This window comes from Limnofasciculus baicalensis BBK-W-15, from assembly GCF_024178385.1.
Classification (GTDB): domain Bacteria; phylum Cyanobacteriota; class Cyanobacteriia; order Cyanobacteriales; family Coleofasciculaceae; genus Limnofasciculus; species Limnofasciculus baicalensis.
In genome coordinates, this window is sequence record NZ_JAMZMM010000007.1 from 1 (window position 1) to 44,259 (window position 44,259).

The 44,259-nt window shown below is 41.7% G+C and carries 38 protein-coding genes and 2 pseudogenes; 21 read left to right on the forward strand and 19 right to left on the reverse strand.

What is annotated here, in order from left to right:
- The first annotated feature begins 140 nt into the window (after positions 1-140).
- The 3 genes from secD (at position 141) to NJ959_RS01355 (ending at position 3,270) form a co-directional block, all read left to right on the forward strand.
- Entirely contained in the window at positions 141-1,538 is a 1,398-nt protein-coding gene (gene secD / locus NJ959_RS01345) for a protein translocase subunit SecD (RefSeq protein ID WP_254009940.1), read from the forward strand.
- A 129-nt stretch (positions 1,539-1,667) separates the two neighbouring features.
- Complete coding sequence (gene secF, locus NJ959_RS01350) at positions 1,668-2,633, forward strand: protein translocase subunit SecF (protein ID WP_254009941.1); 966 nt, start codon at positions 1,668-1,670, stop codon at positions 2,631-2,633.
- A gap of 214 nt (positions 2,634-2,847) precedes the next feature.
- The gene (locus tag NJ959_RS01355; RefSeq protein WP_254009942.1) at positions 2,848-3,270 is read left to right on the forward strand and encodes a hypothetical protein; all 423 of its coding nucleotides are present in this window, start codon (positions 2,848-2,850) and stop codon (positions 3,268-3,270) included.
- Between the two features lie 133 nt (positions 3,271-3,403).
- Here NJ959_RS01355 and NJ959_RS01360 read toward each other — a convergent pair whose 3' ends face one another.
- From NJ959_RS01360 to NJ959_RS01375, 4 genes are all read right to left on the reverse strand, one after another.
- Entirely contained in the window at positions 3,404-3,643 is a 240-nt protein-coding gene (locus NJ959_RS01360; RefSeq protein WP_254009943.1) for a hypothetical protein, read from the reverse strand.
- A gap of 289 nt (positions 3,644-3,932) precedes the next feature.
- Positions 3,933-5,357, reverse strand: a complete 1,425-nt coding sequence (locus NJ959_RS01365; RefSeq protein WP_254009944.1) for a (Fe-S)-binding protein — start codon at positions 5,355-5,357, stop codon at positions 3,933-3,935.
- A gap of 8 nt (positions 5,358-5,365) precedes the next feature.
- Positions 5,366-6,721 carry an FAD-binding oxidoreductase gene (locus NJ959_RS01370; RefSeq protein WP_254009945.1) on the reverse strand — a complete coding sequence of 452 codons (1,356 nt, stop codon included), beginning with the start codon at positions 6,719-6,721 and terminating at the stop codon, positions 5,366-5,368.
- Between the two features lie 132 nt (positions 6,722-6,853).
- Complete coding sequence (locus tag NJ959_RS01375; RefSeq protein WP_254009946.1) at positions 6,854-7,285, reverse strand: NUDIX domain-containing protein; 432 nt, start codon at positions 7,283-7,285, stop codon at positions 6,854-6,856.
- 238 nt (positions 7,286-7,523) lie between these two features.
- Here NJ959_RS01375 and malQ point away from each other — a divergent pair, with 238 nt between their 5' ends.
- Entirely contained in the window at positions 7,524-9,074 is a 1,551-nt protein-coding gene (malQ, locus tag NJ959_RS01380) for a 4-alpha-glucanotransferase (RefSeq protein ID WP_309242532.1), read from the forward strand.
- A gap of 314 nt (positions 9,075-9,388) precedes the next feature.
- Here malQ and NJ959_RS01385 read toward each other — a convergent pair whose 3' ends face one another.
- Complete coding sequence (locus NJ959_RS01385; protein ID WP_254009948.1) at positions 9,389-10,180, reverse strand: helix-turn-helix domain-containing protein; 792 nt, start codon at positions 10,178-10,180, stop codon at positions 9,389-9,391.
- Positions 10,177-10,989: a pseudouridine synthase gene (locus NJ959_RS01390; protein ID WP_254009949.1), complete on the reverse strand. Its 813-nt coding sequence runs from the start codon at positions 10,987-10,989 to the stop codon at positions 10,177-10,179. The genes NJ959_RS01385 and NJ959_RS01390 overlap by 4 nt, the downstream gene beginning before the upstream one ends.
- Before the next feature lie 264 nt (positions 10,990-11,253).
- Here NJ959_RS01390 and NJ959_RS01395 point away from each other — a divergent pair, with 264 nt between their 5' ends.
- Positions 11,254-11,994: an LmeA family phospholipid-binding protein gene (locus tag NJ959_RS01395; protein ID WP_254009950.1), complete on the forward strand. Its 741-nt coding sequence runs from the start codon at positions 11,254-11,256 to the stop codon at positions 11,992-11,994.
- A gap of 74 nt (positions 11,995-12,068) precedes the next feature.
- Here NJ959_RS01395 and ygfZ read toward each other — a convergent pair whose 3' ends face one another.
- Both ygfZ and NJ959_RS01405 read right to left on the reverse strand, forming a co-directional pair.
- Positions 12,069-13,127: a CAF17-like 4Fe-4S cluster assembly/insertion protein YgfZ gene (gene ygfZ / locus NJ959_RS01400; RefSeq protein WP_254009951.1), complete on the reverse strand. Its 1,059-nt coding sequence runs from the start codon at positions 13,125-13,127 to the stop codon at positions 12,069-12,071.
- Between the two features lie 30 nt (positions 13,128-13,157).
- Positions 13,158-13,541, reverse strand: coding sequence for a hypothetical protein (locus NJ959_RS01405; RefSeq protein ID WP_254009952.1), 384 nt, complete (start codon positions 13,539-13,541; stop codon positions 13,158-13,160).
- Positions 13,542-13,723: 182 nt separating this feature from the next.
- Here NJ959_RS01405 and NJ959_RS01410 point away from each other — a divergent pair, with 182 nt between their 5' ends.
- Together NJ959_RS01410 and NJ959_RS01415 are read left to right on the forward strand one after the other, a co-directional pair.
- Positions 13,724-14,575 (forward strand): EI24 domain-containing protein, encoded by an 852-nt coding sequence (locus NJ959_RS01410; protein WP_254009953.1) that lies wholly within the window; start codon positions 13,724-13,726, stop codon positions 14,573-14,575.
- Between the two features lie 121 nt (positions 14,576-14,696).
- Complete coding sequence (locus NJ959_RS01415; RefSeq protein WP_254009954.1) at positions 14,697-15,617, forward strand: cation diffusion facilitator family transporter; 921 nt, start codon at positions 14,697-14,699, stop codon at positions 15,615-15,617.
- 151 nt (positions 15,618-15,768) lie between these two features.
- Here the strand turns inward: NJ959_RS01415 and purM are convergent, their stop codons facing one another.
- The 6 genes and pseudogenes from purM to NJ959_RS01445 all read right to left on the reverse strand — a co-directional run bounded on the left by purM (position 15,769) and on the right by NJ959_RS01445 (position 21,554).
- Positions 15,769-16,824, reverse strand: coding sequence for a phosphoribosylformylglycinamidine cyclo-ligase (gene purM / locus NJ959_RS01420; RefSeq protein ID WP_254009955.1), 1,056 nt, complete (start codon positions 16,822-16,824; stop codon positions 15,769-15,771).
- 152 nt (positions 16,825-16,976) lie between these two features.
- The gene (locus NJ959_RS01425; protein WP_254009956.1) at positions 16,977-17,951 is read right to left on the reverse strand and encodes a sodium-dependent bicarbonate transport family permease; all 975 of its coding nucleotides are present in this window, start codon (positions 17,949-17,951) and stop codon (positions 16,977-16,979) included.
- A 195-nt stretch (positions 17,952-18,146) separates the two neighbouring features.
- Positions 18,147-18,404: pseudogene (locus NJ959_RS01430) on the reverse strand (hypothetical protein); the annotation flags it as partial.
- 136 nt (positions 18,405-18,540) lie between these two features.
- A complete protein-coding gene (gene map, locus NJ959_RS01435) occupies positions 18,541-19,368 on the reverse strand; it encodes a type I methionyl aminopeptidase (protein ID WP_254009957.1) in 828 nt (275 codons plus the stop codon).
- A gap of 251 nt (positions 19,369-19,619) precedes the next feature.
- Positions 19,620-19,913, reverse strand: coding sequence for a CRISPR-associated endonuclease Cas2 (gene cas2, locus NJ959_RS01440; protein WP_254009958.1), 294 nt, complete (start codon positions 19,911-19,913; stop codon positions 19,620-19,622).
- 300 nt (positions 19,914-20,213) lie between these two features.
- A complete protein-coding gene (locus tag NJ959_RS01445; RefSeq protein ID WP_254009959.1) occupies positions 20,214-21,554 on the reverse strand; it encodes a type I-MYXAN CRISPR-associated endonuclease Cas4/Cas1 in 1,341 nt (446 codons plus the stop codon).
- A gap of 275 nt (positions 21,555-21,829) precedes the next feature.
- Between NJ959_RS01445 and cas6 the strand changes: the two genes are divergently transcribed.
- The 8 genes from cas6 (at position 21,830) to NJ959_RS01485 (ending at position 29,798) form a co-directional block, all read left to right on the forward strand.
- Complete coding sequence (gene cas6 / locus NJ959_RS01450; RefSeq protein WP_254009960.1) at positions 21,830-22,477, forward strand: type I-MYXAN CRISPR-associated protein Cas6/Cmx6; 648 nt, start codon at positions 21,830-21,832, stop codon at positions 22,475-22,477.
- A gap of 435 nt (positions 22,478-22,912) precedes the next feature.
- Complete coding sequence (locus NJ959_RS01455; protein ID WP_254009961.1) at positions 22,913-23,449, forward strand: hypothetical protein; 537 nt, start codon at positions 22,913-22,915, stop codon at positions 23,447-23,449.
- Positions 23,412-25,157, forward strand: coding sequence for a type I-MYXAN CRISPR-associated Cas8a1/Cmx1 (cas8a1, locus tag NJ959_RS01460; RefSeq protein WP_254009962.1), 1,746 nt, complete (start codon positions 23,412-23,414; stop codon positions 25,155-25,157). The genes NJ959_RS01455 and cas8a1 overlap by 38 nt, the downstream gene beginning before the upstream one ends.
- A gap of 214 nt (positions 25,158-25,371) precedes the next feature.
- On the forward strand, positions 25,372-26,295 hold the full coding sequence (gene cas7i / locus NJ959_RS01465; protein WP_254009963.1) for a type I-B CRISPR-associated protein Cas7/Cst2/DevR: 924 nt from the start codon (positions 25,372-25,374) through the stop codon (positions 26,293-26,295).
- 65 nt (positions 26,296-26,360) lie between these two features.
- Positions 26,361-26,954 (forward strand): type I-MYXAN CRISPR-associated protein Cas5/Cmx5/DevS, encoded by a 594-nt coding sequence (gene cas5 / locus NJ959_RS01470; RefSeq protein ID WP_254009964.1) that lies wholly within the window; start codon positions 26,361-26,363, stop codon positions 26,952-26,954.
- A gap of 180 nt (positions 26,955-27,134) precedes the next feature.
- Positions 27,135-27,632 (forward strand): phosphohistidine phosphatase SixA, encoded by a 498-nt coding sequence (sixA, locus tag NJ959_RS01475; protein ID WP_254009977.1) that lies wholly within the window; start codon positions 27,135-27,137, stop codon positions 27,630-27,632.
- A 273-nt stretch (positions 27,633-27,905) separates the two neighbouring features.
- Positions 27,906-29,045: a citrate synthase gene (locus NJ959_RS01480; protein ID WP_254009965.1), complete on the forward strand. Its 1,140-nt coding sequence runs from the start codon at positions 27,906-27,908 to the stop codon at positions 29,043-29,045.
- Positions 29,046-29,138: 93 nt separating this feature from the next.
- Entirely contained in the window at positions 29,139-29,798 is a 660-nt protein-coding gene (locus NJ959_RS01485) for a Uma2 family endonuclease (RefSeq protein WP_254009966.1), read from the forward strand.
- A gap of 270 nt (positions 29,799-30,068) precedes the next feature.
- Here NJ959_RS01485 and NJ959_RS01490 read toward each other — a convergent pair whose 3' ends face one another.
- Positions 30,069-31,589, reverse strand: a complete 1,521-nt coding sequence (locus NJ959_RS01490; protein ID WP_254009967.1) for a hypothetical protein — start codon at positions 31,587-31,589, stop codon at positions 30,069-30,071.
- A gap of 287 nt (positions 31,590-31,876) precedes the next feature.
- Here NJ959_RS01490 and NJ959_RS01495 point away from each other — a divergent pair, with 287 nt between their 5' ends.
- Positions 31,877-33,460 carry a helicase C-terminal domain-containing protein gene (locus NJ959_RS01495; protein WP_254009968.1) on the forward strand — a complete coding sequence of 528 codons (1,584 nt, stop codon included), beginning with the start codon at positions 31,877-31,879 and terminating at the stop codon, positions 33,458-33,460.
- A gap of 67 nt (positions 33,461-33,527) precedes the next feature.
- On the opposite strand, the gene NJ959_RS01500 is transcribed toward NJ959_RS01495, so the two are convergent.
- From NJ959_RS01500 to rplY, 4 genes and pseudogenes are all read right to left on the reverse strand, one after another.
- Entirely contained in the window at positions 33,528-34,319 is a 792-nt protein-coding gene (locus NJ959_RS01500; protein ID WP_254009969.1) for a YdcF family protein, read from the reverse strand.
- Between the two features lie 214 nt (positions 34,320-34,533).
- Positions 34,534-34,896: a hypothetical protein gene (locus NJ959_RS01505; protein WP_254009970.1), complete on the reverse strand. Its 363-nt coding sequence runs from the start codon at positions 34,894-34,896 to the stop codon at positions 34,534-34,536.
- A gap of 143 nt (positions 34,897-35,039) precedes the next feature.
- Positions 35,040-36,578: a bifunctional aminoglycoside phosphotransferase/ATP-binding protein gene (locus NJ959_RS01510; RefSeq protein WP_254009971.1), complete on the reverse strand. Its 1,539-nt coding sequence runs from the start codon at positions 36,576-36,578 to the stop codon at positions 35,040-35,042.
- 494 nt (positions 36,579-37,072) lie between these two features.
- Positions 37,073-37,369: pseudogene (gene rplY, locus NJ959_RS01515) on the reverse strand (50S ribosomal protein L25); the annotation flags it as partial.
- Positions 37,370-37,901: 532 nt separating this feature from the next.
- Between rplY and NJ959_RS01520 the strand changes: the two are divergent.
- The 5 genes from NJ959_RS01520 to NJ959_RS01540 all read left to right on the forward strand — a co-directional run bounded on the left by NJ959_RS01520 (position 37,902) and on the right by NJ959_RS01540 (position 44,148).
- On the forward strand, positions 37,902-38,609 hold the full coding sequence (locus tag NJ959_RS01520) for a response regulator (RefSeq protein WP_254009972.1): 708 nt from the start codon (positions 37,902-37,904) through the stop codon (positions 38,607-38,609).
- Between the two features lie 231 nt (positions 38,610-38,840).
- On the forward strand, positions 38,841-39,962 hold the full coding sequence (locus tag NJ959_RS01525) for a sensor histidine kinase (RefSeq protein WP_254009973.1): 1,122 nt from the start codon (positions 38,841-38,843) through the stop codon (positions 39,960-39,962).
- Positions 39,963-40,023: 61 nt separating this feature from the next.
- Positions 40,024-40,248, forward strand: coding sequence for a hypothetical protein (locus NJ959_RS01530; RefSeq protein ID WP_254009974.1), 225 nt, complete (start codon positions 40,024-40,026; stop codon positions 40,246-40,248).
- Positions 40,249-40,348: 100 nt separating this feature from the next.
- Entirely contained in the window at positions 40,349-40,723 is a 375-nt protein-coding gene (locus NJ959_RS01535) for a response regulator (RefSeq protein ID WP_254009975.1), read from the forward strand.
- 299 nt (positions 40,724-41,022) lie between these two features.
- Positions 41,023-44,148, forward strand: coding sequence for a response regulator (locus NJ959_RS01540; RefSeq protein ID WP_254009976.1), 3,126 nt, complete (start codon positions 41,023-41,025; stop codon positions 44,146-44,148).
- Positions 44,149-44,259: the final 111 nt, after the last annotated feature.

Genomic DNA, 44,259 nt, shown 5'->3' on the forward strand with positions numbered 1-44,259 from the left:
GGGGGTGAAAAGGGGGGCAAAAAATGAGTATCTTTGCCTTCATTGGGATGCTCCCGACACCTATCCGACAAAAAACAACAAATAACCAACAACCAACAACAACAACCAACAACAAATAACAAACAACTAATAACAAATCTATGGAAAAACAGCGTGGAGTATTAGCCTTAATTCTAGTACTATTGATTGCAGCGATCGTGGTATTGGTAACGATTCCTATTCGCTTGGGATTGGACTTGCAGGGAGGAGCGCAACTGACAATTCAGGTAAAAACTACTGACGAAATTAAAAAAATCACATCAAAAGAACTAGAAGCTGTCCTCAGTGTAGTTGAAGGTAGGGTAAACGGATTGGGTGTATCTGAACCCGTAGTGCAAACAGTAGGTTCAGATCAAATCTTAGTCCAACTTCCTGGTGTAAACGATCCGAAAGAAGCAGAAAGGGTATTAGGTGGTACGGCGCAACTAGAGTTTCGCAAGCAAGCACCAGGCTCGGAAGCTCAGTTGAGAATCGAACAGCAGGTTAGGGCAGATTTACTGCAAAAGCAAGAAGAATTGAGGAAGAATAATGACGAAAATGCGATCGCAGAAAATCAAGCTGCGATTGCCAGAAGTAATGATGCGATTGTTAAACTATTTGAAGAGGCTAATCTGACTGGAAAAAACCTTAAAGATGCAAACTATGGTCCCAATAGTCAAACTAATAATAGTTGGGAAGTTAGTATCCGCTTTGATACTGCTGGTGGAGAAGCATTTGCTCAACTTACCAAAGACTTAGCTGGCACTGGCAGGAGTATTGGTATTTTCCTTGATAATGCCCTAGTTAGCGCTCCCGTTGTTGGACCAGAATTTGCCCAAACTGGTATCTCTGGCGGTAGTGCTGTAATTACAGGTAATTTTGATGCCCAATCCTCAAAAGAATTAGCTGTACAGCTACGGGGTGGTGCTTTACCTGTGCCTGTAGAAATAGTCGAAAATCGCACCGTAGGTGCAACTCTTGGAAGAGATAGCATTCAGCGGAGTATCTATGCCGGGATTGGCGGTCTAACATTAGTGCTAATCTTTATGGGTGTTTATTATCGCGTACCTGGTTTAATTGCGGATGTTTCTCTAATTATTTATTCCATACTAACACTGGGCACATTTTCTCTGTTGGGTGTGACTTTAACCTTGCCAGGAATTGCAGGATTTATCCTCAGTATTGGGATGGCTGTTGATGCTAATGTCCTGATTTTTGAACGGACACGAGAAGAAATTAGAGCTGGAAAAACATTGTATCGCTCAGTTGAGTCTGGTTTTTATCGGGCATTTTCCAGTATTTTAGATGGTAACGTGACAACTGTCATTGCTTGTGCTGCACTTTTTTGGTTGGGTTCAGGTTTAGTCAAGGGCTTTGCTCTAACTCTGGGCTTGGGAGTAATGGTGAGTATGTTTACTGCTCTCACCTGCAGTCGTACCTTCATGCTTGTACTGGTTTTGGGATTTCCCAGATTGCGGCAGAAACCAGAATTATTCGTACCTAACCCACCTGTGTCATAGTAATTGTTATTGGTTATTTGTTATTTGTTGTTGGTTATTTGTTATTTGTAAATAGCCTAAAACCAACAATCAATAACTAACAACTAACAACTAACAACCAACAACTAACAACCAACAACCAATAACTAAATGAAACTAAATGTAATCAAACAGCGCTCGCTTTGGTGGACTATTTCTAGTTCTATTATCCTGACAGGAATCATCAGTATGGTGATTTCTACTGCTACCCTGGGTTCTCCTTTACGTCTGGGTTTAGACTTTGTTGGCGGTACGCGGCTGCAATTTGCTCTCGATTGTTCCCAGCCGGGAAACTGCGACAAACCTATCGATATCGAAGTAGTTAGGAATGTAATGGATGCTCAGGGATTGGCTAATAGTAGCATCCAACCTTTGGGAGAAAAACGACAAGCTCTGACGATTAGAACGAAAACATTAGATGAAGCAAATCGTACCAAACTACAAACAGCTCTTACTGATAAAATTGGTGCATTTGATCAGAAATCAATCCAAATCGATACAGTTGGGCCTACCTTGGGTAAGCAGTTATTTCAATCTGGAATGCTGGCAGTTATTCTCTCATTTCTTGGAATTCTGGGCTACCTAACCTTCCGCTTTCAGTTCGACTATGCCTTTTTCGCCTTTGTCGCCCTATTCCACGATGTTTTAATTACTGCTGGCATGTTCTCTATTTTAGGATTGGTGCTAGGTGCAGAAATTGATAGTCTATTTGTTGTCGGCATCTTGACAATTATCGGCTTTTCTGTTAATGATACGGTAGTAATTTATGACCGAGTACGAGAAGTAATTAAAGACCATCCAGGAATGCACATTGACCAAGTTGTCGATGATGCAGTGAATCAAACGTTAACCCGTTCCCTCAATACAACCTTAACCGTATTATTGACTTTGTTTTCGATATTCCTATTTGGCGGTGAAACCTTAAAATACTTTGCACTATGCTTAATTATTGGCTTTACAGCAGGTGCTTATTCCAGTATTTTCATCGCTAGTACTCTCTTAGCCTGGTGGAGAGAGAGGAGTGGAAATGCTCAAGTTATTACCGCGACAGATGTCCCCATGTCTGATGAGGTTTAATGGTTGTTAATCATTGGTGATTGGTCATTTGTTCAGAATCAATGACCAATCACCAATGATATAATTTCCACTTACATGAGAATTAAGTGACATTTTGCCCAAAAAACCTCTGCGTACCTCCGCGTTACCCTCTGCGCCCTCTGCGTTAAAAAAAAGATATTATTCCAATGCCAACGGATTTGATATAACCAATAACTAATAACCAATAACCACCATGGAGGAATCAGAAACACCAAATCCTGAATCAACAGAGTTAGAAATTGACTCTAACTTCAAAGCTAAAGTGCAACGATTACATCAGCTAACAGTCTATGGTAGGTGGTTAGTGGTGACGATCCTCTGGCTAACCATTGCGCCATTAAGTTTGTGGGGGTGGCGTTATGAAATTTCACTGTTGCGATCGCATTTTACCTGGTCAGCCGTCCGATATGGTATTATTTTCAACCGTCTGCCCTTTTTAGGTTTCTCTCTCTGTGTTGGCGTGACTGCTGCTGTTTTAGTCTGGCATAGTCGCAATATTTTATGGGGAATGCCACTGGAGGAAAAGAAGCGTCTTGAACAACAAGTCCATCGAATATGTCAGCAAGGGAAAAGTCATCCTTTATGGAAGTGGGTTTGTTATGTAAGAGGAAGTTAGGCAAAAGAGAGATTAGCGCTAATTCTCCTAACAGCCTATTTAAGTTCTTTCAAAAGCCGCAATGATGCGTTGAATTTCGGCAACTTCTATGTTGTTTTGTTCAGATGTGACTCGAATTTCAATTACAGGTAAATCAGTCAACTTCAATCCCCTCCCAGAGTTCAGAAAGTGGTAAAGTGTTCCCAGTTAAGGCTTGTTGCCAAGAGGTGCGAAAACTTTCTACTGAGAAACCTTCGTCGTCAGTTGTATCTGTGGCTTCTTTGAGTAAAACAATTATACGAACTTCTGAAGCATTTGTCAGAAGCTTCAAGTATTCTGGTAGTTCGATTTTCCCGTCTGAACTAATGTGGGTAGAAAATTCGTAGGCTTTCATTTTTGTATCCCGATTATTGATTCAAGGATAACAAATATTGACCCTCCGTTAGCATCTCTCTTTTAAATCGACATTAATAAGACTTACGCAAGCTCTCCATCTGTAGGGTGCGTTAGCGAAAGCGTAACGCACCAAAACCATCATATATAATATGAGTGCGTAAGTCCTGATTAAATTAATTACAATATAATGTCACTCCCTACTAGTAATACGGGTGCGTTAGCTACGCATAACGCACCCTACGGATAGAGTCTTCATCTGTCAAGATTCAAGATTCATCCTTCATCCTTCACACTTCATCCTTTAACTGAATCCCTCTAATTGCATAATCTAATAACTCTATCGGATGTATCAAGGGAATTTCTTTACCCTGTAACCCCAAATGTTTCTTAATTTGTAACGAACAACCCGGATTCGATGATGCAATTAATTCTGCACCAGTATTGAGCAAATTTGTCACCTTTTGCTCACCCAACTCATCTGCTATATCTGGTTGCAGCATATTGTAAACCCCCGCACTTCCACAACATAATGCAGCATCGATTGGTTCCCTTAATGTTACGTTAGGAATTTGCTGTAAAAGTTGTCGCGGTTGTACAGAAATCCTTTGTCCGTGGATGAGGTGACAAGCATCTTGATACACAATTGTCAAGGGTTTATCTGTTATTGGATAAAGCTTTGTTGTTAGTCCAATTCCTGCCAAAAATTCTTGTACATCTTTCACCTTACTGGCAAATTCTTTTGCCTTTTCCCGATATTCAGCATCATCTTCTAGAATATGTCCATATTCTTTTAGAGTATGACCGCAACCTGCGGCATTAATAATTATAGCATCCACATCTGTTCCGGCAAAACTATCAATCATTTGCCTTGCCAAAGCTTGGGCTTGTGCTGTTTCTCCCTGATGCTCCGGTAATGCGGCACAACAACCCTGAGTTTTCGGCACTACTACTTCACAACCATTCGCTGTTAAAACCCGCATCGTCGCCTGGTTTACCGAGGAGAAAAATAATCTCTGTACGCAGCCTAAAATCATGCCTACCCGATAGCGTTTTTTCCCTTTTGCAGGAGTAACATCTAGGAAATTATCCTGGAAAGAATTTAGGGTGATTTGGGGTAAAACTGACTCCATTGCATCTAACTGAGTAGATACTTTTGGCAATAATTTGGTAGCACGAACCAATTTCTGTAAGCCTAATTTCTGATAGAAATATAGAGGAATAAACAAAAGACGCAAACGTTCCGGATAAGGAAATAAATTAAAAATTAACCAGCGAATTCTCTGCTCTTCCGGAGTACGGGGTTGATTTCGTTGTACTTGATGACGGGTTGCTGAAATTAACTTATCATACTGGACTCCAGAGGGACAAGTACTAACACAAGCAAGACAGCCCAAACAGGAGTCAAAATGTTGAATTGTTGCCTCAGAAAAAGATGCTTCACTTTTATTAATCCCATTCATCAAATAAATACGACCCCTGGGAGAATCCATCTCTTTGCCAATTACCCGATAACTGGGGCAGGTGGAAAGGCAAAACCCGCAGTGAACGCAAGCATCTATTAATTCTTGTTTGGGGGGTTTCTGAGAATCAAATCCCCGGATTGGGGCTTGATCTTCTAGTTCTTCTCTATCAGTAATTGATGTTTGGCTACTCTTTTTAAATGCGCCAATAAATGGCAATTTTAGATTGGATATAAAAGATGAATTAGGCATGTTAATTGTTAGTTGTTTTTTTTATTTATCTTTGTTGTTCTCCCACATTTATCATCCCAGACAAACCTCTCAGGACTTAAAATCTTTCTGGGATCGAATCTCATTTTAATTTCACGCATAATATTAGCACCCTTACCACTATATCCCCAAACACCTTCATAGTTTTTCAGAGCAATTGGTGCTTCTAAAAGAGTCAAAAAGCCACGTTGAGCTTGACAATAGCGACGAAAATACTGGATCATTTCCGGTGTAATTATTTCTGGATCAATTCGCAATTTACCTAACCCACTTCCAGCATGGATATACGCTAATCCTCCGCCAAGAGTTAGCTCGTCAAAATAAATCAGACTTTCAACAGCGGTTGAAGGTAATACCCCCATTTTGCAATTAATTTCTGGTGGTATGTGGGGTTCCCAGATTTCTTTTGGTAATGATTTCCATAGATTTGCATCTTCGCTATCGCTATAGAAATTACCTTTTAACCTCAGCTCCTTTCCTACTTCTAGTAATCTAGACGATTGTTGTTGGACACTTTCAGACAGGCTTTGAAAGCGTACCATTAAACCCATCCCCTCGCCCAAACTCAGTTTAGTTACCAATCCTGTAGATAGCAAATCTGCCGCAGTGGGGGTGAGAGCCGAAGCGAGTAAAGTTTTCGCAGCAGACGCGATCGCATTTGTTGTCCCTGTCAATACTACTGTTCCCGATCCTTCCTGTACCGGATATAATCGGAAGGTCACTTCTGTAATAATTCCCAAAGTCCCGTAGGAACCTGTAAAGAGTTTCATTAGGTCATAACCTGCCACATTTTTCACCACTCTTCCGCCAGCTTTGGCAATTTTGCCATCACTCCGCACAAAGGAAATCCCCAATAACATATCTCGGATTCCGCCATAACGGTGACGCAAAGAACCACTATCGGCGGTGGCAACAATTCCCCCCAAAGTAGCATCGTAATCGTGGACGGGTTCAATTGGTAAAAATTGTCCAGTTTTGAGGAGAATCTCTTGCAAATGGGCAAATTTAGTACCAGCTTGTGCTGTAACTGTCAAGTCACCCACCGCATGATCTATAATTTGGTTTAAACGCCCAGTACTGACAACCAAGTCAGTGGGTTTACCCACAGCCCCCCAACCTAGTTTGCTACCACTACCACAGGGAAGAACACTCCATCGATGAGCGAAAGCGCACTTCATCACCTCTGTCAATTCGGTAACGCTATTGGGGTAAACGATATATTTTGGACACAGCTCTATCTCATTTGGTCTAGAAATCCGTTCCTGCCAGTCTGATGTTAAATTATCCCAATGGCAGATACCGGAATCACCAACAATTGGGATGAGTTTTTCGGCGATTTCATTCATTAATTTGTGGTTGTTGGTTTTTGGTTATTGGTTATTTGTTTTTGGTAACTGGCTCTGGAACCACTTGTTCGTCAAATATAACAGGCAAGATGCCCGTTCTACAACAAACAACAAACAACTAATAACAAATAACTAAATCAAACGAGGACGAACTCCATAATGTCGGTAATGGAAGTAATCCTGCAAAATTATATCATGATCGAAGCAAAGGCTTGCTGGTATATCCCAATGGTGAAAAATGCCCAAATTTTTAGCATCGTCAGCCGCTTGAGGTTCTCCCTTCCCTATGGCGAGAAATACTATACTGATTGTATGCTGCCGGGGATCGCGGTCGGGGTGAGAATAAACATGGAATTGTTCGATTAGTTCAACTTGTAAACTAATCTCCTCTTGGGCTTCTCGTACAGCAGCCGTTTCCACTGATTCACCGTAATCGACAAAGCCACCAGGAATTGCCCAACCAAGGGGGGGGTTTTTACGTTCGATTAAAATAATTGGTCGATGGGGACGATCGACTAATTCAACAATGATATCAACAGTAGGAACGGGATTTCGGTAAGTCACGAGTTAATAGATTTAGGATTTTAGCTGTATTCATCTTGGATTCAAAGCCTTGCTTTTGACATCGACTAACTAACCATGCCTGATTTCAGAGATTGTGCCGTGCAATGATTGACATTATAACAACTCTGTGTATTTTTTCTCCCACCAAAATCTACATCCCCCAACCTGTCAAGCTTGGAGTGTGTTTTGTTACCCTGTGAAGACTTGATTTAGGTTATTCCCTCCAGACTCAACACTTGTGCTAATCTCGATAGGATTATCTTGCGAATTTTCTATCTATATGCACTTTCCCAGATCGAGTGGTATATTATTGCACCCCACTTCCTTTCCCAGTCGCTTTGGGATTGGGGATTTAGGCGGGGAAGCTTATAAATTTATTGACTTCTTGGCTCAAAGCAATCAGCAGTTTTGGCAAATTTTGCCACTAGGACCAACTGGATATGGGAATTCTCCTTATTCATGTTACTCGGCTATGGCAGGAAATCCACTGTTACTTAGCCCTGAGAAACTGCAAGATGAGGGATTGCTAACGGATGAAGATTTTGCCAATCTGCCAGATTTCTCCCTGGATAAGGTGGATTATGAGCGGGTAATTCAAACGAAAAGAGCCTTACTCCGGAAAGCTTGCGATCGCTTTAAAGCTAATATATCACCAGAGCGACAAGCTGAATTTACCAAATTCTGTGTCGCCAAAGCAAGTTGGCTAGATGACTATGCTTTGTTTATGGCACTCCACAGAAGCTTTGGGGATACAAGTTGGTATGAGTGGGAACCGGAAATTGCTCATTTCCAACCAGAGGCGGTGCAGGAGTGGCGGGAAAAGTTGAGTGATGAAATTTATTATCGTAAATTCTTGCAATTTGAGTTTTATCGTCAATGGTCTGCTCTAAAGCAGTATGCTAACGATCGCTATATCCAGATTATTGGCGATATTCCTATTTATGTTGCCCATAACAGTGCCGATGTCTGGGCGCACCGAGATATCTTTACTATTGATGAGGAGACGGGAGCCGCTGCACTGATGGCTGGGGTTCCCCCGGATTATTTCAGCCAAACAGGTCAATTGTGGGGCAATCCTGTCTATAAATGGGATAAGTTACAGGAAAATAATTATCAATGGTGGGTGGAGCGATTTCAGGCTACTTTCGAGTACGTTGATATCGTGCGGATTGACCATTTCCTCGGTTTTGAAGCCTATTGGCAGGTTGAGATGGGGGAAACTACTGCTATTAATGGACAATGGGTTAAAGGACCAGGAGCGGAATTTTTCCAGGCGATTAAGGAAGAGTTAGGAGATTTACCAATTATTGCTGAGGATTTGGGGTTAGTTACTCCAGCAGTATTGGCTCTTCGGGATAAATTTGAGTTTCCTGGGATGAAGATTTTACATTTTGCCTTTGGTGGTGATTCAGATAATCCTTATTTGCCCTTCAACATCGACCGCAATTGTGTCATTTATACCGGGACTCATGATAATAATACCACTGTAGGATGGTTTAATCAAATTCAAGACCATGAACGGGAGAATGCAATCCGTTACCTGGGTTGTATCGGTGAAGAAGGCATCCATTGGGCGTTGATTCGATTAGCCCTGAGTAGTATCGCGAATCTAGCAATTATCCCCCTTCAGGATATATTAGGCTTGGGCGAGGAAGCTCAAATGAATCGTCCTGGCATAGCTCAAGGTAACTGGGACTGGTATTACCGTTCCGGTGCTTTAACAGATGAATTGCGCGATCGCCTTAAAACTCTAACCCATATTTACGGTCGGAAGCCACATCGTTCTTAGTTATTGGTTATTGGTTGTTGGTTGTTGGTTTTAACTGGGATATTGCACCCTGCTCCAGAAGGCGGTTAAAACCGCATCTACACAAACTAAACCTGCCTCCGCAGGTTTCAACGGCGGTTAAAACCGCATCTACACAAACTAAACCTGCCTCCGCAGGTTTCAGTTTCAAAGCTACTGATTTGATCTTAGTCCGCGAAGGCGGACTTTGTTTGTGTAGCCGCGATTTCCAATCGCTTTGGCTTGTTGACATTGGTGTAAGTTATCCGTTTTAACAAATAACCAACAACAAATAACCAACAACTAAGAGCCAACAACTAAGAGCCAGGTTTCGCGGCAAAAGTTATTTCTTCAACTTTCCCGGGCGCTCCCATCTGCTTCGCTATTTGGTTATTAAATTCAACCAACACGCCTCCAGCATTGCCAGCACGAACCACTAATTTATCATCCGCTACCCAAGTACGCTGGGTTCCTTCTGGTAGGGTTCCTTCAAATACTGGTTTGCCATCTGCGACAATCCGAATCCAAGACGATGCCTTGAGGGTGACACCCACTTGCACTGGCTTGTTCCCAGGGCTGGAGGGCTTTCCAGGGTTGCTGGGTTTGAGTTCTATATTTAGTTGCGAGCTGAACTGTTTTGAATTATTTTGAATTTTTTGGGTTTGGTTTGAGGAGTCTTCAATTTTAATCACTTGTACGTTAGAACGACTCACCACATAAGATAAGCCATTAACAGAACCAATCACCAGAAAGATGTAGAGGAAGTAGAGATGAAAGGGTCGTAATTGAGCTACCCTAACATATTGCCAGGTTGGTCTGGTCACCTGTACATTCATCGCCACGGGAAAATCACTAGCAAAATCATTACCATTGAGTCCAATTGCTTCTGCAAAGCGCCGAACAAACCCTTGAATGTAAATGGGTTCAGGCAATTCATCCAGCCTACCTTCCTCAATTGCTCTCAAAAGCCGTGTCTGAATGCGAGTTTTTGCGGCAACTTCCTCTAAGCTGATAGACTTTTCAGTGCGGTGCTGATGAAGCCTATCGCCGACTTCTTTCAGCTTTTCAGCTAATTCCTGCGACAAATTGCGTTTATTCTCCTTCTTCATACACGGTACTCCTTGATATCTGCTGGCACTTTAACTGATGTTTGGTGGACTCGGTTTTGGAGGAAGCGAACTTCAAAAGATCTAAGATAACGGTAATGACCACTAGATAGTACCGCTTCTCCTGGTATTTGTAATAGAATTTGCCCGATTGCGGTGCGATGCAGATGAATCACTGGATAGCCTAGCAAATCAGCCACCCGACGAATTTGTCGATTTCTTCCTTCAGTCAACACGATTTCTAAAAGTGTTTGGTCTGGCTGTAACTTGAGTATCCTGACTCCGGCAGGTAAGGTTTTTTTGCCATCCAAGTCAACTCCCTGTCGCCAAGACTCAAGGGCTGGCTCAGGGGGATTACCCCGTACCCATACCTGATAAGTCTTGGGGATGTGATAGCGAGGATGTGTCAGCTCAAATGTTAGCGCCCCATCATTCGTGAGAATTAATGCACCTGTAGATTCTGCGTCGAGTCTGCCAACTGGATGTACACCCTGACTTTCTCTAAGGGCGCTCGGCAGTAGATCCAGAACTGTATTACGCTTATCTTGCATAGTATTACACTTAGGATCGTCACGGCAAGTAGAAATTACACCCCTTGGTTTATTTAGTAAAAGATAAATAAGGTGAGGACGATTACCGGATTGTAGAAGTTTACCGTTAACTTCGATCAAATCGGTATCGGGATTAGCTTTTTGTCCTAAATCTACCACATTACCATTGAGCCGAACCTGTCCTGCTAAGATCATTTTCTCAGCTTGACGGCGTGAGGCTATACCCCACTGCGAAAGAATTTTTTGTACTCTTTCCTCCATGGCTCGACTCCTGATGACTGACTCTTTCGTCTAGAGAAGGGCGGTGATTTATCCTACTATGCTGGAATTTCCCATATAGAGTAGGGGTTAAGCTAGGGGTAACCTTCCGCCATAACTCAAAGTAATACACCAGCGTACCGTACCGACATATCTAGACTATGTACAAATATTACAGGAATGGGGATAATTGCAAGTGGTTATTTCTTAAAGGGGAATAGGGAAGGAGGAACAGGCAAGAGGTTGAGCGACAGATTTTGATGACGGATGACTAGTAACTTACCAATACCAGCCTTGAAAATTAAAAAAAGTCATATTATTAGTTCGGTTATCTCACCAGCAGTACGGTTATGGCTGCGATCGCAGGTCCAAGATCTGGGGACGTTGCAGTTTAAAATCCAAGGGGGCGATCGCGAAATCCTTACAGGTCACATTCCTAGTGTATCAATTGCTGCGAGCCGCGCCATCTATCAAGGACTCCATTTGACTGACATTGAATTAGAGGGGACTAATATTCGCTGTAATTTAGGTGAGGTGTTCAAAGGTAAACCCCTACGCCTTTTAGCACCGATCCCGGTTTCTGGTAAACTGTTACTTCTAGAGAACGATCTTCAAGCTTCTCTTAGTTCTCCCTTATTATCGAATGCCCTAAGTGAGTTACTGGATACATTCCTTAAAGGCGGTAATCCCCTCCAGCCACCACAGAATTTTCCCTCCCAACAAATCCATTGGCAACAGATAAAGATCGATATAGGTCACATCACTCTAAGTGGTATCCTCACCAATTCTACCAAGGAAATCACACCAGTCACAATTCGTGCCGGGTTGCTCTTGACGACACCCCAGGAAATACAACTCGATCCCTTGTCAATTCAGCTTTCTTCAAACCAGCCACCTATTATATTAGGTGGTTTTACGATTAATTTGGGTCCAGAAGTGGATATTGAGGAACTTATTCTGACTCCAGAGCAACTCACCTGTCGCGGAGGGTTGAGGGTTATGCCTTAATGTAATTGTGAATTATTTTACCACGAAGACACTAAGACACGAAGGAGTGGACATCCTGTAGTTTCTATGTTCTACTAAGAATAATATTCGTGAGTTAAGAAAGGAACATCGACAATTTCACCTTCAATTTCTCCTACCTTAACCTTCAAACCAATACCTCCGGCTTTGCTACGAATATAGGCTAAACCAAAAAAGCCTGAATTAGTTTCAGTAACACTGGTTAATTTACCAATTTTATCGTCATCTAGAGTAATAATTGTTCCTGGTTGAGCAGATGCTTGAAGACGAATACCCCAGAGTCGTTGTTTCACCCCTTTGTAGGTATTTAATCTGGCAATAGTTTCTTGACCAATATAACATCCTTTGTTAAAGGAAATTGTTTGCCACAAACCCGCTTCTAGTGGATTATAATCTTCAGTTAATTCGCAGTCGGGAAATGGACGGCCTTGTGTAATGCGCAATTCCTGCCAAACGCGCTCGCCCATGGGAATTGCTCCGGCTTCTGTTAATATACTCCAAAGCTTTGCTCCATCATTCGCGGCCGCAATTAGAGTATATCCTGGTAATCCTAATCCACTTCCTATAGCAACTCGTACTTCTAGATCGTTTATAGTTAATAATTGGTGACTAGCATAAGTATCTCCAATGGGCAATGGGACACCTAATTTTGCTAAGATAGGATCGCTTTCAGCTCCAATTATAGTGAATATAACGCTTTGTTTAGATAGATCCGTTAAAATAACTCGATCCATCGGAAATAGATAACGATCTAACCATTTGATGATTTCCTGTAGTCGATTTGGAGAAATAAGAACTAAAACAGCATCTTCAGTCACGTAAGCTGTTACTAATTCAATAGTTCTGGCAGTTGATGTAATTAAAACTGTATCACAACCCTGTCCAGGTTTAAGTGTTTGAAAATCATTTGTACTTTGGTTATGTAAAAACCTTATTCTGTCATTATCAGAAATTTTCAGTAGTCCCCAATGGGATAAGTCAGCTAGGGCAACTCCTTGATGTGCTGCTTCTATTGCTAATGTATCGTTATCGAAACTTACGGGAACTATAACCTCTGCCATGGGTTCAAATATGGCTCCATTACGTCGCTGTATATCTTGCAGTTTTTCTATCATAATTTTTTGGTTTTGTTAGTTAGTTTGATGTTAAGCTGAGGCAAAATCAGCAAATAGTTCCGCAACTAATTTTTGTGCCTTGATATCTAGAGAATGCCAATCTACTTCACCTGATTCATCAATTAAGCTACTATCGATCTCAACTTCTTGAGTTTCTTGTTCAGAATGTAGTGGATGAAAGTCGCGAAAACAGACTTTAAAACAAAGTTCCCACAAATTGACGCATAGTGAATGTTCTGGTTTTTCTAAGCATAGTTCATGTCCTGGTATTGGTATTTGTATATCATTATAAGTGGCTTTCCAATTGGTTTTGTCTAACTCTTGGCGAATATGATCTACGATCCGGATTAAAGCAGGTTGTAGTAGCATTTCCGCCTGTTGCCAAGCTAGAATATTCTTAAATTTTGGTTTCATCTTTGGTGGGGAGTGGGGAATAGGGAGTGGGGAAGAGAGTTTTGAGTTTTGAGTTTTGAGTTTTGAATTAAAACTCTCTATCCTCTAACCTGTAACTTGTAACCTCTATCCTCTAACCTCTAACCTCTAACCTCTAACCTCTAACCTCTAACCTCTTGTTAAGATTACTACTGTAGTGGGATATGAGTAAAGTCTTGAGTGAATTTGGATTGCTAGCAGGGGCGACTTACCCCTTTCGCGTGTTAGGCTTGTTCCACCGCAACCCTCGTCTGTGGGGTTATCTGCTCGCACCAATTATGGTAAATCTTGTCGTGGGTATTATCCTCTATGGTGGGTCACTATTTTGGGGTTTGCAGGCGGTTGACGATTTGACTGTGAGTTTGTCGGTTTGGTTACAAGGCGCGATTGCGTCTTTGCCAGCTTGGTTGGGGTTTTTGACATTTTTAGCAACTGGTGTTAGCTGGTTACTCCATTTGCTGCTAATTTTTGGCTTACTATTAATAACAGGTTTTTTACTGGTACAATTTGGCGGGTTACTAGGCGCACCTTGGTATGGTCAACTTTCGGAACAGGTGGAGAAGTTACGCACTGGTGAAGTCCAGAATATAGAGGTGGGAATTGTTAGAGATATTGGACGAGCAATTTTATTTGAATTGAAAAAAATAGTGGTGGTGGTAGGAGTAGGGATACTATTAACGCTATTGAATATTATACCAGTAATTGGTACTGCAATCGCTGCCTTTTGTGGGATCGCTTTGACGGGAACAATTATCTGTCTTGACTTTCTTGATTCGCCTTTGGAACGCCGTCGTTTGCGGTTTAGAAATAAGTTAGGAATTGTGTTTAATAGTTTCCCTGCTAGTGCTAGTTTTAGTTTAGTTTGTATGGGGTTAATGATACTACCATTTTTTAATTTAGTGACAATTCCGATTTGTGTCGCATCGGGAACCTTGTTTGTTTGCGATCGCGTTTTGCCTAAACTTGCCAAGCCTTTGTCTGGCAAAAACTCCAATCCTCCTATTCCTTCTCGCTAATTCGTTATCAACGATAGTAATTACATACTGCAAGATGTCAAATATTGGGGATTTCGCTTAAAATATAATAGGTATTTTCTCAGTACTCCCCCAAATCTTTAATCCGTCAAAACATATTAATATGACGCATCACCATGGACATGAACATAATAAACATAGCCACTCTCCAGCCAATTATAACCGCGCCTTTATTGTCGGAATTACTCTCAATGTTGGCTTTGTTGGAGTTGAAGCGGTGTTTGGTTTCCTCACCAACTCCCTTGCCTTACTAGCCGATGCGGGTCATAATCTTAGCGATGTGTTTGGACTTATTCTGGCGTGGGCGGCGAGTTGGCTAGTGCGCCGTCGCCCCACACAACGCTACACTTATGGGTTTCGTCGCTCGTCTATTTTGGTAGCCATCATCAACGCTTGCTTTCTCCTGATGGCAATGGGTGCTATTGCTTGGGAAGCTATCCAAAGATTGGGTAATCCAACTTCAGTCAGTGGTAGTACGATAATCGGTGTTGCTTTTGTCGGAATTATAATTAATAGCATCACTGCTTTAATGTTCATGTCAGGAAAAGATAAAGACTTGAATATTAAAGGGGCATTCCTCCACATGGCAGCCGATGCACTAGTTTCTTTAGGTGTAGTATTAGCTGGTATTGCTATTCTAAAAACAGGCTCAAATTGGTTCGATCCCGTTGTTAGTTTGATTATTGTGGTGGTGATTGTAGTTGGTACTTGGGAGTTGCTGCGAGATTCTGTTAATTTAGCGTTAGATGCTGTACCAGAAGAAATTGAACCGTTAGCAATACGCACCTACCTAGAAGAAATTCCCGGCGTAATTGAAGTACACGACTTACATATTTGGGCGCTGAGTACTACCGAAACAGCACTAACTACTCACTTAGTTATGCTGACAGGAAACCCTGGCGATGCTTTTTTGTCCAGAATCACTATGGAATTACACGATAAGTTTGGCATTGAACACTCTACAATTCAGGTAGAAACTGGGAATATACTATTCCCTTGCGAACAAAAGTATTGTTGTGAATAAGAGCTTAGAGGTGAAAGGATCAACTTTTGTTTATGGGTTTTGTGTGAAATATTGTAGGGTGCGTTACACTTCGTTAACGCACCATCCTTATCATTAAATTGGGTGGGTTAAACTGTCGCTAACCGAACGGTAAGTTTAACAAAATCTTTGACTATGTAAGAACAAATTTTCCAGTACCATTGATAGCAGTACCCATAGTATAAGCAGCAATCCCCTGTGACTCAAACCATTTGCGAGAATCTTCCGCCGTTGCTGACGGTACTATAATCGCAAAACCAATACCCATATTAAAAGTATTAAACATCTCCTCCCTACTAACTTTACCCGCCTCAGCTAACCACTGAAAGATTGGTGGTATTACCCAGCTATTGGAATCTATTTGCACCGATTGATTTGCACCAAGGCAACGAGGTAGATTCTCTGGGATACCTCCACCCGTAATATGCGCCATACCGTGAATCTCCACCCCAGCAGCTAAAGCATCCAAAACAGGTTTAACGTAAATTTGAGTTGGTGTTAGTAAAACTTCTCCTAAACTTTTACCCCCTAACAATTCTGGGCAGGTATGCCAAGGATTTAATAGTTCCCCTCCTTCACCCCCCACAGGAAGCAGAGTATCCTGAACAATTTTCCGCACCAGGCTAAATCCGTTACTGTGAACCCCCTGACTTGCCAAACCAATTACCACATCGCCTACTTCTACCTGAGAACCATCTAAAATTTTACTCTTTTCCACAATTCCCACGCAAAACCCAGCCAAATCATATTCTCCTGGCTGATAGAAACCGGGCATTTCTGCAGTTTCCCCTCCCAGCAAAGCACTGCCAGCAATTCGACATCCCTGAGCGATACCAGAAACCACCTGAGTCAACTGTTCAGAATTTAGCTTACCCGTCGCTAAATAATCTAGGAAAAATAGCGGTTGTGCCCCACAAGTCAAAACATCATTGACACACATTGCCACCAAATCAATCCCAATGGTGTCATGGCGGTTGAGGGTTTGAGCGATTTTGAGTTTAGTACCGACACCATCAGTTCCAGATACTAGCACAGGTTGCCGATACCCCGTCGGTAACTGAAAACAACCACTAAAACCACCGAATCCACCCAATACTTCCGGCCTATGGGTACTGTGGACCAAACTGCGGATGCCTTCGACAAAGGCTCTACCAGCTACAACATCGACACCAGCTTCTCGATAATCCATTGGTTAAAAACAGGAGTTGCAATCTAGAGGTTTTCTGAGGTATTTTAACGTAATTTGGCAGGAAATGGGGAGTGGGGAAGAGAGTTTTGATGTTACTTTCGCTATAATTGTATTATTCCTCCCGTAGTCTTACTAAGATATTGCACAATGTATCATCCTAGCAGCTTAATCATTTCCAAATAGAGGGGAATCCCTACAATAATATTGAAGGGAAATGTCAAAGCAAGAGCCATGGAAATATAGATGCTAGGATTAGCTTCGGGAACCGTCATTCGCATTGCCGCTGGTACAGCAATGTAGGAAGCACTAGCACACAATACAGCAAATAATAAAGCGTCTCCTTGAGCAAACCCTAAGCCTTTTGCCATGAGAATGCCGAGGATAGCATTTAGTACGGGGATAATTACAGAAAAGCCGATGATGAAAGAGCCTGTTTTTCTAAGTTCCCGAATTCGTTTAGCAGCAACTAATCCCATGTCTAGCAAAAAGAAAGTTAACACGCCATAAAAAATACCTTGGGTAAAGGGCTGCAATTTTTCCCATCCTGTCTCTCCCGTTAACATCCCGACAATTAGGCTACCAACTAACAGAAAAACAGAACCATTTAAAAATGCTTCTTGCAATACTTTTGCCCAATTAAATTCATCATCATCTTTATCTTTCTTCTGAGCGAATACTCTCACCAAAATAAGACCAACAATAATTGCTGGAGATTCCATTAAAGCTAAAGCGGCTACCATGTGTCCACCGTAGGGAATATTCAGTTTTTCTAGGAATGAGCCAGCGGTGATGAAAGTGACGGCACTAATGGAACCATAAGTGGCAGCAATCGCGGCTGAATTGTAATTATCTAGTTTAGTTTTTAGGATGAAAAAAGTATAGAATGGAATGACTGATGCCATAAATATGGCAGCAATGAGGGTGATAGTAATTTGGAGATTTATACCACTTTCTGATAGTTCGTATCCTCCCTTAAAGCCGATGGCGAGGAGGAGATATAGTGAAAAGAGTTTGGGTAAAGGTGCAGGAATTTCTAAATCAGATTTAAAAAAAACTGCCAGCATCCCCAAAAAGAAGAATAAAACTGGCGGATTCAATATGTTAAAAAGGATTAAACTTCCGTCCATTATGTGCTTTGCCTAAGATTTGAGACAGAGACAGATCATATCATTATATCGGTAATATAGCCAGAGAAATTACTGCCCCTTGATTTCCTGTTAAGGTGTGGAGCATTGACATTATTTAATTTACCTCTAAGATTCTGGATCAATTCCTAACTCGCGCAATCGCTCTGCTAATTTATCGGCGCGTTGTTGGGCAAGTTGTACCTCTTGATCGTAAAATCTTTCTACGCCTAAACTTAAGAAAGCATCTGGCACAATAGCTGGTTTATCTGGGTGATAATAAATAGCCATATCAATCCCAAAAAACCAATCCATTCGTTCCGCCCAAAGTATTAGTAAGATAGCTTTGAGTAAGCCTGGTATTAATTCTTGTAGTTCGCTATCCACAGGTGTATCATCAGAGTCTGGTAGTTCATCGGCTGAGGGCAAGTGCCGAGGTAAGTTGTACTGTAACATAGCTATTTCCTCAAAAATGCGATTTGGGTAGGGTGGGCAATATCCATAATTTGTTATCGGGTTGAATTACTTGATAAGTAGATATTGCCCACCCTACGTTTTGCCATTCACCTATTTATATTCCACAGATTCGCTCTCAAACATTATTACGATCTGTTAATATTTCATAACCATCCTCTGTCACCAATACTGTATGCTCAAATTGGGCTGACAAAGCATTATCTACAGTAACAGCAGTCCATTGATCTGATAGAATCCGGGTAAACTTAGAGCCAGCATTGACAATTGGTTCAATCGCTAAAGTCATGCCAGCTTTTAGCTTGACATTCGGCAATTGGCGGGTGCGAAAATTGAAAACAGAGGGTTCTTCATGGAGGTTTTGCCCGACACCGTGCCCTGTGAAATCTTCCACAACAGTAAAGCCATTAGCCTTAATTCGATCTTCAATTGCTCCAGCAATATCTAGCAAGAATTTTCCAGCTTTTACTTGGTAAATTCCTTCATAGAGAGCTTCTTCTGCCACCTGAATTAATTTGGCAGCTTTTGGTTTAACTTCACCAACAGCAATAGTAATACAGGAGTCGCCATGGAAACCATTGTAATAAGCTCCGGTATCAACTTTCAGAACATCACCTGTGCGAATCACTTTTTTCCGATTGGGAATACCATGGACTACTTCATTATTAATCGAAGCACAAATAGAGGCAGGGAAACCATGATAACCCTTGAAACTTGGTGTTGCCCCCATCTCGCGAATGCGTTTCTCAGCATAAGCATCCAAATCGGCAGTAGTCATCCCCGGTTTTACCATTTCGGAAATTTCTTTGAGTACCTTGGCGACAATTTGAGCCGCCTGTCTCATAATTTCAATTTCTGGCTCAGATTTGATGTGAATACCTCGGCGTTGTTTTGGCGCACGGGCAGTTTTAGCGGGTTTGGACAGGAGGTTGCTGAAAATGTTCATTTATAATGAATGATTGGGATTTTGGGACTATCGCTCTCAATTGCCAAGGAAATAGGAGACAATTTTCCAATTGTTTCTATATTTTAAGTCTATTTGGGAATTACTGCACTGAGTAAATGTGACTAAATTCGCCCTCTTTCGTTTGTAGTAGGTGCTTCAGCGCCCCAATAGGTAGTAATAACTTCATCCACACTAACCGGATAGCATCGAAGGATATAGCACATCGCGCGACAATCAGAAATCGTTGCCTTTTAGACAATTCGATACCGCGCCTCTTCAATATGCCAAGCATCGGGACGATTATAGGATGAGATAGAGCTAACGCAATCCTGAGAAAGACGAATTAGCAGCAAACTATCCTCAGCTTCTAATATTTTCTCCAATTGCCAGCGTAATTTTTCTCGTTCTCGCTGACTTAACCAACAGCGAAAAATGGAATATTGAATTCTTTTCCCGTATCCTTGGATAAGATTATAAGCCTTGCGCCAGCGTTTAGGGCAACGAATATCGTAGGTAATTAAATACCAGTTTTTGGCTTCACTCATGTTGGTAATTTATCCTTTTTTGGCATATTATCCAATACTTGTGTAATTTAATTGGATATTTTTTTGACTGAATTACGGTTTAATTTTGTTAGCTATTAGATTTTCTGTTAGTGGCAAAACCCGTCAGAGAATAAATTCTCACCTCTCATAGCTTAAGTCCGTTAAAACTGACAACTTACAGCAGTTGCGATAACCCGGCAGTGGTTCAAACCACTGTCTAATAGCTTAAGTCAGTTGAAACTGACTGAATTATACAAAGTTTTAGTCCATTTTAATGGACTTGAGCTATGAGACGGAGAATTAATTCTCCGGCTGGAAAATTTCCATTAAATCTAGGGCTAAAGGAGATGCTTGAGAGCGAGGTTGGTGGTAGAATCCTAAAGCAGGTTCTAATCCTACCGTTAATATGGCATTCATGATGTCTTTCAGGAGCAAAGCATAGCCAAAACCTAACAAAGAATTAAACCGATCTTTGGGTGGGCGACGATTGCGATGATCGAAGTGTAATTCTGGGGCAACATCTGGAGAAACGAGACAAGATAGGGCACTAAAATAGATAGCAGCTAGTTTACCTTCAAATCCCAATAATGAGTCTATAGATTGGGCTTTGGGAACTTGTTTCAGGATGGCTTTCATTTGGGATATGGCATCTTTTAATTTGGCAGATACTACCTTCATCCCCCGCTGTCCTCGCATCAAAAACTTCCGCTGTCCTTGTCCGCGACAGGTAACTAATTGTCGGGCTAATTTGAGACAATTATGGGGATTATTTAAGCCTCCGTACTGGCGAATCCGGCGCTGAATGCTACCTTGTCTGGTATCGAAACTACCGATATATCGCCCACCTCCGGAAATAAAATGAACTCCGATTCCTTGGCTGGCACAAAAGTGTAATGCTTGGGTGGAAATTTGGGAGAAACTGTGGAGAACTACCTGTCCAATTTCGTGAATGGGGATAGTTTCAACAGGTTGATTGCGGCGGGTAATTTTCAGTTGTTCTCCGGTTTTTCCTACAGATGTACCTGGTTCTAAAATATGAATGATTTGCCTTTCATCGTCTTTGGGAAATAGGCGTATGGGTTGGAATTCCCGATTATGGGCGAGTCTTGCTTCTTCTGGTAAACAGACAGGAGCAAGAGAACAACTGGCACATAAACGTTCGTTATTTGTTACGGGAGGACGATAGGGTGAGGAACGGATAAAACGGGCTTTGGCAATTGCTTCGAGTACCGCATTACGCCCTTCCTCGTTGAAAGGGACGTGAATTAGTACGTTATCAGCATGATAGCGAATTCTTCCTTCATAAATGGTTATTTTGAGGGCAGATTCGATTAAATAACAATAGGCTAAAATTTGCAGCTTATCGCTTTCCCATGCTTGGGGTTGTTTCTGTTCATCTCGATAGCAACGCCCTCGTTTATGTTCGTAAGGAATGGTTTTGCCGTCGCGGGTACGGAGTGCATCCATTCGTCCCCGCAATCCTAATTCCGCACTTTCTAAATATAAATCTTCCCAAGCTTCATCTTCTTGTTTTTCGATTTCGACGTGGAGTCTTCTGCCAGCGAATACAGCGGCATTTTGGGTGTAGAGTTCTTCTACTTCTTCGAGGTAGAATAGGCATTGAATCAGTTCTGCGATCAACGCCTAACAGCGTCAAAGATTATTTCATGGCAGTTTCCAAGACCCCTACAGTATAACCACTCCCCGACAATTTTGCAAGCACCTCCGCCCATTTATCAACAACTAGAACTTATTGATAAAAAGAACCGCGATCGCGCCCACACTTAAACGCTAAAATCCTTATCCCGTAAATATTTTAGCAAAATGCGAGGATCTCAAACCGATTCTCCAGGCACTAGCCTTTGACACCTTTTGGTGAAAATTTTCAATTGACACTTTTTTGGATATATTTTAATATGTTAGAAACTACAATATGCGAAGAAAAGGTTCAAAGCCTCCAACCACTGTTGGAAGTGGCATTTCCCGTGATGCCGGGATCTAAGATTTCTTCCCTCCACGGTTATTCCCTCTATGGCGCAATCAAGAAAAAATTGCCCTGGATTGGTGATTGTCGATTAACTTCAATCTGCTCAATTACGGGAGTGCGAGACGGGAAAAAGTTAATCGAAACCCAAGAGTTTTCGCGACTTTTCATCCGTACCCCACTCAGCAAAGCCAGCTTATTTTATGGTTTAGCGGGGCAAACCCTAAGCATAGGAGAAGGACAAATTTCACTAGGAATACCAACTATTGCACCTCTGATTGCCAAATCAGTTTTGAGTGCCAGAATAGTCATCATTCACCTAAAAGAGGAGGGCGATGGCATTCTCCCGGACAAATTTCTAGCGGTTGCTACTCGCCAATTAAGAGAATTGGGTATTAATGGGCGGATATCTCTATTGCTAAGAGAGGGAGCGCTAGACAGAAAAGTCTTGCTAGTTAAGGGAGGTAAAATACCAGGTTATGGGGTGCAAGTTAGCGGCTTATCTGAAACGGATTCGATTAAATTAAAAGAGATGGGAATCGGAGGGAAGAGAAAATTTGGGGCAGGTTTTTTTCAATGATTGACAATCTTTTACATCGGGTTAAATTGAGATATTGGGTTAATCGTGACAATCCGACAATTCGAGAATCCGACAACCCGATAAACCGACAACCCGACAGTGGTTAAAACCACTGTCTAATAGCTCAAGTCGGTTGAAACCGACTGGATAATAATCTGCTGCGCAGTTAAATTGTATATTCTAAAAAAGAGTAAATTGGCTCAAATCCTTCCCCACTCCCTACTCCCTACTCCCTACTCCCTACTCCCTGTCTTCATTATTCAATTTAGCTGCTTATCAGCTTATTGTCAGTCCATTTTAATGGACTTAAGCTATTAGCCGTAGAATTAATTCTACGGCGGGTAATTAGGCTTACGATTATCACCACTAACCATTGTCACCATCAGGTGTTGAATCCAAACAACCAATAGGATTAACTGGGCATTAATTCAACGATTGGGGAGGTTAAATCGTTGGGTTAATCGAACAGCAGGAGGTAAATATCAACTGCAAACTGGGAGAATATGTCAAGCTTTAATTTATCCTTGGGATAACAAACACCCCTATAAACAGGAAGAGTTGGAAACAGGTACAACTTTTGTAAATGCTTTAACAGGGAAGAGAGTCAACCAAATTCAGTTAGCCCAACAAATCAGCAAAATATCTATAGCAGCACCACTACCCGAAACCTCTGAGTGGTTGAAAACTTGGCAAGCTACTTCAGGGGAATTAGTACCCCTTGGTTATACTATCCAAGTAATCTTAGCAGATGACATAGCTAAAATTTTCCAACCCTTGGTAAAGCCATCCTTGGAGGCACAAAAGTGGGCTGTTTCTGTAAGAATTACTAATAAAACCAAGAATTGGGAACGTAACAAAGCATTAAAATTCTATCGAATTGCGCCAACGAAAGAGGTATATTATCACCCAGAAATTGGTGAATACGAACCAAATAATGAATTACTCAAAAATCGATATGGGCACAAAACATAAACTCGCCAAACTACCAAGCAAAAGGACAATTAACCTATCCCTTTGGTCATCTTTTAATACCCCCTTACACCGTGCAGGTTTAGCCGGAATTTCCATGGCACTCAAACACCTACAACCCGACAAAGGTAAAGTAATTGATTGGGAATTAAATACCAATAAAATTACCTTAAACTGGACTTGTACCGATAGAGAAGCCCTAACCTGGTTATTAGATAACACCTATCAGCTTACTCCTGAAGGCATCATTAAAATTCCCGCATTAGGAGGAATTAGTTCAGATACGGCAATTGTGATGCACAACGGTATCCTCAATACCTTTTTGCAGCATCCCAAATCCGTTGCCTCTAGTGGCATCCAAAACCGCGTCATTCAGTTAGATGAATCCCAACAAATCGAAGTCAAATACAAAGCCATTACAGGATACAATCACCAAAACCTCAAATCTTACAATCACCAACAAATAAATGACTTACCATCTCAAACCAAGAAAAAAACCGACAGTCGGAAAAAACTCTATAACTCCCAGGGTTACTTTGAGCCATTTATTCGCATAGTAAGCTGGCTTTACCCCGGTGCAACCGATAAACACGTTGCATTAGGCGGTGCAACAGAATTGCAAGAATCACCTGGGGGCTTTATCAGCTTACTCTTTGCACCAATAGCCTGTAGCTATTATCAAGTGCGATCGCGTCTCAAAGCAAGTAAATCCCGCTGGGCGCTGATTATTCCCCATGTAGAAGACTTAGAAACTTTTGCCAACATTCGTTTGACAGAAGGGTTTCAAGTAGTAAGTTATGATAATTATTTTGCCTCTGGTGTCTCCGATGCTTCCCTCCGCTATCTGATGCTAATTGCTGGAGATAAAACAGCTACTTATCAAAAGGTTCAAACTTGCGATGTTTGGAGCTTTGGTGCTGTAGATTGGTCCCAACAACAAACTATTACTCAGCGTCATGTGGTGGATTTATCTCCCCAACTCAGGGAAGAGTACGAGCTTTGTCAACTTCACTTAGAAAACGGGAAAAAAGTCGGAAAAAATGGCACATTTATTGATGTCAGTTTTGGGCGAGAAATTGCCGCAGAAAACTTGGTGCAAGGGAAACCATGGTATCGGGGAATCCATGAAATCCTGAAATTTAACTCCGAAGTATTTACCCTCCTCACTTATGAAAGGAAAAGTCTCCGCAATATGAAAGAATCAACGATAGAAAAAAACCTCACTGAAGAAATGGCAACCCTGTTTAGCGATGCCTTTACTTGGCAATTGCGACAGCGATTTAGCGAATTAAAGCGCAATACATCATCAGGCAAACCTAACTACGATAAAGTTAGAACCGATATACTGATGTCAATTCGCGATTGCCGCACATCACAAGCTTTTACTAAGTTACAAACCTTAGTTTTCAGTCGTCCCACCTCAGCTAAAAATCCCTTTCTACAAGGAATTGAATTAGCTAAATTTTACCTGTGGATGACGCAGCACTGGCAAGATTGCTTAAGTTTGATGACACTGGCAATTGTGGGTTACCAAGATCCTTGGAAAACCCCAAGAATAGCTAAAATATTAGAGTCTAAGGGGTTGAAAAAACCGCAATACTTGATTGATGATACTGATGAAGAAGCTGTCGATTCTATCTCTCAGATACCAGAATCAGATGAGGATGACAATCCTTATCAATCTACCGATGACAATCCTAGCAGCGATTGATAAAAATGGCAAAATCACCATTAGTTTCTAGACTCCATTAAAATGGACTCTCATTATGATTCAGTCAGTTTTAACTGACTTGAGCTATTAGGCAGTGGTTTGAAGCACTGTCGGGTTATCGCTACTCCTGCCAGTTATCAATTCTAACCGAATCAAGCTATCACAGCCAAAGATTTTTCCCCTGACATAACTATTGAAAAAGGAGAATTCACCCATGACATTTCATCTATTTGGCAATATCATTACCCCCCGTGGTGTCGCAGCTAACAATCGCGGTGAAACCGAGGGAAATCGCACCACTCTACCTAAAGTTTTTTGGGGAGATAAACTCCATGTTTCCGTATCGGCAGAAGCCATTCGCTGGGCAATTCGCTACTACTGGCAAATGATGGAAATTCCCGTTAATCGCCAGTGGATTGAAGAAACCCAAGATATCAAACTTATGCTAGAAAATGACAAAAATAAGTTCGATTCAACCCAATTTATTGATGACGACATCATGGGTTATATGGATGCCAAACCGGGCAAAAATGAAGTACCAGTGAAACGACGGGGCGCTTTAGAAGTGACTCGCGCTGTTTCCCTCCAAAGTGCCGAAAGAATTGAAATCACCTTCAATTCTAAAAGTGGTAGTAAAGGCAAAAAAGGCGGACAAGATGCCAACGCAGAAAAAGCAAAAATTTCCATCTATTCTACCGAAACAATTACCACTCGATTTCAGTATGGTTTTGCCATTACACCCCAACGGCTAGTTAAACCACCAAGAGTATTAGATGTAGTGAATGCGATTACCAAATTACCTAATGTTGGCGGTAATCATGCCCGTTTCTTATTTGACTTTTCCCCAGAATCAGTTATTTTTCGTTGGACACATCATCCCGTACCGCAATTTCTCTATTGCTTTGAACAGCCAGATGCGGATACCCTAACTGCACCGCGACTGCAACAGTTAATTACCTGTGAGGAAATACCTCCTCAAGAAATTTGGATTTTGGGAGGTTATGCTTTTACAGAAGAAGCAGAAAAATTAGCAGAAAAGGGAGTAAAAATATACCCCAGTATTCGGAAAGGGGTAAAAGATTTAACTGCTCAGATTGCCCAAGATTTAGGGTTTAACATTGAAAGAGCAGTGGGGTAGAGTTTGGGGTGCGCAGCCTCGCACCCAATCTAAAATATATCCTTACTATCTCAAAAAAAAGACAGATGCTTTTACTAAAAATCACAGCACCCTTTGCCACATTCACAAATTCCCGTTCTAGAGAGTATGCTGCCTCCTATTTATATCCACCACCTGCCACTATTTATGGTACGCTATTGGCATTAGTGGGAGAAACTGACCGAACCAAACATCTAGGAGTGAAAATTGCGATCGCAGTTGCCTCTCTCCCCAAGCCTACCACAGTACTGAGAACCTTTAAACGCCGCAAGAAAAATGAGATTAACCATCGATCTAACTCTAAACCAGATTATCAGGAGGTTTTATGTGGATTAAACTTGGTAGTATCTGTCGATTCAACTCAAGATGCCCATAATCTAGAAAACCGCATAGCCCAAGCACTAAGACACCCAGAAACCATTGACAGATTTGGAGGATTAAGTTTAGGGGAAAGTCGAGATTTAATTGACGATTTGCAAATTTTAGATCGATTACCACCATCCATAGAATGGTTAGTTAAAGACGATCGTGGTAAAATTACACTACCTATTTGGGTTGATTATGATGGTTCCGAAAAAACTCGGTGGCAAATGTTTAGTTTGGGTACTTTTAGTGAGAAAGTATTTTGTCAAATTACTTGATCTTCAGCTAGTTATTTCTGATGTTTAATATCCTCTTCCATTTAGTCATTTTAGAGTGAGAAAGCGGCTTGGGTGAGAAACTTCTACCGCGCTGCACTAGCTATATCTCCAAAATCCGCCGCCGCCCCACTGTAGATAACCCTGTAAATACTATAATCTAGAGAAAAATAACAACTAATGATGCAACTCTACCTAATTCGCCACGGCATAGCCACTGAAGCAGAAGCAGATACCAACGATACAGAAAGAACCCTAACTGAAAAAGGGCGACAGAAAACTCGCCAAGTAGCCAAGCAACTGCGGGACAAAGAACTCCATTTTGACCTAATTTTAACCAGTCCCCTAATACGGGCGCGAGAAACTGCTACTATTCTCAAAGAGATTGGACTAAGTTCCCAAATAGAAGAATTTACCAGTCTATCTCCTGACGGTGATATCCATACCTGGATAAACTGGCTAGAAGAATGGCGGAAAAATACTACAATTAAAGGATACTTAGCCCTAGTCGGTCATCAACCAGATTTAGGTAATTGGGCGGAAACCTTAGTATGGGGTGAGACAAAAGGAAAATTAGTTCTCAAGAAAGCAGGAATTATTGGATTAACCCTTCCAGAAACCGGAAACCCTGTTGGTGAAAGCCAATTATTTTTGCTCACTTCCCCGAAATGGTTCCTTTAAACTGATAACTTGCACTAGTCGCAATAACCAATTTAACCCCTCCCCCTTCTCCTCTCCTCTAAGAGGAGAGGAGCAAGATTTCATTCTCCCCCTTCCCTTTGTAGCTTGCTTCCCCGGAGGGGTGGGAAGGGGGCTGGGGGGTTAGGTTTTTCTACTTAATGTCACAATCTATGACTTTAAACAAATATTTAAGAAATTTGGTAAAATATACTACTAATACAGCAGTTTCTGCTGAGTTAGTTTGAGAACATTTCCCATTCATTGAGTAGCAGCATGACCACTGTTTGCGAGTACAAGCCAGGTTTAGAAGGCATTCCTGTCGCCCAATCCAGTATTAGCTATGTTGACGGACAAAAGGGGATACTGGAGTATCGCGGCATTCGTATCGAAGAACTCGCAGCTAAAAGTACCTTCCTCGAAACCGCCTACCTCCTAATCTGGGGTGAATTACCCACCAAGGAAGAACTGAACAAGTTTGAAAATGATATTCGCTACCATCGGCGGATTAAGTACCGGATTCGAGACATGATGAAATGCTTCCCAGAAACTGGTCACCCGATGGATGCACTTCAAGCATCTGCTGCGGCTTTGGGTCTTTTTTATTCTAAACGCGCTTTAGATAATCCCGATTATATTCGGGAAGCTGTAGTCCGCCTCTTAGCAAAAATCCCCACCATGGTGGCCGCTTTTAAGCTAATGCGAAAAGGTAACGATCCTGTCCAGCCTAACGATGAATTGGACTATGCGGCTAACTTTTTGTATATGCTCAATGAGCGGAAACCAGATCCTCTAGCTGCTAAGGTCTTTGATATATGTTTGACGCTCCACGCCGAGCATACCATGAATGCTTCCACATTCTCAGCCATGGTAACAGCCTCAACCTTAACCGATCCCTATGCAGTGGTAGCATCCGCTGTGGGAACTCTTGCTGGACCATTACATGGAGGAGCCAATGAAGAAGTTATTGATATGTTAGAAGAAATTGGTTCAGTAGAAAAGGTTCGCCCCTATTTGGATGATTGCTTACAATACAAAAAGAAAATTATGGGGTTTGGTCATCGCGTCTACAAAGTAAAAGATCCGAGAGCCACGATTTTACAAAACTTAGCCGAACAAATGTTTGATAAATTCGGACACGACAAATACTATGATATTGCCTTGGAGATGGAACGAATAGTCGAAGAAAAACTCGCTCATAAAGGAATTTATGCCAACGTCGATTTTTATTCTGGTTTAGTTTATCGGAAACTAGGAATTCCCAGCGATTTATTTACGCCAATATTTGCGATCGCGCGGGTGGCAGGTTGGCTGGCTCACTGGAAAGAACAACTAGGAGAAAATCGGATCTTCCGTCCCACTCAAATCTACACTGGTTTTCACGACGAACCCTATATTCCCATTGCCGAAAGGTAAGTATCTAGCCGCAGGGTGCGTTATTTAATAACGCACCCTACAAATAATCCCTTAGAGCCAAAAATAAAAATATAGGCAAGAAAAGGTATTTCTATGGTAAGCGTAATTCCCAAACCACCTCAAATAATTTTATCTGGTGAGAAGCGAGTAACATTACGCGGGCTAACCTGGCAAAATTATCAGCAAATTATCACAAATCTCCCCCAGACAAGAGCAGCGCGATTAACCTACGATTGCGGTACATTGGAGATTTCTATGCCACTTGAAGAGCATGAAAGTTCTCGAAGCTTGATTGAGCGATTTATGATCATCCTGATTGTGGAATTAGGAATGAAGGTAAAAACTATGGGATCGACAACCCTCGATCGCGAAGATCTAGATCGTGGCTCGGAACCAGATAACGCCTATTATATTCAAAATCAACTTAAAGTAGCAGGGCGCAAAGTAAATCTCAAACAAGATCCCCCACCAGACTTGATTGTTGAAGTAGATATTACTCACACCGATATTGATAAAAATCGCCTCTATGCCAGTATGGGCGTACCAGAATTTTGGCGCTACAATGGGGAGGAATTATCCATATATAAGTTAGGAGATGAGGGCTATTATATAGAGAGCGATCGCAGCCCCACATTTCCCATAGTGGAAAAATCAGATTTATATCGATTTTTGACAGAAGCGACACAAGATGAAGTAGAAGCTGAATTAAATTTTCGGCAATGGGTACGGGAAAAGTTAGAGGAAATGCCCTAGGTTAGAAAATATTGAATTGGATCGCAATAGCATGTCAAAATCATTAAAGGTCAGTAGCCCTCCTTTGGATTATTATACCACGATCGCTGAAACGACGCAATCTCGTTAGTTATTGATAATTAATCTCAATAAATTTAACGAAGTTAAGGCACTTTCAGCCATTGCCAATTTATTAAGTTATGTAAATGACATTTCTTTTGGGGGAGAGGGGTTGAGGGTGAGGGGAAAACTCCCTATTCTGGATCGGACATAATAACCGAAAATTTTCGCTTATTGAGCCAGATTTGCAGCACGATTAGCATATTCAAGATTACCCTGATACTCAATTGCCTTCTTTTGAGCAAGAGCATAATTAGGACTAGACTCTGGTACAGTTTTCATCAGTGCGATCGCACTTTCCCACTCACTTGCTACCTGATTCCACTCTCCTTTAGATTTCGCTGATTGCGTTAGTTGTGCTCCATTCATCGCTTTTTTCACCCCCTCACTAAACGAGTCAGCTTGAGGTGAAGCCATCGGTGATGTAGAAGTTGCAGGTGGTATTGTAACAGATGGAACTTGAGATGATACAGCAACGGATCTAGTTTTCGGTAATTCTGACCACTTGGAAAATAGATAAATCCCTACAGCAACCAAGGGAATTAAAATAATTACAAGAATTTTCTTTGCGATCGTTTTATGATTTATTGATTTATATCGATTATGTTGTATTTTATTTGTAGCGATCTTACTACCTTTAGTCATCTGGGTCATACCCATTTGAGAGCGCAAACTATCAAACTCTATATCTAGCGATGAATCAGCTTTTGCTCCTGTGGCGATTGCCTGGTTACCCTCAAAATAAGAAGTAATCAAACGTCGCCTGACTAATTGCTCTAAATGGTAAAGATAAGCCACACTAACAAACCAAATCAAACTAAACAAACCCTCTATTTCCCAATCATTCCCGTAATTAGAAAAATATTCTATTCTTTCATAATTAAAATCGAAAAAAGACATAAAAATAGCCATGGTTAGCATTGTTATCAGTGTTGCCAGAACGATTGCCAGCCAGCCATATAAACCTTCCCACCAACTGAGCAATCCTGGGGGGAATATTTTATCTATACCAATCTCTGAACCTTTCCAAAATGGCAAAAATCTACCCATAAACAGATTAAAACTCTGGTGAAGAACAGCAATAATTAAGATCGGAGATAATAATGCTGTTATTCCGAATAAAATGAATATTTCTGGACTGTCAGCAAGTATCGCCAAAGCATAGGTTAGCCGCCCAGTAATTCTGATACTACCTATAATAAAGGCTAAAACAAAACATAAAATAAAGGCTTTCAGCCAGGAAGTGGGATAAGGAAACCAGTCATACCATCTGAAAGCGATTTCCGGTCTTGTTTTTGGATTAATTGACGCATTTGATTCTACAGGATACGTTGATTTTTGCAGTTGTTCAACTTTATCTTTATGCGTTACACGGAAGTTACTCCTATTTGACGAACTTCTAGTCAAATCTAAAGATTCACGCCAAGCAGGAGATTGTTGCCCGATTTGCTTACCGTAGACTTCTACAGATTTAATCGATTCAACATTTAACTGCTTCATCAGTTTACTAACAACTGCAACTGATGATTCTTGCTCTGGCACTTGGGCAGATTTCAGCAATACCAAGAGGCCATTGCCCCTGATAGCCACTTTTGCCGTAATATTGCGATCTTTGAGGAGGTAGTTTAGCACAGCAGCGATCGCCTGATCGTCGCCCTGCCTCGCCTTTTCCAGTAAAGTTGGTTGGTTCACGATTTCTAGAAGTAGACAGCCAGAAACCTAAGTCTTTTCAGATTAGCGTTAGCTATTGTAACTGATAACTTGCACGCCTTTCAATAAGTCGAAAAACCTAACCCCCCAGCCCCCTTAAGAGCAAGGTAAGGTAGGATTATACCACATAATCTAAATTTTCATCAAACAATCACCAGAAAAATTCCCCCTGGCATAATTGAAAAGGAGCGATCGCTCTTTTAATTTGTTCTAGTTTTGAGCAAAAGTAGTAAGCTAATTTTCTGGGGACGTTAAAACGTTAGATTCAGGTGATTGAAGTAGAAGTCCATGCCTCTCTACGTGCCTTTTTGCGAGAGCAAGGCCAACTCAGTTGGCCCCATCACTTGACAATGGCACGACTGGTAGCACGAGCGTTACGGTTAGGGCGTTCCGCTTTGATACAGACTGGTAGCACTCAAGGGCGATATCGCCTGAGTTATCTAGCACCAGCCTTATTATGGTCTGGTCCAGTTATTCTCGTCGCACCCATCTCCACCCAACAATGGTTGCTGCGGATGGAAATCCCCCTGATGCGAGAGTGGATTGGCACGGATAAGCCAATTCAAATTGGCGATAGTTTCCCCAATCCCGAATTTAAGGGATTGTTGATTACCTCACCAACAGCTTGGCTTTGCGATCGCATATTCAAAAAAGGCGGGTTTCCTCCAGGTATTCCCACCCTGATTGATGGGGCTGATGACTTAGAAAATTGGACAAGAAATCAACTTAAATGCTCCATTAATCCTTGGGATTGGGATGAATTGATGCTAGCATCTCCCCAAGAGGCTGATTTGATCCGGGATCTGCGGGTGCGACTAACAAAAGCCGTATTTCAACATCCACCTAATCCATATAATTGCTATCTGATTGAGGAGACGGAGAGAAATGCCTTACAGCAGCTTTTTGAACGGCTAGATCCTAATATTAAAGAGCAATACGGGACTTTATATTCCTACGAGGATAAAATTTATAGGAGTTCAGACTATAGCCAAGAGCAATACCACTATCTACCAAAATCATGGCAAGATTTTTGGCACTACTCGAAAAAGTCAGACTGGCTAATTTGGGCAGGAATTGCGCGATCTCAAGGTCAATTTTCCTTATACTGCGAACCTATAGAAGTAGCAGACTCTCTCTCAAAAATCTGGTCAGATCAACCCGTAGTATTAATTGGTAGGGCGTTAGATTTAGAAACATCAGCATCTGTTTACCGTCAGCGGTTGGGTTTAGGAGAATTGACTTGTTTGAAGTTTTCCCCCGATCGAACTAGCGAACTAATTCAACTCTATTTACCCGATGGCATACCTATGCCAAATACACCACAATTTCAAGAAGCTCTAACTCGACAAGTTCGCAGCCTAATTACTCTAACTACAAATAGCACCAGTCCAGTAGTTATTCTCGTGGGGGATGTCCCCCTAAAAGCGCAACTCGGTGCTGTATTAGCCGCCGAATTCGGTTCGCGAGTGGCAGTAGAAAAAACTGAGTTAGGTGAGAGAGGAATTCTTGTGTGCGGTTGGGAATTCTGGCATTCTCATCAAGAATTAATCCCCCATCCTCGACTATTGATTATCACCACATTACCCATTCCTTCCCTAGAAAATCCCCTAGTGGCGGGTCAAGTCAAGTATTATAAAGATCGGCATTTAGACTGGTTTAGATTATATTTACTACCTACAGCATTGAATGAATTACAAAGAGCGATCGCGCCAGTACGAGCTTCTCAAGGAGTTATTGCACTTTTAGATAACCGCGTGAATCATCGCAGTTACGGTTCTCAAGTGCTATCTGCTCTTAGCCCTTTTGCTCGGATTAATTATATTGATGCTAGTTGGTTTGAATCTGATGGTTGAGAATTGAACTCAGGATTAAATTCACCAGAAGAGGGAAGCAGGAGGAAACCCACTCCCCAATCCCCACTCATACCCAACCCCGCAACCAATAAATAAATGTACCAACATATTCCTTAATAGAACGAGTTGTTTTATCTAATCGCTGAGTATCTGGTACTATACTCAATATAGTAGCTTCCAAACTATTGTTGGATTCGTTAATTTCTTGTTGGGTAACCTGAAAATCAGTAGGTGCAGGAATCGCATCAATTCCTTGACGCTTAAAAATTTTCAATGCTCGCGGCATGTGCATTGCTGATGTTACTAATAAAATGCGGCGAATACCTTCTTTTTTCATAATTTTACCCACATTAACTGCATTTTCATAAGTATTTAAAGAAGTAGGATCTTGCAGGATAGCAGCAGGAGGAACCCCCATCATTTCCAAAATAGTCGCCATATCTGCTGATTCCGATGGTCCCCCACCACGCCACTCAATTCTACCTCCAGAAGCAATAATTACAGGTGCTTTGCCCTCACGATATAATTCTGCACCATACAGAATGCGATCGCCACCTTCATTCAAATCGGGCGCAGGGCGTGGCGGAAATGCGGATCTGGTTGCTCCTCCTAACACTACAATTCCATCAGCTTGCGGTAATGATGCTTTTGGAATCTCCTGCCATTCTAAAGACTGAACTATACTATTTGCCACCCAACTGTTACTAGAGATTAACAGGATAATTAATGCTAAAGCCACTGGTAATGACACCCATTGCGGACGTTTCCACGACATAATTAATGCCACAACCAGCAGGAGACAAGCTAATCCTAATGGATATATAAATAACGGGAGAAGTTTGGAAAAAAATAAAAACATGAAGAATGGGGAGTGGGGTAAAGTCAAAAAGTCAAACTAGATCATAATTAACAGGATTACTCCCTTTGCGGTAGAAGATTATCTAGATCTTCCTTAGTGTCTTAGTGGTTTTTAAATAGTTATTCCCAAGAGTGCGAAGGGAGTAAGAGGATTAAATTCTGAATTTAGCACTCAAAACTATTCTTCCCCCTTCATCTTTCACCTGCACAGCCAATTATCGTTTCGATAAACCACCAAATAGTGTTAGGCTACGCTGAGGAGATCTCTTTTTAGCTTTTTGAGCATCTCGCCGCTGTTTGGCTAAAGTTAAGCCACTAACTCTGACTGGAATTTCTTCTGACTCTTCTGACTCTTCTGATTCCTCTGACTGAATGGTAACAGGTTCATCCTTCCTTTTCCACCAAGAAAACACCCACCCACCAAAGAATCCCCCAATCGCGCCCATTAAAATACTAAATGGCACGGGATATCCTAAAAAGAAAAGGGAGAGTAGAAATAATAACCAGAGTCTTAATGCAAGGGGAAACCCATCTGAGAAACCCGGTAAGACTTGATCGATAGTTTTCTTTTGACTCATATTTTTGTTTGTTCTTTGTTGTTAACAAAGGGCTTAAGTTCTTTGTTTTTTTTAGTATAACAGGCGTTTCACCTGTTATACTTATGATTCTTTTTACGAACAATTAGGTCTACAACCAACAACTAATAACCAACAACCAATAACTAACAACCAACAACTAATTCTGATTCCCAATCTTGAGTTGTGTCTAATATTGTAACCAGAGATTGCTCCTCCTCCGTAAAGGGTTCAGCGGCTGCTTCCTGACTTGCTAAGAGATCTGCGGTAGCATCAGATACATCACCAGTGCGGGATAGAAGGCGATCGCGCAATACGTCCATCGGTGCGGTGCAATAGAGGATGGACAGGGGAATCTGATGCGTCTGAGCTTGTGCGATCGCAGATTCGCGTAATCCCTGTTTGTCATATTTGGCATCTAAGATCGCTGTAAATCCCTGATTAGCCAGTAAAATACCCAATTCTAATAACCTATTATAAGTCTTTTGGGTCATTTCAGCGGTATAAAGTGTATCTTCTCCTTTCTCTTCTAGGGGCATTCCGGCTAAGTGTTTCCGCACTGCGTCTGAACGGAGGTGAATTGCACCCAATTTTCGGGCTAATTTTCGGGCTACGGTACTTTTTCCTGCACCAGATAAGCCTGACATTAAAATTATCCTTCCTCGCTCTATTTTCGTGTAATTCCATGCCAACCGATAATAATTAGCGGCGGTTGTACTTGCTTCTTGTTTCGCCTCTGCTGATACTGCTGAATCGTCTAATAAAAATGATGTTACCTTAGCCCTTACATAAGCTTGCCGACTTAGGTATAATGGCAATACCTGCAATCCTGACCAATCGCCAGTTTGTTCTAGATAAGTATTCAAAAAAGCATTGCCCAAATCCTTCCTTCCCCGCGCCTCTAAATCCATTACAGTAAAGGCGACATCGTACATGACATCCACAAACCGAAATGGTTCGTTAAATTCAATACAGTCAAATAGCTGAATTTTGTTATGCCACAGACAAATATTTCTCAGGTGTAAATCCCCGTGACATTCCCGAATGAAGTTATTGTCCCGACGCTGGGCTAGTAATTCTGCTTGTTCGGCAAAAAAGCGATCGCTAAATGCCTTAGTCTCCTCATACTGCTCTTGAGTTTGCGAACCACCAATATATTTGAGGGTGTGCTGATAATTATCTTTAATAAATTCGCGGATTTTGGCTACTTCGCCAAAGCTTCTAATGTAATCGCTAGTTTTGCATTTACTATGGAAATGGGCAACAGTTTTACCCAATTCCTCCATCTGTACCTCTGTTAGCATTCCCTCTTCAAACATAGTACTTAAGAGGCTAGACTGAGGAAATTGGCACATTTTTACGGCATATTCTACAGCTTCACTAGTGCCACCGAGAATAAAGCGATTGCCCTCTTGAGTAATGGCTAAAACATCCAGATAAATTTCCGGGGCATTCGGCTGATTTAAGCGAATTTCTTCATGGCAAAAATGCTCCCTCTGTGCTATAGTAGAAAAATCTAAGAAACCAAAGTTAACTGGCTTCTTAATTTTATAGGCAAAATCTCCTGTCAGGAGTACATAAGAAATATGGGTTTGCAGCATCTGAATCGGTTCCGTGACTGGGTGGGGATAAAACCCAGGTTCCATCATTTGCTCGATTAAGGGGGGAAGGGTTGTCTGGCTCATAAAAACATCTCCGTCGTTGGAAACTCTGTGTCTACCCTGCGGGAAGCAAGCTATAGACCAGAGAGGAAAACGCGGCAGCGGTTTTAACCGCCTACCCCTTGCGGGGCGGAGGAGTATGGTTGCTCCTCCGTGGAGATATGGTTGTCTCCAATCTCTTTCGAGTAAAGTTAGCTTTGACCTGTTATCTGAGCTTGTTAGGCTGAAAACACTGTAAAGCGTGACCTTCCAATAGCACCATCTTGCGCCAATCGCACTCAATTGTAGCGGTTCTCAGTTGAGTGAGGTACAAAGAAAGTACAGAGAAACCCGGTTTCTTCAAGAAACCGGGTTTGTGGGAGTTTTTCGGGTATATTTTTAGATTTTGTTGGGGTGAAGCATTCTGGCGATAACTTTTGCAATAAATCCCAAGTTTTGAGAGCCGAATGCTTCACCCTGCCTTTACACTACCAATACAACCAAACTCGATCTAACTTTGTGCGATAAACCGTATATTAACTCGCTACCGCAAAAAAGCTAAGATGGTACACATTAGTCCTCTTCCATGGATGAGTCTGTACTTCTCGCAGTAGGACTTTACCACTCCAAGACAACTCCGGAATCTCTAACTGAACTACGGTATCATTAACCTTAGTGCTTTTCAGCAAAGTTTCTACCGTTTTAGCCTTCAACGTGAGAGTCTCCGATTCTGCACCCTTGTGACCGTAGAGAGTAGCTGGGATTAAACCCGAACGACGTAAGGCTCTTGGTTTACTGCCTTCCGCTCTTTTCTGACATTCAACTGTAACTTCCATCTGCGTACCTTTCCAAGCTTTTAAGTATTAGGAACTGCTTAATTTTAGGCGTTCACCACAACCCATCGTATCTTAAAAGAAGAGGTGGGAGGTAAGAGGTGAGGGGTTAGAGGTTAGATGTTAGAGGTGCGATACGGAAGGTAAGCTTCTCATGGCGCGATTTTCTTGCCGTAACCCCTTGACAGGTTGATTTTTTTTTGTTAAATTAGGATAATGGAAATCTGTGCGCGTAAAAAAAACAGAAAATAAGCTCCCGTAATCCAGGCTGACAACCAAAGCAGCCCTTTCAGATTTTTGACACTTAATTAATCAACATAGCAGTTAGAGCTGAAGGTTGTTAGGGTTGATAGCAGGTTGGAATGGAAGTCCCCCTAAAGGCGGGGTAACTTCCGCTTAAGCCCCTTGTCTTAACACCCAAGGCGACTGCGATATAATATTTGTGGATTATTGGTTGTTGTGAGTTGGAAGTTAGTTTTTAGTTATTGGTGACTACAAACAACAAACAACCAATAACAAACAACCAATAACACCGATGAATATTCTCATAGTTGAAGACGAATCCGAAATCGTAAAACTCATCCAACTTACCTTAGAAAGAGAAGGATTTACCTGTCACTCCTGTCGGGATGGATTTGCCGCATTACAAGCTTTCCAGCAACAACAACCTGATGTCATTATCCTGGATTTAATGTTACCAGGATTAGATGGATTAGAAGTCTGTGCCAGAATTCGCCAAAAACCTGGAGTCAAAGATCCTTATATTTTAATGTTGACTGCTAAAGGGGAAGAAATTGACCGAGTAATTGGTTTATCTACGGGTGCAGATGATTATATGGTTAAACCATTTAGCCCAACAGAATTAGTTGCGAGAGTTAGGGCACTTTTGCGCCGGAGTTTGCGTCACGGGGGGCAGAGTTTAGTCTATCGTACCAAAAATTTTATATTAGATCCAGATCGACATGTAGCTAGTCGTTTGTTGTCGTCTGATGAATCAGAATCTCTAGATTTGACTACCTTGGAATTTAATTTATTGTCAACATTTATTAGTCAACCAGGTAGAGTTTGGAATCGAACTCAACTGATTGATAAACTTTGGGGGAATGATTTTTTTGGTGATGAAAGGGTGGTGGATACTCATATAGCGCGGTTGCGTAAGAAAATTGAAGATGATCCTGCTAATCCCATCTTTGTAAAAACGGTAATTGGTGTTGGTTATAAATTTGAAGATAGGGAAGGATGAAGGTTGAAACTAGATGGGCAAGATTCCTATTCTGTCTTTACTGTAGGGGTGTTCGATTAGCCTTCTCGTTCCCCGAAGGGGTTGCCGAAGGCTAGAGTAGCATTCGGGCGATAACATTTGACATAAACCCGTAATACTGATATCCGAATGCTTCGCCCTTCCAGGTTTTTAAAACACGCCTTATCTAAAAGCTATTCCCCACTCCCCATTCCCCACTCCCCACAAAATCTAATGCGTAAACCGAAATCTTTACCTTTAGCTTCGCGTCTTTTTCTCTCCCACTTATTAGTAATGATAGTAGGAGTAGGATCTTTTGCTTTCATCACTAAGTTATCTTCACCGCGCCTTTTTGTTTTGCATTTGCAACAATTAGAAGGGCAAGGTGTCACCTTACGTTTTGCGCGGACTTATTTGATTCAAGGCTTTGAAACTGCTTGGAATCGTAGTAGTATTTGGGCGGTAATTGTGGGGGCGACGGCGGCAGGGGGACTTAGTTATTGGGTTTCGAGACGGATTGTCCAACCGTTGACGCAAATTGAGGAGGTTACTGGGAAGTTTGCAGCGGGAAATTTGCAGGAACGAATTCCACCGAGTGAGATTCCGGAAATTAATCAATTGGCGACTAGTTTCAACCGGATGGCTGTTAGTTTGGAGGATGTAGAATACCGTCGGCGAGAATTAGTTAGCGATTTGACTCATGAGTTGCGTACTCCGCTAACTGTTTTGCGGGGTTATTTGGAAGAGTTGGCAGATGGGCGGATTCAAGCGTCTTCAGAAATTTATCTGAGTTTGACGAAAGAAACTAAGCGTTTGCAGCGTTTAATTGGGGATTTGCAAGAACTTTCTAAGGCGGAAGCTGGCTATCTACCAATTAAGATTGGGCATGTTAATTTGCGCCCTTTGTTGATGGCTCTGGTGCAAAGTTTTGCGGATCAGTTATTGGATGATGGTCCGGTTTTGGGGTTGGATTGTCCGGAAGAATTGCCTTTGGTTTTGGCTGATATCGATCGGGTTGAACAGGTACTGGTTAATCTTTTGGGTAATGCAATAACTTATACTAAGTCTGGTGCAATTACGGTTCGAGTTTGGACGGAATATATAGGGATGAAAGCAGGTGTATCTCGGTTATGGATTGCTGTGAAAGATACGGGAATTGGGATTGCACCGTCAGATTTGGCTCATGTATTTGAGCGGTTTTGGCGGGCGGAAAAGTCTCGCAATCAACATACTGGGGGGACGGGGATTGGTTTGGCAATTTCTAAGCGGTTAGTGGAGTTACAAGGTGGGATAATTGAGGTAGAAAGTGAGGTAGGTGTAGGGAGTAATTTTCGGTTTTATTTGCCTTTAGCTTAGGGAAGTAAGAATTTTTTCCCTACTCCCCCAATAACTTTTGTCCAATTACTCAGTAAAATATATGTCTGAGCCAAAAATTTCACAAGATGGATTTAGCTATACCTTTCGCTCTTACTTCGAGATGTCTAATGATACGGATGAAATTATCTCGGAGTTTGGCTATAATTTTATAAGGGCGCATCTTCAGCTTCCAAAAAGTTCCAGTCAAATTGAGCGCTTCCCAGAGTTGCAGCAGTTAGTAGGGTGGGCAATCCTTACAGCTTTTCGCCTTATATTGGGGACGTAGCCCACCCCACATCCCACTCTTTTGACTTTTGACTTTTAACTTTTGCTATATTAGCATTAACCATTAGCGATTAGTCATTTAAAATACCAGAGGAAAAAACATGAAAATAATGGTAGTAGACGATGAGCCAGATGTTCAGATTTTATTTAAACAAAGGTTTAGAAAAGAGATCAAATCCGGTAAAATACACATTGACTTTGCTCTCTCAGCTAAAGAAGCTCTGAAATACCTAAATAGTCAAGAATCCCATAATTTTGTGCTAATTCTCTCTGATATTAATATGCCAGGGATGAGCGGGCTGCAACTATTGAAAATTATCAAACTAACGTTTCCTGATTTGAAAGTCTTTATCATTACCGCCTATGGAGATGATAAAAGTCACCAATTAGCCCTAGAATACGGAGCCGATGACTACCTGCACAAACCCGTGGAGTTTGATAAGCTTAAGGAAAAAATATTGCAAGAATATAGTTGATGAGTCAGGAGTGCAGAATTTCCCTGGGGAACTTATGATATAACTACCCTATAAACAGGGCTGGGAAGCCCCTACCCTATCCCTCTAACAAGCTCAGATAACAGGTCAAAGCTAACTTTACTCGAAAGAGATTGGAGACAACCATATCTCCACGGAGGAGCAACCATACTCCTCCGCCCCGCAAGGGGTAGGCGGTTAAAACCGCTGCCGCGTTTTCCTCTCTGGTCTATAGCTTGCTTCCCGCAGGGTAGACACAGAGTTTCCAACGACGGAGGTGTTTTTATGAGCGAGAATAAGCTATGCCAGCGACAATCCTGGTTGTGGATGATGAGCCAGACTTAGAAACCCTAATCCGCCAAAAATTTAGAAAAAGAATTCGGCAAAAGGAAATTCAGTTGATTTTTGCCAGGAATGGCGTTGAAGCCCTGGCGATTCTACATGCCCAAAGGGATATCGATATGGTATTAACGGATATCAATATGCCCCAAATGGATGGGCTAACCTTACTCACTAAAGTCTCCGAACAATATCCTACCATTAAAACAGTAATTGTCTCCGGATATAGCGACTTGCCAAATATAAGATCCGCAATGAATCGTGGCGCATTTGACTTCCTGACAAAACCCATCGACTTACAAGATTTAGAAATTACTGTCAACAAAACTATCGCTCAAGTACAGCAAATCAAATCCGCTCTAAAAAAAGAACAATTAGCCCAGCAAGCCAAAGCAGAATCATTGCAAAAGCTTCAAGAAGAAATCGCTATCCGTCAGGAAGCCCAAGAAGCATTGCGAGAAAGCGAAAGACGAGTAACCAAATTCCTAGAAACATTGCCAGTCGGTATCTTTGTCATTGATGGTACAGGAAAACCCTACTACACCAATCAAGCCGCCCAACAGTTATTAGGAAAAGAAATAGTCCCTAACGCCACCGTCGAACAATTACCAGAAATTTATCAAACCTATATTGTAGGAACAGAAGAATTATACCCTAGCGCTCGCCAACCCATCCTGCGAGCATTAAACGGAGAAAGCATCACCATAGATGATATCGAAATCCATCGCAATGACAAAATAATTCCCCTCGAAATATGGGGTACACCAATCTTCAATGAAAAGGGTGAAATTGTCTATGCAATGGCAGCTTTTCAAGATATCACCCACCGGAAACAAGCCGAACGCGATCGCATCCGTTTTACCGAACAATTAGAAGTCAAAAATACTGCATTACAACGCCTAGATCAACTCAAGGACGAATTTTTAGCCAACACATCCCACGAATTGCGCACTCCCCTTAACGGTATTATTGGTATTGCCGAATCCCTCATTGATGGTGCAGCCGGAACCCTCTCAGATCCCCAAATTACCAACCTCTCTATGGTAGTTTCTAGTGGCAAACGTCTGGCTAATCTTGTCAACGATATCCTAGATTTTGCTAAACTAAAAAACCAAGATATCGAACTGCAATCTAAATCAGTAGACTTCCGCCAAATAACCCAAATTGTCCTGACTCTTTGTCAACCATTAGTGATAGGTAAATCCCTAGAGTTAAAAAATCTAATTCCATCAGATTTGCCTCCTGTACATGGTGATGAGAATCGCCTTCAACAAATTATGTATAACTTGGTGGGGAATGCTATTAAATTTACTGAATCTGGATTAGTTACCGTATCGGCAAACCTAACCCCCCCAACCCCCCTTCCCTGGCAGGGAAGGGGGGAGAAAAATCAGGGGGAGGAAAATCACTCCCCTCTCCGCACTGGGCTTCGCCCCGCTACGCTAACGTGCCGCTTCGCTAACGCAGGAGAGGGGCTGGGGGAGAGGTTTTCCATCGAAATCACCGTCACCGATACAGGAATAGGTATCCCCCCCGACAAATTTGACGATATCTTCAAATCTTTTGAACAAGTTGACGCATCTATATCTCGATCTTATGGCGGTACCGGATTAGGATTAAGTATTACTAAACAACTGATAGAATTACACGGCGGCACAATTCGCGTCGAGTCGGAAGTTGGTGTCGGCTCCCGCTTTATTTTTACCTTGCCAATTGCTACTAAACCGATTCAGGTATCCTTAGAAATCAGCAATCCAATCGCCAAAGTTCAGCCTCATGATAACTCCCTACTACTTTCACCCGCTCCTACCCCCCAATCCGATAATCAATTAACAATTTTAGTAGTAGACGACGAAGCGATTAATCGACAAGTTGTCACCAACCATCTATCCTTGCACAACTACGCAATCGTCCATGCTACCAATGGGATTGAAGCCTTAGCCATGATTGAGAAAGGTTTCAAACCAGATCTAATTCTACTAGATATCATGATGCCAAAAATGTCTGGGTATCAAGTTTGCCGTCTAATTCGGGAACAGTTTCCCGCCCATCAACTACCTATTATCATGTTAACGGCAAAAAATCAAGTTTCCGATTTGGTAATTGGATTAGAATCTGGGGCAAATGATTACCTACCCAAACCAATTCTCAAAAACGAACTCCTCGCCCGGATTAAAACCCACATTAATCTATCGAAAATTAATATTGCATACAGTCGTTTTGTTCCCCAGGAATTTATTCGTTTTCTGGAAAGGGAGAGTATTATCGATGTCTGTCTAGGGGATCAAGTCCAGAAAAATATGTCAATTTTATTTGCTGATATTCGCAATTTTACTACCTTTTCTGAGGGAATGACTCCCAAAGAAAACTTTGACTTTATTAATGCCTACCTGAAACGAGTAGGACCAATTGTCCGCAAGTATAATGGCTTTATCGATAAATACATTGGCGATGCAATTATGGCACTATTTCCCAGATCAGTAGACGACGGTTTCCAGGCTGCCATTGAAATGCAGAAACAAGTTTCTATTTATAATATCGAACGACAAGAATCTGGCTATCCGCCCCTTGCTATTGGGATTGGCTTACATTCAGGAAGTTTAATGTTGGGTACGATTGGTGAAGAAGAGCGGATGGAAACCACAGTAATTTCTAATGCGGTTAACTTAGCCTCGCGACTGGAAGGATTAACCAAGATATACGGCGCTTCAATTCTCGTGAGTGAACATACTTTATTTAGTCTAGAGGAGGAATATAGTTGTAACTATCGATTTCTCGGTAGAGTACAAGTCAAAGGCAAAAAAGACTTAGTAGGTGTGTTTGAAGTATTCGATGCAGATCCGGATAATCTCAAAGAGTTAAAGAGTAAAACTAAGACAAAATTTGAATCTGCTATCATCCTTTACCATCAGGAAAACTTCGCTAGAGCCTATAAAATATTTGAGCAAATTTTAGAGGTAAATCCTCAAGATCAAGCGACTAAATTATATCTGAGAAACTGTAAGGCTAGGTTGATAAATAATAATTATGAACCCAGCGACTTGAGCCAGTTTCCTTGGATTCAGGATATACCTTTGTTTGGGGAATAGGGAAGAGAGTTTTGAGTTTTAAGTTTTGAGTTTTAAGTTTTGGAGAGCATTGCGGGATCAAGTCCGTTTTAATTGAAAATTGAGAACTCAACACTGAGAAGTATTCTGGGG

What these genes read in the sequence shown, in the direction of transcription:
- sixA (WP_254009977.1), top strand. Translation starts at nt 27,135, where the DNA reads ATGCAACTCTACCTAATTCGCCACGGCATAGCCACTGAAGCAGAAGCA.
- cas7i (WP_254009963.1), top strand. Translation starts at nt 25,372, where the DNA reads ATGACATTTCATCTATTTGGCAATATCATTACCCCCCGTGGTGTCGCA.
- map (WP_254009957.1), bottom strand. Translation starts at nt 19,368, where the DNA reads ATGAACATTTTCAGCAACCTCCTGTCCAAACCCGCTAAAACTGCCCGT.
- secF (WP_254009941.1), top strand. Translation starts at nt 1,668, where the DNA reads ATGAAACTAAATGTAATCAAACAGCGCTCGCTTTGGTGGACTATTTCT.
- ygfZ (WP_254009951.1), bottom strand. Translation starts at nt 13,127, where the DNA reads ATGATAGAAAAACTGCAAGATATACAGCGACGTAATGGAGCCATATTT.
- NJ959_RS01485 (WP_254009966.1), top strand. Translation starts at nt 29,139, where the DNA reads ATGGTAAGCGTAATTCCCAAACCACCTCAAATAATTTTATCTGGTGAG.
- NJ959_RS01530 (WP_254009974.1), top strand. Translation starts at nt 40,024, where the DNA reads ATGTCTGAGCCAAAAATTTCACAAGATGGATTTAGCTATACCTTTCGC.
- cas6 (WP_254009960.1), top strand. Translation starts at nt 21,830, where the DNA reads ATGTTAGAAACTACAATATGCGAAGAAAAGGTTCAAAGCCTCCAACCA.
- secD (WP_254009940.1), top strand. Translation starts at nt 141, where the DNA reads ATGGAAAAACAGCGTGGAGTATTAGCCTTAATTCTAGTACTATTGATT.
- NJ959_RS01395 (WP_254009950.1), top strand. Translation starts at nt 11,254, where the DNA reads ATGACTAGTAACTTACCAATACCAGCCTTGAAAATTAAAAAAAGTCAT.
- NJ959_RS01360 (WP_254009943.1), bottom strand. Translation starts at nt 3,643, where the DNA reads ATGAAAGCCTACGAATTTTCTACCCACATTAGTTCAGACGGGAAAATC.
- NJ959_RS01355 (WP_254009942.1), top strand. Translation starts at nt 2,848, where the DNA reads ATGGAGGAATCAGAAACACCAAATCCTGAATCAACAGAGTTAGAAATT.
- NJ959_RS01535 (WP_254009975.1), top strand. Translation starts at nt 40,349, where the DNA reads ATGAAAATAATGGTAGTAGACGATGAGCCAGATGTTCAGATTTTATTT.
- cas2 (WP_254009958.1), bottom strand. Translation starts at nt 19,913, where the DNA reads ATGAGTGAAGCCAAAAACTGGTATTTAATTACCTACGATATTCGTTGC.
- NJ959_RS01370 (WP_254009945.1), bottom strand. Translation starts at nt 6,721, where the DNA reads ATGAATGAAATCGCCGAAAAACTCATCCCAATTGTTGGTGATTCCGGT.
- cas5 (WP_254009964.1), top strand. Translation starts at nt 26,361, where the DNA reads ATGCTTTTACTAAAAATCACAGCACCCTTTGCCACATTCACAAATTCC.
- NJ959_RS01505 (WP_254009970.1), bottom strand. Translation starts at nt 34,896, where the DNA reads ATGAGTCAAAAGAAAACTATCGATCAAGTCTTACCGGGTTTCTCAGAT.
- NJ959_RS01520 (WP_254009972.1), top strand. Translation starts at nt 37,902, where the DNA reads ATGAATATTCTCATAGTTGAAGACGAATCCGAAATCGTAAAACTCATC.
- NJ959_RS01540 (WP_254009976.1), top strand. Translation starts at nt 41,023, where the DNA reads ATGCCAGCGACAATCCTGGTTGTGGATGATGAGCCAGACTTAGAAACC.
- NJ959_RS01385 (WP_254009948.1), bottom strand. Translation starts at nt 10,180, where the DNA reads ATGAAGAAGGAGAATAAACGCAATTTGTCGCAGGAATTAGCTGAAAAG.
- NJ959_RS01510 (WP_254009971.1), bottom strand. Translation starts at nt 36,578, where the DNA reads ATGAGCCAGACAACCCTTCCCCCCTTAATCGAGCAAATGATGGAACCT.
- NJ959_RS01390 (WP_254009949.1), bottom strand. Translation starts at nt 10,989, where the DNA reads ATGGAGGAAAGAGTACAAAAAATTCTTTCGCAGTGGGGTATAGCCTCA.
- purM (WP_254009955.1), bottom strand. Translation starts at nt 16,824, where the DNA reads ATGGATTATCGAGAAGCTGGTGTCGATGTTGTAGCTGGTAGAGCCTTT.
- NJ959_RS01425 (WP_254009956.1), bottom strand. Translation starts at nt 17,951, where the DNA reads ATGGACGGAAGTTTAATCCTTTTTAACATATTGAATCCGCCAGTTTTA.
- NJ959_RS01480 (WP_254009965.1), top strand. Translation starts at nt 27,906, where the DNA reads ATGACCACTGTTTGCGAGTACAAGCCAGGTTTAGAAGGCATTCCTGTC.
- NJ959_RS01415 (WP_254009954.1), top strand. Translation starts at nt 14,697, where the DNA reads ATGACGCATCACCATGGACATGAACATAATAAACATAGCCACTCTCCA.
- NJ959_RS01410 (WP_254009953.1), top strand. Translation starts at nt 13,724, where the DNA reads ATGAGTAAAGTCTTGAGTGAATTTGGATTGCTAGCAGGGGCGACTTAC.
- cas8a1 (WP_254009962.1), top strand. Translation starts at nt 23,412, where the DNA reads ATGAATTACTCAAAAATCGATATGGGCACAAAACATAAACTCGCCAAA.
- NJ959_RS01365 (WP_254009944.1), bottom strand. Translation starts at nt 5,357, where the DNA reads ATGCCTAATTCATCTTTTATATCCAATCTAAAATTGCCATTTATTGGC.
- NJ959_RS01525 (WP_254009973.1), top strand. Translation starts at nt 38,841, where the DNA reads ATGCGTAAACCGAAATCTTTACCTTTAGCTTCGCGTCTTTTTCTCTCC.
- NJ959_RS01500 (WP_254009969.1), bottom strand. Translation starts at nt 34,319, where the DNA reads ATGTTTTTATTTTTTTCCAAACTTCTCCCGTTATTTATATATCCATTA.
- NJ959_RS01405 (WP_254009952.1), bottom strand. Translation starts at nt 13,541, where the DNA reads ATGAAACCAAAATTTAAGAATATTCTAGCTTGGCAACAGGCGGAAATG.